Genomic DNA, 57,671 nt, shown 5'->3' on the forward strand with positions numbered 1-57,671 from the left:
TAGGACGTTGCCAGGCACAAGAACAGGACAATCCGCGAGGGTTGTCTTTTTCTATTGGGACCAAAGAATCCTGTTTGAAGAGCTCTATTGACTGTTCTATGGAACAAAACTTACCTCAAACAGCCGGAAATATCCCATATACTGTTTCTATAGGACAAGAATTCAGCTTAAACAACACGAAATGTCCCATAGACCCCCTCTATGGGACAAAAATCCAGCTCAAATCAACGGAAATATCCCATTGACCTCTTCTATGAGACAAAAAGCCAGCCCAAATCACACGAAATGTCCCATTGACCTCTTCTATGAGACAAAAAGCCAGCCCAAATCACACGAAATGTCCCATAGACCAAAACCCACTGACAAATCCGCAAGTTTTGTTAACTTCGTAATATCCTAACCCCAGCAACCTTTATCTCTTCCCAATAGCAATTCCCTCATATAAATCCAAAACCTCATCCCAATGCCACTTCTCGTAATACCAGGTTCCTAAAGTAATATCCTTAATCCATAAGTCCTCTCCCGCGTTCCGAGAAACAAATACATTAGCACTCTTTCTATCCGTCCTAACCCAAATATGAGAACGGTCCAAAAACTCCGGTGCAAAGTCGCCTTCCTTTTTAGAAGGAAAGGTCACTTGCATCTGTTTTTTAGAAACTTCAAATATACTCGGCAGTGGCCGTTCATTAACGTCCACTAACTCGCTTTCCATTGAACGTGAAGCATACAAAATATCATTATTCTTCCAAGCAAGGTCCCGATCAGCATATCCCTCTGGAGTATGAACTACCCTATGAAAATCTGGCACACTAACCGTCTTTAATTGCTTATTCTTCAATGCCTCTCTGCCTACGCCGCTTATATATCCAAGAGTATTTTTAGCAGGTCCCCATTGAAACCATTTCTCATAATTTAACATCTCATCAACTCTTTTAAAGACCTTTCCATCAGAGGATAAAATGCAAAGCATATTACCATCAGCAGATAAGGACGCTGTTGGCACCATTAAAAAACTAATCCACTTATGATCATAAGACCATTTAAACTGACTTGTACTAATATAGAGCTCACTTTCCCCAACAGGCACTGTATAAAAGTGCTTTGTCAACGGCTTAGGCCGTCCAATTAAAACCTTCGATAATATAATATCAGAATTAAGCTTTTCGCTTTCCTTTGAAGAGATAAGTAACCCCTTTCCATCCGGCAGCCAAGAAAAATTTTCAATATTCACAGCTACTTGATTACCCAGAAAAGCGGAACCCGTATTTAAAACAAATAAATCTTTCCCTTTAAGAAAACCAATTTTATTTTCCCGAGGAGACCATTGAAAGCCTCTGGTAGTATTCGATTCTACTTTAAAGTGTTTATTTATTTTAATATTGTAAAGCCACAGCTCGCCGTTAAAGGGAGAATCTCCGCCCTTTAAGTAAGCTACCCAGTGACCATCAAACGACCACTTTGGATACCTTACATAAGCTCCGGCAGTAATCCTCCGTTCTGTATCACCGACTTTAATCCAAAGGCTATCCCCACGTACGAAAGCTGCCTTTAAAGAGTTTTCAGCATATACAGGTGAATTGAATGAAATGATAGAAAAAACAAGAAGCAAAATTAGAAGAACTTTTTTAAGCATAAAACTTACCCCCCATTTTATTCATTTAGTATGCCCTCAATGGTAAAGACTAAAGATGAACGGAAGGGAAGAAGGTGACATGATGGACAGGCTCTATTTTCTGCATCAATATAAATTTACAAGTATTTTATTAGCGGTTGTTACTGCATGGCTAATTGTTTTTATCATAAATAAAGTGATTCATAATTTTTTTCAAAAAACGAATTTTCTTGAGGAACGGAAAGAGCAAACGATTGAAAGCATGATTCGTTCCTTAACCAAATACACGGCAACTCTAACGGTCATATTTTTTGCGATATCGTAGTATGTGAATAATTTTGGCAGAGTACTGGCTGGGGCCGGGATTGTCGGGGTTATCGTCGGGTTTGGGGCGCAAAGCCTGATAAAGGATATCTTGTCAGGAATTTTTTTAATTTATGAAAAGCAGCTTCACAAAGGTGATTTTATTACCGTTAATAATACCTTCAATGGGACAGTCGAAGAGATTGGCCTGCGCTTTTTAAAGGTAAGGGAATGGAGCGGCAAGCTGCTGACGATCAGCAACGGGGAAGTAAAGCAGATCCAAAACTATAATATTGACCAAATGCGTGTTATTGAAAGAGTAGTTGTGAGTTATCGGGAGGATCCATCCAAGGTATTAGAGATCTTGAAAATCGCTTGTGAAGAAATAAATGAAACAAACGGGCACTGTTTAAAAAAGGATTCCTCCGATTGTGTTGTCGAGCCGTTTCAAGTTTATGGGATGACGTCAATCAACGCTAACTTTAGAGGAATTGAATATACGATTACCGGTCTTGTGGACGATACTTTATATTGGGATGCTGCCAAAGAGGCTAGACGAATTATTGCTCAAACTCTATATGATAATAAGATCCAACTTGCAGAAGATACAATGGCAGTAAAATCCCTAGTTGATAGAGAATCTATACAAAAAGGGACTGACCGTTTATAAATTATGTGCTAAAGTATAGTGTGTAAAAAGCAAGGGGGGACATCTTATGTTGGAAAATAGTTTACTTATGGTTGCCATTATCCTCGTGATTAATATTGTTTATGTTTCTTTTTTTACAATAAGAATGATTCTGACCTTAAAGGGCCAGCGTTACTTAGCTGCGTTTCTAAGTATGATTGAGGTGGTTATATATGTACTGGGACTCGGCCTTGTTTTAAATAATCTGAATGAAATCCAAAACCTGATTGCCTATGCGGTTGGATATGGGATTGGTGTCATTGTTGGGATGAAAATTGAAGAGAAACTGGCATTGGGGTATATTACTGTTAATGTCATTACAAAGGAATATGATAAAGATTTGCCTAAAATTTTAAGAGAAAAAGGGTACGGTGTGACAAACTGGGAGGCAAATGGTCTTGAGGGCGATCGCATGGCCATGCAAATTCTCACCCCTAGAAAATTTGAATTAAAGCTATATGATACGATTAAAAGCTTGGATCCGAAAGCATTCATTATCTCGTATGAACCGAAAGCGATTCATGGCGGGTTCTGGGTGAAATCTGTGAAAAGAGGGAAATTGTTTTCATGAGTAAAAAGAAGATGCAATTTGAAGTGCAGGAAAATGAAAGTATTGAGGAATGCCTGAATAGAATAAAGCAGCAAGGATACTTTCCTGTCCGGAGAACAGAAAAACCCATTTTTCAAGAAGTAAAAAAAGGAAATGAGACGATTTATGAGCCAATAGGCCGTCAAATAGTCTTTGAAGCGAAAATAATAGAGTAAAACACGAACGTTATAGAGTGATTTAAAAATAACGTTCGATTTATTGGTTGACAGCCTGAAGGTTGCTTGGTAAGATAAAGGCAGATAATCTAACAAAACAACTTATCTTTACCCTCGTATATCCATGGGAATATGGCCCATAAGTTTCTACCCAATAACCGTAAATTATTGGACTATGAGGGAAAGTCAATATGTTCGGCAGACAAAATGGGGCGAGTAACTCCGTTTTGTTGACCTTAAATGCTCATGCCCGGACAAATGGCTTTCTCTTCTAGAGATGCCATTTGTGCCGGGTTTTTATTTTGAATCAATGGGGGAATCGGAATGGAAAAGCGCGTCGGTGTCATCATGGGAAGCAAGTCAGATTGGGAAACGATGAAGAACGCTTGTGAGATATTAGATCAATTAGAGATTCCGTATGAAAAAAAGGTTGTTTCAGCCCATCGAACACCTGATTTGATGTTTACATATGCCGAAAAGGCTAGAGAAAGAGGATTAAAGGTTATCATAGCCGGTGCGGGAGGGGCAGCTCATCTTCCTGGTATGGTGGCAGCAAAAACCACGCTGCCGGTTATCGGTGTGCCGGTTCAATCAAAAGCCTTAAATGGCTTAGATTCCTTGCTATCAATCGTGCAAATGCCGGGCGGTGTTCCGGTGGCAACCGTGGCCATTGGAAAAGCCGGTGCTGTAAATGCCGGGTTACTGGCTGCACAAATACTAGCAACAGAAGACATAGAACTCGCTAATAGATTAGAAGCTAGACGTGAAACTATGAAACTAGAAGCACTAGAAAGTAGTGATCAACTTGTCTAATAAAACCATTTTACCTGGAGCTACCATAGGAATTATCGGCGGAGGACAGCTTGGCAGAATGATGGCATTGTCCGCCAGAGCACAAGGCTTCCGGATTGCCGTTTTAGAGCCTGCCGAAGACTCTCCTTGCGGCCAAGTGGCGGATTTTGAAATCATCGGGGCTTACAATGACCGCGAGGCAATCAGCAGACTAGCCGAGGTCAGCGATGTGATTACTTACGAATTTGAAAATATTGATGCAGAAACATTAGAGTGGATTTGTGAGAAGGCTTATGTCCCGCAAGGTCCAAAGCTCTTAACGATAACGCAGGATCGAATTAAAGAAAAAGCAGCCATACGGGAGGCTGGAGTTGAGGTTGCCCCTTATGAGGCCATCTACAGCCTTGAAGATCTGTTTTCAAACATAAAACGAATGGGTTACCCAGCTGTATTGAAAACGGCACGAGGCGGCTATGACGGCAAGGGACAACTTGTTTTGAAAAGCGATAAGGATTTACAAAAAGCAGATGCACTTATTAATCATGGAGCGTGTGTACTAGAAAAATGGATTCCTTTTGAAAAAGAAATCTCCGTAATTGTGACGAGGAAACTAGATGGTGAAACGGCATTTTTTCCGGTAGCAGAAAACATTCATCATGAAAATATTTTGCATACAACGATTGCTCCGGCAAGGATATCAGGAAATTTACGAGGCCGTGCTATGGAAAAGGCTAAGCTCATCGCTGATTCGATCGGATTGGTCGGTACACTGGCCGTTGAGATGTTTGTGACGGATGAAGGAACGATTTACATTAATGAGCTGGCTCCAAGGCCGCATAATTCTGGACATTACACGATTGAAGCCTGTGAGACGTCACAGTTTGAACAGCATATACGTGCCATCTGTAATTGGCCGTTAGGCAGCACAGAGCTATTAAAACCGGCCGTTATGGTCAATCTATTAGGAGAGCATCTTGAAAATTTATATCAAGAGATTCCGGCAATGACAGACTGGAAGGTTCATTTGTACGGCAAAAAGGAACCAAAATTGAAAAGGAAAATGGGGCATGTTACCATTTTACGAGATGATGTTTCAGCGGCACTTTCAGAAATAAGCGAAAGCAGCATCTGGCTCACAACAAAAGAACTGATCGGAGGATAAAACATGATTGATCGTTATACTAGACCTGAAATGGGAGCTATCTGGACGGAGGAAAACCGCTTTAATGCCTGGCTGGAGGTTGAGATCCTCGCATGTGAAGCATGGTCCGAGCTTGGAGAAATACCAAAGGAAGATGTAAAGAAGTTACGCGAGAATGCTTCTTTCAATATTGACCGTATTAAAGAAATCGAAGAAGAAACAAGACATGATGTCGTGGCCTTTACTCGCGCCGTTTCCGAAACATTAGGCGAAGAGCGTAAGTGGGTGCATTACGGCTTAACTTCTACGGATGTAGTTGATACTGCATTATCATATGTCTTAAAGCAGGCAAATGCGATTTTACAAAAAGATCTTGAAAACTTTGTTGAGATTCTAAAAAACAAGGCACAGGAACATAAATACACGGTCATGATGGGGCGGACGCACGGCGTACATGCGGAACCAACGACGTTTGGCTTAAAGCTTGCACTTTGGTATGAAGAGATGAAGCGCAACTTAGAACGGTTTAAGCAGGCTGCACAAGGAATTGAGTTTGGCAAAATTTCCGGCGCTGTAGGTACGTATGCCAATATCGACCCGTTCGTGGAACAGTACGTGTGTGAAAAGTTAGGGCTGCAAAGAGCGCCAATCTCAACGCAAACCCTGCAGCGCGATCGTCATGCTCACTACATGTCAACCATCGCATTAATTGCAACATCCATTGAAAAATTTGCTGTTGAAGTTCGCGGATTGCAAAAGAGTGAAACGCGTGAGGTTGAAGAGTTTTTTGCAAAAGGACAAAAGGGCTCATCGGCCATGCCGCATAAACGAAATCCGATTGGTTCAGAAAATATGACAGGAATTGCCCGAGTGATTCGCGGCTACATGCTGACCGCATATGAAAATGTACCGCTTTGGCATGAACGTGATATTTCCCATTCATCAGCAGAAAGAATTATTTTGCCGGATGCCACTATCGGCTTGAATTACATGCTGAACCGTTTCGGAAATATTGTGAAAAACTTGACGGTCTATCCAGAAAATATGAAACGCAACATGGATCGTACGCTAGGGTTGATTTACTCACAGCGCGTGCTGCTGGCCTTGATTGATAAAGGATTATCCCGTGAGGAAGCATATGACACGGTGCAGCCAAAAGCGATGGAAGCATGGGAGAAGCAAGTTCCTTTCCGCGGCTTGATTGAAGCAGAAGACAAAATTACTTCCTTGCTTTCACCAGCCGAAATTGCGGATTGCTTTGATTACAACTACCATCTCCAACATGTTGATACGATTTTTGATCGATTAGGATTGAACTAAAAAAATAGAGGGGCATGGATCGTGCCTCTCTTTATAATGAAGTTTCCCAATATTGCGAACACAAGGAGTGATCCATAATGAGTGAACTACTATACGAGGGCAAAGCAAAACGAATTTACGCAACCAACGATGAACAAGTTGTTTTAGTCGAATACAAGGACTCCGCTACAGCTTTTAACGGACAGAAGAAGGCAGACATCAATGGCAAGGGTCGTTTAAATAACGAGATTACGAGCTTGCTATTTTTAAAGCTTAAAGAGCAGGGAATTGACTCCCACTTTATCAAAAAGACTTCTGAAACTGAACAGCTGGTGAAGAAAGTCGATATCATCCCACTGGAAGTTGTCGTTCGCAATGTGGCTGCAGGAAGCCTATCCAAAAGATTAGGAATCGAAGAAGGTCAACAGCTAAATGCACCACTTGTAGAGTTCTATCTCAAAAATGACGAGCTTGGCGATCCGCTCGTAACAGTTGATCACATTCTTGAGCTTAAGACAGCAACAACAGATGAACTCACAGTATTAAAAGAAAAAGCACTTCAAATTAATACAGTTTTATCAAGCTTTTTTAAAGAACTAGGGATTCGCCTTATTGATTTCAAACTAGAGTTTGGTAAAGACAGTGAGGGTCAAATCCTCCTAGCTGATGAAATTTCTCCTGACACCTGCAGATTATGGGATCAAGAGACAAATGAAAAGCTCGATAAGGATGTATTCCGCCGCGATTTAGGAAGTTTAACAGAAGCCTATGAAAATATCTTAACAAGACTTGGAGGACGTCAGCATGTATAAAGTAAAGGTGTTTGTCACATTAAGAGAAAGTGTCTTAGATCCGCAAGGGAAAGCAGTTACACATTCCTTAAATTCCTTAAACTATAACGAAGTAAAAGACGTCCGCATCGGAAAATATATGGAATTGACTTTAGAAAAATCAGAACGTGATATTCATGAGGTAATCAATGAAGTTTGCACAAGTTTACTAGCCAATCCGGTTATCGAAGATTACCGATATGAAGTAGAGGAGTGTGTCGCACAGTGAAGTTTGCGGTCATCGTCTTTCCGGGATCCAATTGTGATGTCGACATGTACCATGCCATCAAAGATGAGCTTGGTGAAGAGGTCGAATATGTGTGGCATGATACTGAGAGCTTAGAAGGATTTGACGGAATTCTTCTTCCTGGCGGCTTTTCCTATGGAGACTACCTCCGCACGGGCGCAATTGCCCGCTTCAGCAAGGTCATGAAGGAAGTCGTCAAAGCGGCTGAAGCAGGCAAGCCTGTTCTCGGCGTGTGTAATGGTTTTCAAATTCTTCTGGAAGCTGGCTTGCTTCCAGGGGCTATGCGCCGCAACGAAAGCCTTTCATTTATTTGTAAACCAGTGGAATTAAAGGTAGAAACCAATCAATCGATTTTTACTGCCGCATACGAAGAAGGGCAGACGATTACGATCCCTGTTGCCCATGGCGAAGGAAATTATTACTGTGATGAAGAAACGCTGGCAAACTTAAAGGCGAATAATCAAATCGTCTTTACCTATAAGCAAAATCCAAACGGTAGTTTAGAAGATATAGCGGGAATCACCAACGAAAAAGGAAACGTTCTTGGCATGATGCCGCACCCTGAAAGGGCTGTAGATGAACTTTTGGGCGGAGCAGACGGATTAAAGTTATTTCAATCAATTGTAAAGTCATGGAGGGAAGCAAATGTTGTTAAAGCTTGAGCCAAATCCAGAACAAGTAAAAGCAGAGAAATTATATCAGCAAATGGGTTTGTCCGATGAGGAATTTACAATGATTGAAAACATCCTTGGCCGGACGCCGAATTATACGGAAACAGGCTTGTTTTCGGTCATGTGGTCCGAGCACTGCAGCTACAAAAACTCCAAGCCGGTTCTTAGAAAGTTTCCGGTAACAGGGGAGAAAGTCCTTCAAGGCCCAGGAGAGGGTGCGGGAATTGTCGACATTGGCGACAGCCAGGCGGTCGTATTCAAAATTGAAAGCCACAACCATCCATCCGCTATTGAGCCGTATCAAGGCGCAGCTACTGGTGTTGGCGGCATCATCCGCGATGTATTTTCGATGGGTGCACGTCCGATCGCTCTATTAAACTCACTTCGTTTTGGTGAACTTGATACAGCACGGGTCCGCTACCTATTTAAAGAAGTTGTAGCAGGAATTGCCGGTTACGGAAACTGTATCGGAATTCCAACTGTTGGCGGCGAAATCCAATTTGAACCATGCTATGAAGGGAACCCGCTTGTCAATGCGATGTGTGTGGGTCTCATCGATCATAAGGATATTAAAAAAGGCCAGGCGCACGGTGAAGGTAATACGGTCATGTATGTTGGCGCCAAAACAGGCCGTGATGGTATTCACGGTGCAACCTTTGCTTCTGAAGAATTAACAGAAAACTCAAATGAAGATCGTCCGGCGGTTCAGGTCGGCGACCCGTTTATGGAAAAGCTGCTTTTAGAAGCCTGCCTTGAGTTAATTCACTTCGATGCCCTTGTCGGCATTCAGGATATGGGAGCAGCCGGTCTTACCAGCTCTTCAGCGGAAATGGCAAGCAAGGCCGGAATGGGTATCGAAATGAATCTTGACCTGGTCCCGCAGCGTGAAACGGGAATGACAGCCTATGAAATGATGCTTTCAGAATCACAGGAACGGATGCTGATTGTTGTTAAAAAAGGAAGAGAACAAGAGATCAAGGATCTTTTCGATAAATATGATTTAGAAGCAGTTGCCATCGGTAAGGTTACAGATGATAAAAAGCTGCGCTTAATCCATCAAGGTGAAATCGTTGCCGATGTACCGGTAGATGCCTTGGCGGAAGATGCTCCGGTTTATCAAAAGCCATCACAGGAGCCCGCTTATTTCCGAGAGTTCCAAGCAATGGAGAATGAAGTTCCGCCAGTTGCGGATTTGAAAGAAACTTTATTAAAGATCCTAAGCCAGCCTACCGTTGCCAGCAAAGAATGGGTATATGAGCAATATGACCACATGGTTCGTACCAATACAGTTGTAGCGCCAGGGTCAGATGCTTCTGTAGTCAGAATTCGCGGCACTCGCAAGGCCTTAGCGATGACAACCGATTGCAATTCCCGCTATGTGTATTTAGACCCGGAAACCGGCGGAAAAATTGCCGTAGCCGAAGCAGCAAGGAATATTGTCTGCTCTGGTGCAGAACCATTAGCGATTACTGACAACCTTAACTTTGGCAGTCCGGAAAAACCGGAAGTATTTTGGCAGATCGAAAAAGCAGCCGATGGAATCAGTGAAGCCTGCCGCATCCTTGAAACACCTGTCATTGGCGGTAACGTATCCCTCTATAATGAAACAAGCGGGACTGCGATTTACCCAACACCGGTAATTGGGATGGTAGGACTTGTGACGGATTTAGACCATATTACGACTCAACACTTTAAAAATACTGGCGACCTTATTTACCTTCTAGGGGAAACAAAAGAAGAGTTCGGTGGCAGCGAATTACAAAAGCTAGTTCACGGCAAAGTTTTTGGCAAAGCGCCAGCATTAAATACGACCTTAGAAAAAGATAGACAAAATCAAGTTCTGGCCGCGATTCGCGCTGGAGTGGTTCAGTCTGCCCATGACCTTTCAGAAGGCGGTCTAGCTGTAGCATTAGCAGAATCCTTATTTAACGGCAACGGACTTGGTGCGGAAGTGAAAATTGCCGGAAATTCAGTTTCTGCCCTTTTCAGTGAAACACAATCACGCTTTTTATTATCAGTGAAAAAAGAACATCAAGTGGAGTTTGAAAGTTTAGTTGAAGCTCAATTAATCGGCGAAGTAAATCTTTCAGGAACAGTCAAAGTCAATTCGGATAGCGAAACAGTACTTGAGAGTACAGTAGAAGAATTAAAAGCTGCCTGGAAAGGAGCGATCCCATGCTTGCTGAAATCAAGGGACTAAACGAAGAGTGCGGAGTATTTGGCGTTTGGGGTCATCCAGATGCTGCCCAACTTACTTATTACGGGCTTCACAGCCTTCAGCACCGCGGCCAGGAAGGGACGGGTATTGTTGTCTCTGATGGCAAAACCTTAAAAGGGGTTAAGGGCGAAGGGCTTGTAACGGAGATTTTTACAGCAGATGCGATGAAAGAATTAACTGGCTCAGCAGCCATTGGCCATGTTCGTTATGCGACAGCAGGAGGCGGCGGTTACGAAAACGTCCAGCCGCTCCTGTTCCATTCACAAAGCGGCAGTCTGGCGCTTGCACACAATGGCAACCTTGTTAATGCGAATTCCTTAAAACATCAGCTTGAGACTCAAGGAAGTATTTTTCAAACAAGCTCGGATACAGAAGTTTTGGCACATTTAATCAGAAGAAGCGGCTTTGCCCAAATGAATGACCGTGTAAAAAATGCCCTTTCAATGTTGAAAGGTGCGTATGCCTATTTAATTATGACGGAAACCGAGTTAATGGTGGCACTTGACCCTCATGGACTAAGGCCGCTTTCACTAGGGTGCCTCGGCGATGCTTATGTTGTTGCTTCAGAAACCTGTGCCTTCGATGTGGTCGGAGCTGAATACATCCGTGATATCATGCCTGGAGAGTTACTGATCATTAATGAGAAGGGGCTGACTTCCGAACGATTTGCAGTGAGCTCAACTAAAGCCATTTGCATGATGGAATATGTTTATTTTTCAAGACCGGATAGTAATATCCAGGGGATCAATGTCCATACGGCCCGTAAAAACATGGGGAAAAGACTGGCAGTAGAAGCGCCAATTGATGCTGACGTTGTTACAGGCGTTCCTGATTCCAGTATTTCAGCAGCCATTGGCTATGCCGAAGCAGCCGGGATTCCTTATGAAATGGGATTAATAAAAAATAAATATGTTGGCAGGACTTTTATCCAGCCTTCACAAGCCTTGCGTGAGCAGGGTGTTAAAATGAAGCTTTCCGCTGTCCGTGGTGTCGTGGAAGGAAAACGTGTTGTCATGGTGGATGACTCGATTGTACGCGGTACGACGAGCCGGAGAATTGTCACACTACTTAAAGAAGCAGGAGCGACTGAGGTACATGTGGTGATCAGCTCTCCTCCAATTAAAAACCCTTGTTTTTATGGAATAGATACGGCAACAAGGGAAGAATTAATTGCTTCTGATAAATCGGTTGAAGATATCAGGGAACTGATTGGGGCCGATTCATTAACCTTTTTAAGCTTAGATGGTATGGTAAAAGCGCTTGGGCAGGACGGTAACGGTGGTTTTTGTCTTGGCTGTTTTACTGGAAATTATCCGACAGAAATATATCCTGATACACTTCAGTACTATTATCAAAGGGGCTGACGACTTTTGGCAAATGCATATACACAAGCAGGAGTAAATATCGAAGCAGGCTATGAAGCTGTCGATCGGATGAAAAAGCATGTTCAAAGAACAGCAAGAAACGGTGTACTGGGCAGTCTCGGCGGTTTTGGCGGCATGTTTGATCTTTCTGCGTTAAATTTGAAAGAACCAGTACTGGTGTCAGGCACCGATGGAGTCGGCACGAAACTGAAGATTGCTTTTATGATGGATCGGCACGATACGATTGGTATCGATGCGGTGGCAATGTGTGTGAATGATATCGTCGTGCAAGGTGCAGAACCGTTATACTTCCTCGATTATATCGCTTGCGGGAAAGCTGTTCCTGAAAAAATCGAGGCCATTGTGAAGGGAATTGCGGACGGCTGTGAGCAGGCTGGCTGCGCTCTGATCGGCGGGGAAACGGCGGAAATGCCGGGACTTTATCGCGAGGATGAATATGACCTGGCTGGATTTACAGTCGGTGCATGTGAAAAGTCGAAGTTAATCAACGGCGAAGCGATCAAGCCTGGCGATGTGCTGATTGGGCTCGCTTCCAGTGGAATCCACAGTAATGGCTATTCACTTGTTAGAAAAGTGTTTAACAATTGGTCCTTAATTGAATTCGTTGACGAACTCGGGTGTACATTAGGGGAAGAATTATTAAAACCAACGAAAATTTATGTAAAGCCGATTTTGTCTGCGCTTGAAAAGTTTAACCTAAAAGGGATGGCCCATATTACGGGGGGCGGATTTATCGAGAACATTCCAAGGATGCTGCCTGCCGGCCTAGGTGCGGAGTTGGATGAAAAACGCTGGCAGATTCCGAATATCTTCAAATTGATTTCTGAGGTTGGACAAATCGATTATAAAGAGATGTATAATATTTTTAACATGGGAATAGGCATGGTCGTTGCGGTGGATCAAGACAATGCGGCGGAACTTGTGGAATATTTCCGTCAATGTGGTGAAACAGCTTATGAAATCGGCGTCGTGACCGATCAAGAAGGAATAAACATTAAAGGTTTAGGTGGTCGTCGATGAAGAAAATCGCCGTGTTTGCATCAGGAAGCGGAAGCAATTTTCAAACGATCGTTGAGGCTGTTCAATCCGGTGTGCTTGCAGCAAACCTGGCCCTCTTGATTTGTGATAAGCCAGGTGCTTACGTCATCGAAAGAGCAAAAGCATCCGGGATACCTTGTTTTGTTTTTAATCCTAAAGACTATCCTGGCAAGGCAGACTATGAAAAAGTCATATCTGTACTACTGAAGGAAAATAAAGTGGATTTGATTGTTCTTGCCGGGTATATGCGTCTGATTGGACCGACCTTATTAAAAGAGTATGAGGGGCGAATCGTGAACATTCACCCTTCCCTTCTGCCAGACTTTCCAGGTAAAGATGCGATAGGACAGGCGTTAGCAGCGAAAGCAAAATGGAGCGGCGTAACCATTCATTTTGTTGATGCTGGAATGGATACAGGCCCGATCATTGTCAGGGAACGAGTGCGAATTGAGGAAAACGAGACAAGAGAAAGTTTAACCACGAAGATTCAGGCGATTGAGCATAAGCTATATCCATCGATTCTACAAATGCTTATTACACAAGGAGAGGTTTTATATGCAGAAAAAGCGCGCGCTAATTAGTGTATCTGACAAAAGTGGAGTTAGCGAATTTGCTAGAGAATTAGATCGTTTAGGCTTTGAAATCATCTCAACTGGCGGGACAAAGAAAATGCTTCAGGAGCAGGGGATTCCAGTATTCGGTGTCAGTGATGTTACCGGGTTTCCAGAAATCTTAGAAGGCCGTGTTAAAACATTAAATCCGTATATTCATGGCGGTTTACTTGCAAAGCATGACGAGAAGGACCATCAAAAACAGCTTGATGAGCATGGCATTACGCCAATCCAGCTTGTTTGCGTGAATCTCTATCCATTCCAGCAAACGATTGAAAAGCCGGATGTAACGGTGGCGGATGCAATTGAGAATATTGATATCGGTGGACCGACGATGCTCCGCGCTTCTGCAAAAAATCATCAATATGTCACTGTAGTTGTAGATCCCGCTGATTATGAAAAGGTTCTGACTGAATTAAAAGCAGATGGTTCAACGAAGCTTGAAACCAGGAGAAAGCTTGCGGCGAAAGTATTCCGCCATACAGCTGCCTATGATGCTTTAATCGCAGAATATATGACCGATCTTGCTCAGGAAGAAACTCCTGAAAAATTGACGGTTACATATGAATTGAAGCAGACATTAAGGTACGGAGAAAATCCGCATCAACAAGCAGCTTTTTATAAAAAGCCATTAGGCTCCACGTTCTCGATTGCAAATGCCGAACAGCTTCATGGCAAAGAGCTTTCTTATAATAATATCAATGATGCCGATGCCGCCCTGCAAATTGTTAAAGAATTTTCAGAGCCTGCAGCTGTTGCAGTTAAGCACATGAATCCGTGCGGTGTTGGAACAGGAAAGACGGGTTTTGAGGCGTTTGAAAAAGCTTTCGCAGCGGACCCGGTATCGATTTTCGGAGGAATCATTGCATTTAATCGGGAAGTCGACGGACAAACGGCTGGGAAACTTCATGAGATTTTCTTAGAAATTATCATTGCTCCTTCTTTTACTAAAGAAGCCTTAGAAATTTTAACAGCGAAAAAGAATTTACGATTATTAACGATTCCGTTCGAGCAAGCACCCAAGGCAGAAATGAAGATGACAACGATTGAAGGCGGATTACTTGTCCAAGAGCAGGATCGCTTCACATTAGAGCATGCCGAAATTTCGATTCCAACTAAAAGACAGCCGACAGAGGCGGAATGGGCAGCAATGAAGCTTGGCTGGAAGGTAGTAAAACATGTGAAATCAAATGCCATCGTTGTTTCAAGTGAAGACATGACACTTGGAATTGGTGCCGGCCAAATGAACCGTGTCGGCTCAGCAGAGATTGCGCTGAAACAGGCAGGCACTAAAGCCGAAGGTGCTGCACTTGCCTCCGATGCGTTTTTTCCAATGGATGATACTGTGGAAGCAGCTGCGAAAGCAGGAATTACCGCAATTATTCAGCCTGGCGGATCCATTCGCGACGCCGATTCCATCAAAAAAGCAGACGAATACGGAATTGCAATGGTATTTACAGGAGTAAGACATTTTAAACATTAAGGGGGAGACATGGTGAAAGTTCTAATCATTGGCCGCGGCGGAAGAGAGCATGCCATTTGTCGTAAAGTAAGTGAAAGCCCGCTTGTAGAAAAAGTGTATGCAGCTCCTGGTAATGACGGCATGGTTGATGTGGCGGAGCTTGTTGCAATAGAAGAATCGAACTGCGAGCAGCTTCTTCAATTTGCGAAAAAAGAGGACGTGGGCCTAACGATTATCGGCCCAGAAGTACCGCTGTTGGAAGGTTTGGCTGATAAGTTTGAAGCAGCAGGTTTAAAAGTGTTTGGACCTCGCCAAGCTGCAGCCGAAATTGAAGGAAGCAAATCGTTTGCGAAGGAATTAATGAAGAAATACCAGATTCCTACAGCTGATTACGCAGTTTTTACCTCTATTGAGGATGCGCGTCAGTATGTCGAGGAAAAGGGAGCACCGATTGTCATAAAAGCAGACGGCTTAGCGGCCGGTAAAGGTGTAACGGTGGCAATGACCAAAGAGGAAGCCTTAGCAAGCTTGGAGGACATGCTGGTTGGGGCGAAATTTGGGGCCGCATCCTCACGAGTGGTAATTGAAGAGTTTTTAAGCGGAGAAGAGTTTTCGTTAATGGCCCTTGTGAATGGAGAAGTAGTCATTCCGCTTGAGATTGCCCAGGACCATAAGCGGGCCTTTGATGGCGACCAAGGGCCGAATACCGGCGGAATGGGTGCCTATTCCCCTGTTCCGCAGATTGATGCGGATATGGTTCAAACGGCTGTTAAAACCGTTCTTCGCCCTGCAGCCAAAGCGATGGTTAAGGAAGGCAGAAGCTTTTGCGGGATTTTGTATGCAGGATTAATCGCAACTGCTGAAGGCCCAAAGGTAATAGAATTTAACGCGCGCTTCGGTGATCCGGAGACACAGGTGATTTTACCGAGATTGTCGTCTGATTTAGTGGCTGTAATCCTAGAACTTCTAGATGGCGGTGTTCCGGTCCTTGAATGGGACTCCCAGTCGATGGTTGGTGTGGTGGTCGCTTCCAAGGGGTATCCTGAAGAATATCAAAAGGGTGCCGTGTTACATGGATTAGGTGAATTTGATAAAAATGTATTCACCTTCCATGCGGGAACGCGGAAAAACGATGCAGGGGACTTCACTACAGCCGGAGGCAGGGTTCTTTTAGTAGGAGCAAAGGCTGAAAATTTAGTTGAAGCGCAGAAAAAGGTTTATGCTGAACTCGAAAAATTAAATTGTGCCGGTGTATTTTATCGAAAAGATATCGGTTCAAAGGCAATTGAGCACGTTTTTTGAGTATCACTACAATTAAAGGCTGACCATTCGCGGTCAGCCCCTTTTCATTTCAGGTTGGATTATAAGGAACCTCTATACCTTCCATCCCGTCCATAGAATCCGTCGAACGATTGTGTTCCTCAATCATTCCCTGGCATTTCTCACATAGCGCTGTTATCGGACAATAACGGACAATTCCTTCAGCAACCTTCATCGCTCCGCATAATGCCACAAACAAATAGGAATCCCGCCATGGGTGCTTCACCAATTTAGAGGTACTCCAAGCAAGAATGGTTAGGCCCATCGTAATCCGGATTAATGCGTTTAATATGCCAATATTTGGTCTGATATTCATTTTGTTCACTCCTTCACAACATTTTTACAATATTTATCATTTCTTTACTGCTTTAAATTGTAAAGTATGATAGTATAGTATCTAAAGAAATTTTGTAAGGGCTTTCTTTGTTGATAAATCAAGATTTTATTATATAGATAGTTTTTTAAAAAGGGAGGGATTTTGTATGCTGGAACAACGCTACCGCTGGAAAAATAAACACTTACGCATGCATGTGTCCGTGTTGGATGGGAAAACGGCTCCCACCATATTATTAAAAAATGCTTTGTATTTAAATCAGACCTTTCGCAAATGGATGCGTGCTAATATTTGGATTTACGAAGATCGGATTGTATATGTTGGCGATAAAATGCCGGAAAATGTAAAGAGCTGTGAAATCATTGATTGTACGGACAAAATCCTTGTACCAGGATACATTGAACCACACGCTCATCCATTTAATTTATATAATCCCCATACATTTGCTGCCTATGCATCACAGTTTGGGACCACGACGTTAATTAGTGACAATATGGCCTTGATTTTAAATATGAAAAAAAGGGAAGCGTTCTCATTATTGAAGGACCTTCGTTCGATTCCAACAACGATGTTTTGGTGGTGTCGTTTTGATTCGCAAACCGAAGTTTTGCATGAAGAAGAAATTTTTTCGCACAGTAATATTAAATCCTGGCTTGAGCATGATGCTGTCCTTCAGGGCGGTGAGCTGACCGGCTGGCCGAAGCTGCTTGATGGCGATGATATGATGCTGCATTGGATTCAAGAAGCAAAACGAATGCGTAAGAAAATCGAAGGGCATTTTCCTGGTGCTTCTGAAAAAACTTTAGCAAAAATGATGCTTTTAGGCGCTGATTGTGACCATGAAGCGATGACAGGTGAGGAGGTTTACAACCGACTGATGCAGGGATATATGGTATCGCTCAGGTATTCCTCTCTTCGCCCAGATCTGCCGCAAATATTGGATGACATGAAACGGTTAGGCATCGAGGCGTATGATAGATTGATATTTAATACGGATGGTTCTTCATCGATTTTTTACGAACAAGGACTCAACGATCAAATGATTCGCATTGCGATTGAAAAGGGAGTTCCTGTAATTGATGCCTATAATATGGCAACTGTAAATATCGCCAGATACTATAATATTGACCATTTACATGGTAATATTGCTACTGGCCGTGTTGCCAATATTAACTTTTTATCAAGTATCGAAAATCCAACACCTGTTTCCGTTCTTGCTAAAGGGAAATGGGTGAAGCGAGATGGTGTGAAGGTAGAAGACGCTTATCCTTCCATCAATTGGGCTCCATATGGATTAAAGCCAATGGAACTGGATTGGGAATTAACGATGGATGATTTGCAATTCTCGATGCCTTTTGGAGTGAAAATGGAGAATTCCGTTATCACAAAACCTTATTCGATCGCGATTGATGTTTCCAGTGATGAACTGCCAACCAATCATGATGAATGTTTCTTTACATTAATTGACCGGCAAGGAAAATGGCGGATTAATACTATCTTAAAAGGCTTTGCAACCAAGCTTTCTGCTTTAGCAAGCTCGTTTTCGAATACAGGAGATATTATATTAATAGGAAAAAATAAACAAGATATGATTTATGCTTTTAATAGAATGAAAGAGCTGGGCGGCGGGATAGTAGTGATGGAGAACGCAGAGATTGTCTGCGAGCTGCCGCTGCAGTTAAGCGGAATTATGTCTGAAGCGCCGGTAGAAGAATTAATGATTCAGGAAAAAAGATTATTCAAAGAGCTGGCGGCCAGAGGTTATTCTTTTTCCGATCCGATGTACAGTTTATTGTTCTTTTCGTCTACTCATTTACCATACATTCGTGTTACACAGCAAGGAATGTATGATGTGATGAATAAAACAGTTCTATTTCCTTCGATAATGCGTTAAACTGTAATTAGGTAAAGGGTTAAAGCGTGAAAGTATCTAACATCAAGAATGGAATTCGGGGTGTTGCATAGATGAAAAAATGGGCTGTTGCCATGGCAGCTGTCCTTTTACTGTTCTCAGGCTGCAGTAACAAGGAAAAGGTTAAGGAGCCGGAAAAAAAGCACGAAGTAGTTGACAAAGTGGTGGAAAAAGAGGACCAGAAGCAAGAGGACCCTTATTTTTTCCCGCTGACTGGTATCAGGTCTAAAACCGCTGTCGATGGTCGAGCTGTAGCGGTAATGGTTAATAATCATCCAAAAGCAAGACCGCAGTCAGGGTTAAACAAAGCCGATGTGGTCTATGAAGTGCTGGCAGAGGGCGATATCACCCGCTTCCTGGCCGTTTTTCAAAGTGAAAAGCCGACGAATATCGGTCCTGTCCGAAGTGCAAGGGATTATTATATCGAACTGGCTAAAGGACTAAACGCACTCTATATTGCCCACGGCTGGAGTGAGGAAGCAAAGAAAATGCTTGAGGGAAATTATATCGATAATTTGAATGGAATGGTCTATGATGGGACCCTATTTAAACGATCAAGCACGCGGAAAGCACCTCATAACTCTTATATTACCTTTGACAATATTTTAAAGGGCGCCGAACAAAAACACTACTCTATGGAAAAAAGTCCACCTGCTTTTAAGTTCTATACAGAGGAAGAAAGCAAAAATATTACAGGAAATGATGCCAAGTCCGTAATGATCTCTTACTCCAAAAGTGCAATTTCTGATTCAACCTACGAGTATGACAGTACACTAGGCAAATATAAGCGTTTCTCAGGCGGAGAGCAAACCGTTGATTTAGACACGAAAGAACCAGTTCTGCTCGATAATATTTTCATCATTGAAGCCGTTCATCAAGTTATTGATTCGTATGGGCGCCGGGATATTGATCTGAAATCCGGCGGAAAAGGTTATTTGCTTCAAAAGGGGAAAGTAACTGAGGTAGAATGGAAGAATAAGAACGGCTTACTTGTTCCGATCAAGGATGGGGAAGAGATTCGTTTAGTACCGGGAAAAACGTGGGTCAATGTTGTGCCAACCAACCCTGGACTACAAAAAAGCGTTTCATTTAATGTAAATTAATTAAAAGGGGTAAAGTATATGCAAATAAATAAATTAAGGGGAAAAGAGCTCGATCAATTATTTAAAGCAGTGCTTTCATTAAAGGATTTAGAAGAATGCTACCGTTTCTTTGATGATTTGTGCACGATCAATGAAATTCAGTCTCTTGCCCAGCGGTTAGATGTTGCCAGAATGCTCCGTGAAGGAAATACGTACCACAAAATTGAAACCGAAACGGGCGCAAGTACCGCTACGATTTCACGGGTAAAACGCTGCTTGAATTTTGGCAATGATACGTATGAAATGGTTTTGGAACGGATTAAAGAAGAAAACAGCAAAACGGAAGAAGTATAAACAAACCGAAGGGACTCCTTCGGTTTTTCTTTTTGATTGGTTATCATTTCTAAAACTAGTTTCATTGTTTTATTTTTTTATCGAATGGGCTAATGCTATAATGGTGAAATGGACTTATGTAATGGAGGAATCCTTTAATGTATGATTTTCGCGAGTGGCGCCACGTGTTTAAACTCGATCCAAATAAAGAAATTTCAGATGACCAGTTAGAAAAAATATGTGAATCAGGCACCGATGCCGTGATGGTCGGCGGAACAGACGGAGTGACTCTTGAAAATGTCCTTGATTTGATGGCAAGAATCCGAAGGTATACCGTTCCATGCGTCTTGGAAGTTTCCAGCATTGAAACTGTAACACCGGGTTTTGATCTGTATTTTATCCCAACAATCTTAAATAGCAGCGATACGAAGTGGATTACAGGGCTTCATCATCAAGCTGTAAAGGAATTCGGCGAGATCATGGACTGGGATGAAATCGTCATGGAGGGCTATTGCATTTTGAATGAAGATTGCAAAGCGGCCCAACTAACCGCATCTAATTCCCGCGTAACAAACGAAGATGTAAAGGCCTATGCGATGATGGCAGAAAAAATGTTTCAGCTGCCGATTTTTTATCTTGAATACAGCGGCAAATATGGAAATGTGGATCTCGTAGCAGACGTGAAGAAGGTTCTTGAAAAAACAACTCTTTTTTATGGAGGCGGCATTTCAACAAAGGAGCAAGCGGCAGAAATGGCCAAGCATGCCGATGTGATTGTCGTTGGCAACGCTCTTTATGACAACTTTGAAAAAGCCTTAGAAACGGTTAAAAGTATTCGATAGAAATTTGCGCTTGAATGCAAGAAACGATAAAATAAAAATAAGAACAAATGTTTGTAATGGTGGTGGAATCATGCAATATTTAACGGATAAGCTTTTGAATGGCCTGAATCCAGAGCAGCAAAGTGCCGTAAAAGCAACGGATGGCCCGCTTTTATTAATGGCAGGGGCAGGCAGTGGAAAAACAAGAGTATTAACGCATCGCATTGCGTACCTAATAGTAGAAAAACGAGTAAACCCATATAACATTTTAGCAATTACCTTTACCAACAAAGCTGCGCGCGAAATGAAAGAAAGAATCGGGAAAATGATGGGCGGAGCAGCGGAAGAAATCTGGATTTCGACCTTCCACTCGATGTGCGTACGTATTTTACGCAGGGATATCGACCGGATGGGCTTTAACCGCAATTTTACAATTCTTGACACAACTGATCAGCAATCAGTCATTAAAGGGATTCTTAAAGAAAAAAATCTTGACCCTAAGAAGTTTGACCCGCGGGCGCTATTAGGCGCGATTAGTTCTGCAAAAAATGAACTGATTGACCCTGAGGAATATGCGAAAACGGCAGGCGGGTTCTTTGAACAAACCGTAAGTGAAGTGTACACAGAATACCAAAAGCGGCTGCGCAAAAATCAGGCGCTCGATTTTGATGATCTGATTATGACGACGATTCAGTTATTTCAAAGGGTTCCAGAGGTGCTTGAATATTATCAGCGAAAGTTCCAATACATCCATGTCGATGAGTATCAGGATACCAATAGAGCCCAATATATGCTCGTAAAAATGCTCGCGATGCGCTTCAAAAACCTATGTGTTGTCGGGGACTCCGATCAGTCCATTTATCGCTGGCGCGGGGCGGATATTGCCAATATCCTTTCCTTTGAAAAAGATTACCCCAACGCTTCTGTTATCCTGCTTGAGCAAAACTACCGCTCGACCAAAAGGATTCTCTTGGCGGCTAATAAAGTTATTGAAAATAACCTGAACCGAAAAGCGAAGAATCTTTGGACTGAAAACCCGGAAGGTAACAAAATTGTTTATTACCGTGCTGATAGTGAACAGTCTGAGGCTCAATTCGTTGCAGGAAAAATTAAGGAACTAACCCGTGATGACAAAATTAAACTAACAGATATTGCTATTCTTTATCGTACAAACGCCCAGTCCCGTGTTATGGAGGAAGTGCTGCTTAAATCGAACATTGGATATTCGATTGTGGGCGGTACAAAATTCTATGACAGAAAAGAAATTAAAGACATGCTGGCATATTTGCGTTTGATTTCCAATCCGGATGATGACATAAGCCTGCAGCGGATTATCAATGTACCGAAAAGGGGAATTGGCTCAACCTCGTTTGATAAGATTGCTAATTTTGCAGCAATGCATGATATCTCCATCTATCAGGCACTCGATTCCATTGAATTGATTGGTGTAAGTCCTAAGATTACGAAAGCCGCGATTGAATTCCGCGACTTAATTCGCAATTATACAAATATGCAAGAGTTCTTATCCGTTACCGAGCTTGTTGAAGAAGTACTTGATAAGACTGGTTATAAGGAAATGCTCAAAGCGGAAAAATCATTGGAAGCACAAAGCCGCTTAGAAAACCTTGAGGAATTATTATCTGTAACCAAAAACTTTGAAGATACAAATGAAGATAAGAGTCTGATTGCCTTTTTAACAGATTTAGCCTTGGTAGCCGACATTGATTCATTGGATGAAGAGGGTGAAAAGGCGGATTCGATTACGCTAATGACACTGCACTCAGCTAAGGGCTTGGAATTCCCGGTTGTCTTCTTGATTGGCATGGAAGAAGGGGTATTTCCTCACAGTCGCTCGCTTATGGAAGAAGCAGAAATGGAAGAGGAACGCCGCCTTGCCTATGTGGGTATTACGCGTGCTGAGCAAAGCTTGTTCTTAACCAATGCCCAAATGAGAACCTTGTTCGGACGAACCAATATGAACCCAGCATCTAGATTTATCAGCGAAATTCCGGAAGACCTTTTAGAGGGTGTCGAACCAGAAAGACGCCAGGCTTCTCCTTTTGGCAGCTCAAGGTCATTCGGATCATCAGGCTCTTCATTTGGTGGCCGGGGAAGCACATTTGGCACCCCATCCGCACCTCGGAAACCCGTCATGCGCCCAGTTTCAGCCTCTTCCGGCGGTGATGAACTTGGCTGGAAGGTCGGCGATAAAGCCGAGCATGGTAAATGGGGTATTGGGACGGTCGTAAGTGTAAAAGGCCAAGGCGAAGGGACGGAGCTTGATATCGCCTTCCCAAGTCCAGTAGGCATCAAGCGCTTGCTCGCCAAATTCGCACCAATTAAAAAGGCGTAAGATTGAAATGTTAATGAAAGGGCTGGGTATATGGACCTTCAAATCGCTGAACAAAAAATAAATGAACTTAGAAACCTATTAAATCAATATGGTTATGAATATTATGTTTTGGATGCGCCGACCGTTCCGGATGCGGAATATGATCGGCTGATGCAGGAATTACTAGAGCTTGAAGAAAAGTTTCCGCAGCTTAAAACACAAGATTCACCTACGGTGCGAGTGGGCGGAGCTGTGCTGGATGTATTTGAAAAAGTCGAGCACCGGACGCCGATGCTAAGCCTTGGAAATGCTTTTAATGAGCAGGACTTAAGAGATTTTGACCGCCGAATCCGCCAGGCAGTCGGCGATGATTTTTCCTATGTTTGTGAACTAAAGATTGATGGACTTGCCGTTTCGTTAAGATATGAAAATGGGCTGTTTGTTCAAGGGGCGACCCGCGGGGATGGAACAATTGGCGAAGATATTACCTCGAATCTGAAAACCATCAAATCGATTCCGCTCCGTTTGCGGGAAAATGTCTCACTAGAGGTACGCGGTGAAGCCTACATGCCAAAGCGTTCCTTTGAAGCCCTAAACCAGGTACGCGAAGAGCGTGGCGAGGAGCTGTTTGCTAATCCTCGTAATGCTGCTGCCGGATCACTAAGACAGCTAGATCCGAAGATTGCTGCTTCGAGAAAACTGGACGTCTTTTTATACGGCATCGGCAATACCGGAGAAAGCGGCGTTATTTCGCATAGTGAAGGTCTTGATTTCTTAGACCATCTTGGATTTAAAACGAATAAAGAAAGAAGAAAGTGCTTGCTGATTGATGATGTCATTGATTTCGTCAATAGCTGGGTGGAAAAGCGGCCGGGTCTACCATATGAAATCGACGGTATCGTCATAAAAGTCGATTCATTGGAGCAGCAAGCTGCCCTCGGAACAACGGCAAAAAGCCCGCGTTGGGCAATTGCCTATAAGTTTCCGGCTGAGGAAGTGATTACAACGCTTTTGGATATCGAGTTAAGTGTTGGAAGAACAGGTGTCGTTACCCCAACAGCCATTCTAGAGCCGGTTAAAGTAGCAGGAACAACCGTTCAGCGTGCTTCCTTGCATAATGAAGATTTAATTCGTGAAAAAGATATTAAAATTGGTGATAAAGTTGTCGTGAAAAAAGCAGGCGATATCATTCCAGAGGTGGTCAATGTATTGGCTGACCAAAGGACTGGCGATGAAAGGGATTTCCACATGCCGACCCATTGTCCAGAATGTGAAAGCGACCTCGTCCGGCTTGAAGGGGAAGTGGCTCTTAGATGCATTAACCCGAAATGTCCGGCCCAAATTCGCGAGGGTTTGATCCATTTTGTCTCAAGAGATGCGATGAATATTGATGGGCTCGGAGAAAAGGTGATCAGCCAGCTTTTTGCTGAAAAATTAATCAGTGATGTGGCTGATATTTATAAGCTTACCCGCGACCAGCTATTAGCACTTGAGCGAATGGGTGAAAAGTCTGTTTCTAATTTATTGAAGGCCATTGAGGCATCGAAAAGCAATTCCCTCGAAAAGCTGCTTTTTGGCTTGGGGATTCGTCATGTGGGAGCGAAAGCAGCCAAGACGTTAGCAATAAGCTTTGGTACTATGGATAAGCTGGCATCTGCTGCGAAGGATGAATTAATTGCCATTAACGAAATTGGTGATAAAATGGCCGATTCGATTGTAGCCTTTTTTGAACAAGACGAGGCTGGTGAGCTTATCCAAGAATTAGTCGCTGCAGGCGTCAATATGGAATACAAAGGAGCAAAACCTGTTTCCGCTGAAGAATCGGATTCTATTTTTGCCGGAAAAACGGTTGTTTTAACAGGAAAGCTTGAGCAATTATCGCGAAATGAAGCGAAGGAAAAAATTGAAGCGCTCGGCGGCAATGTGGCGGGCAGCGTCAGTAAGAAAACCCATCTCGTCATCGCGGGTGAGGATGCCGGCTCAAAGTTAGCCAAGGCGCAAGAACTGGGAATTGAAGTATGGGATGAGGAGAAGCTTTTAGTAGAATTAAATAAGTAGTAAGAGGTGTTATCGACGTGAGAAAGCTCTCATTGCTCGCTCTCTCCTTTGTATTTTTGCTGAGTGCCTGTGCACCGAATTTTCAGAAGCAAAATGAAGTAGTTCAATCAAAGGAGAAAGTGAAAGGGAAGGCAATTATTCCTAAATATAATATTTCAGACAATTATTACCGGACCATCCTGCCATTTGAACCTGGGGAAGCGCGCGGGTTGGTCGTGAATAATATTAATACTCGCTATGACCTGAACGAATTTGAGACGGGACTAATGCGAATCGCCCAAAATAGTTTCAGTACAGATAAGTATTATTTTCGTGAAGGTCAGGAAATTAAAGGAAAGACGATACGACTTTGGCTAAACCGTAAATTTACGGATCCACAATTAAAGGCTGAAGGCCTTAAAGCCTCTGAAAATATCGGGTTAAACCCTGTAGATACAGCTGCCGCTGGTGCTGAACCAACATCACCGGTTTATTTGGCTCATATCTTAGAACATGATTATTTAACGAAAGATGATAAGGGAAATGTGTCTCTTGGCGGTGTTTCGATTGGACTTGCCCTCAATTCCATTTACTACTATCAAACCGTAAAAGACGGTCCTGTTTATGAGAAAAAAATTGATTATGCTGACATGGAAAGGGAAGGAAAGAAGATGGCTGAGGAAGTCGTTAAGCGGATGCGGGCGATGAAAGATTTAGCCGATGTACCGATTACGATTGGTTTATTTATGCAGCAGAGCAAATCTTCCGTTATCCCTGGGAGATATATTGCTTACTCAACCGTTGATAAAGGCAGCCAGACATTAAATGATTGGGAAAAAGGAAATGAAAAATATTATTTATTCCCTTCAACAGATGCCCAGGAAGATCATCGTGATGATGTGATTGCCTTCTTAAACTTTAAGCAGGATGTTGAAGAATATTTTCCTAATTTTAATGGTGTGATTGGCAAAGCATTTTACGTTGGAGATCAACTCCAGGAATTAAATATTACTATTCCGATTCAATTTTATGGGAAAACAGAAGGAATTGGATTTACCCAATATTTGACTGGGTTGGTTATGGAGCATTTCCCTAAATATATCTCTGTTTCTGTTAGTATTACGTCAGTCGACGGGCCTGAAGCCTTAATTGTCCGCAAAGCAAACGAAAATGAGCCATTTGTTTATATTTACCAGTAAAGTCCGGCCTTTGGGGCCGGTCTTTTTTTAAAAATTTTATCATTTGATACTCACAAATGAATCATGTAGAATGAACATTGGGTGTAAACGTTTTATACATAGGAGGGTTTTAGAACAATGGTACAACCTTACAAACACGAACCATTCACAGATTTTACAACAGAAGAAAACCGTCAGGCCTATCTTAATGCGTTAAAAACAGTAGAAGGTTATTTAGGACAGGATTATCCTCTTGTGATCGGTGGAGAGAAGATTACGACAGAAGATAAAATTGTTTCATACAATCCTGCAAATAAAGAAGAAGTGATTGGCCGCGTTTCAAAAGCGAACCAAGAGCTTGCTGAAAAAGCAATGCAGGCAGCTGTAGAAGCATTTAAAACTTGGAAAAAGACAAAGGCAGAAGTTCGCGCAGATGTGCTTTTTAAAGCAGCAACAATTATTCGCCGCCGCAAAAACGAATTCTCTGCACTTTTAACCAAAGAAGCAGGAAAGCCGTGGAGAGAAGCGGATGCTGATACTGCAGAAGCAATCGACTTTTTAGAATATTATGGCCGCCAAATGCTTGCATTGAAAAATGGCGTACCGGTAAATAGCCGACCAAATGAATTTAACCGCTATGATTATATTCCATTAGGAGTTGGGATCATCATTTCTCCTTGGAACTTCCCATTAGCGATTATGGCTGGAACAACTGTAGCGGCAATCGTTTCTGGTAATACCGTACTTTTAAAACCAGCTTCTACAACGCCAATTGTGGCTGCTAAATTCGTGGAAGTTATGGAAGAGGCAGGTCTTCCTAAAGGCGTGCTAAACTTTGTGCCAGGAAGCGGCGCTGAAGTAGGCGACTACTTAGTTGACCATAAGGATACTCGTTTTATCAGCTTCACAGGTTCACGTGATGTAGGACTTCGCATTTTCGAACGTTCTTCAAAAGTGAATCCTGGTCAAGTATGGATGAAGCGTCTAATTGCTGAAATGGGCGGTAAGGATACGATCGTTGTTGATTCTGAAGCTGATTTAGAGCTTGCAGCACAATCAATCGTTGCTGGCGCATTTGGTTTCTCTGGTCAAAAGTGTTCTGCATGTTCACGTGCAGTTATCGTTGAAGATGTTTACGATACAGTTTTAAACCGCGTTGTTGAGTTAACGAACCAATTAACTATTGGCGATCCAACTGAGCAGAGCTCTTTCATGGGTCCAGTTATCGACAATAGTGCGTTCAAAAAGATTATGGAATATGTTGAAATTGGAAAGCAGGAAGGTAAGTTAATGGCTGGCGGCGAAGGGGATGACTCTAAAGGTTACTTCATTAAGCCAACTGTTATTGCGGACCTTGCTCCAGATGCCCGCATTATGCAGGAAGAAATCTTTGGCCCAGTTGTTGGGTTTACTAAAGCGAAGGATTTTACTGAAGCGATTGAAATTGCCAACAACACCGAGTATGGCTTAACAGGTGCCGTTATCACCCAAAACCGTGCTCACTTAGAGCAAGCTCGTGAAGATTTCCACGTTGGTAACCTGTACTTCAACCGTTCATGTACAGGCGCAATCGTTGGCTACCAGCCATTCGGCGGCTTCAACATGTCAGGAACTGACTCAAAAGCAGGCGGCCCTGACTACCTATTGCTTCACATGCAAGCTAAAACTACTTCTGAAATGTACTAAGAAATATGAAACCTCTTCTCATTTTTTGAGAAGAGGTTTTTTACATAGGTGTCGATGAAGGACAAAACCCACCAAGGAAACTGGAAACCGGTCACTAAGAAGGGTTTATAAAGCCCGACCCCGCTCAAGAATACGTGGAGAATGTCCTTCATAAAGTGGATGAAGGACAAAACCCATCAAGAATGTTGGAAACCAGTCACTAAGAAGGGTTCATAAAGCCCAACCTGCTCAAGAATAAGAAGGAATTGTCCTTCATAAGGCGGATGAAAGACAAAACCCATCAAGAAAGCCAAAGAAATGTCCTTCAACCACCTTAAGGAACCTTCACCACAAACGGAACCGTGAATACCTTCCCGTTTTGTTGAAATTGTCCCCAGATTTTATAGATTCCCTTTTCAGGAAAAATCGTCATAAACGTAACCTTCGGTCCATTCCCCTCCATTGTCATCGGATGAATGTGCAAGTATTTCTCGACATCTCCGCTTATCGCAACAGCATGTCCCATTGCCCCTAAATAAGGCTCCAGATTTTTAATCGGTTTATTGCTTTGGGCATCACGAATGGTAAAAGTTATATGCGAAGTTTTTCCAGCCGTCAGATTTTCAAATGAAAGGGATACTTTTTTATCTTCGACCACTTTCGTTAGCTTTTTATCAGCGACAAGAGGCACTTCCTTTGCTGGTGCACCCTCTACCTGCAGCCAATGGCTTTCCACACTTGGGTCACCACCGCCTTTAGGGGTAAACTCGGAGATGAGTTTGTAATCTCCCCCAGCCGGAAAAGCCGTTTTAAAAAAGAATTCCCCATTTCCTTTATATTCTGGATGAATATGTGAAAAATAAGATAAATCCTTGCTAACAAGAAATAAATGCATTTTTTTCTCATGAACAGTATCAAAAGATTGAATCGGTTTATTGGCCTTGTCCATGATCAATATTGAAACGGGATAATCTTCGTTAGCTTTCGGATGGCCCGAGACTTTCCATTCAGAATTTGTTGGGACTATGTCTGTTGGTGTGGCACTCATTTGATGGTCCATTGTGGACTTGGGTACTTTTAAGGAATTACAGGCCGATAAAAGAATCATAGATAAAAGACAGAAGGCAATCATATAATATCGCAAGGTCATTCTCCTTTTCACAATAGTCCATTCTACTAAATATACATTTCCTATTTCCACCAATGCAAGAATTTCTTGACAGTAAATAAGTCACCTTAAGAAAAAATAATGTTAATATAAAGAAGTCACAATAATATTGAAACAATTTATAGAAATAATTCGTCATAAAATAAGAAGTGATTTTAAATGGAGGAAAAGGCCAGTTGATACCGTTCTATTTATTACATGTTACAGCGGTTGCTCATAGTGAAAATTTACTTTGGACCTTTTTATTATGCAATATTTTTGTTGTCAGCTCTGGTATTGTCTTTATGTATAGATTATTTACACAAAAAAAGGTGCGGATCGCAGGAATTACGTTTGGAATTGCCATAGCGATTAATTATGTCCTTATCGCTATTTACGGTGATATTTTTGATTTACTTGGATAGAGAAGGGGGAAGGTATAATTGAAATATTATCGTTTGTGGGTAATTGCCTTTTTATTAAAATTCATTGGTTCCGCTTGGGATGCCTCCTATCATTTTAAATATTTGTTTGAAGAATACTCCATACCCCATATTGTTAATACATTAGGCTTTGCACTGGGTGCCATTTTGCTTTTCCAAGAGTGGCGGCAGACGCAGCACATGGATCGTTTTTCTAGAAACCTGATTACCATTGGCTATGCATTATTTTTAATCGGGATTCCCTTAGATTTTACTTATCATATTGCCTACGGCATTGATTTGACAACATGGAGTCCGACCCATTTTATTTATTACATTGCCACCGATATAATGATTTTCGGCGTTTGGCGGGGATATTTTATCTATAGCCGGGACGTGAAACCGACTTGGAAGTCGATGCACACATGGTTTGCGATGTTTCTCCTTGAATGTTTTATGTTTCCGAACATGCAGCAGGAAAATGGGGCGATTTCCTATGATCAGTACATCCATGGAAAATCGATTGCCTCTAAAGAAATATTAGAACTAATCTCAGACCCTGCATCCCAAATTTTTGGCGGCATTCCGGAATGGGTGTATCCAATTTATTCCGTGATAATGGTAGCTGCCTTAACGATTATCATTATTAGGATTTACCGCAATTATTCCATTCCTGTGGCGGCAGCGGTACTGTACATCCTGCTAAGATTTGTGGGAAAAACGATCTTTTTCGCCGTCGGCTACCCAACTTCGTATGTCCCAATTACGATTATATTAATTCCGCTTTGCTTTTTCATATTTAAAAGGACCAACTGGATTGCAGGCCTCACGGGGAGTTTAGCATACTTTCTTGTCTTGTTTGCGATAAATAGATCCGGCATTTTGATCACACCGCCATTGGTAATATGGGAACTTGTCCCAGTTGCTTTAATTGGCATACTTGTCCCCGTCCTTAATTCTCAGATTAAGCGAATTTCACTTTGTCATAAAAATAAACAACCGGCTTAATAAAGGGTGCCCTATTGGGCACCCTCTTCTAGTTTAACGGGACGCTGTTGTTGTGACCGTCGCTGACTTCTTAACAATTGCTGAACCTTTTATCCCGAATAACAATCTTAATACAGGAATCCGCTTTATCACAAACTGGTAACAAAGCATAATCACCACAAACGAAGCAGTAACAAGGAAAATAAGTTTTACGGGCATTGGCCAAGACAAATCATAAATAAGATAGCCAAACAGAACGATGACAGGCTGGTGCAAGACGTAAAAAGGCATCGAGGCCTCACTGCCATACTTTAAGAAACGGTTTGAAAATGATAAATACTTGTCTGCCAAGAAAAAAATACATAACAGCCAGCTCCAGCAATTTAACGAATGAGCGGCATAAAAGATAACATCACTGATCGTGCCCGGCTGCGGAATCGCTTTCATAAACCAAACAATGAAAACAATGGAAGTAATCATCGCAATGCTGAAATGAATTTTGATCGTTTTTTGAAGGGCAGGTTTAAATGCTGCATTTGATAAAAAATAATAGCCGTAAATAAAAATGACAAGATAAAAGACAAGATCCCAGCCGCCTAAATTGACAGTTTTAATCACCCCAACCAAAAACAACAAAATGGGTAAGAGGATAAAATGAATCAAGCCAAATTTGTCTTTTCTGCCTATTTTTTTAAAAAGAGGCAAAGTAAGAAATGAAAATACCAAAAGGACGAGTAAATACCAAAGGTGTAAACCAAAGAAGGCAAAATTTCCAATTCCTCCAATACTTAAGTACAATCCGTCAAAATAATGAGGGAGGAAATCAACAAAAGATCCATTAAACTGATTGTGGGTTATCCGTTCAATATAAACCTGGGGAGGAGTCAAGAAGACTACCCCAAACAAAAGCGGTATTCCAAGACGTACCAATCTCTCACGGATGTAAACCTTCGAGGTCCGTTTTTGGAGGGTATACACCACACTTATTCCTGATACCGCAATAAAAATCGGCATAAGCCAGGAACCAGCAAAAAGCGAAAAAGCTAATATCCCGCCTGAATCTAGCTGATTGTTCTTCACATGCCATGGAAAGGGATTGAAGAACATGGAACAATGATAAAGAAAAACGGCCAGTGTGGCCAACACGCGAATCCAATCCAAATCATATTGTCTATTATCCTTTTTCATAAATCACCTCTAGTAATGGGTTCTAAGAAATTCCATTATTCTATGATTCATTTTTCCTAAATGCTCTTCAGAGGGGAAATGCCCACTATTGAATGCTTCATAGTTTGCTAGGTTTGAAAAAATATCCTGGGCAGCTCTCCGAATTTTATCCTCCGGAAAAAATACATCCTTTCGTCCCGCAATGACCAAGGTTGGAGCTTTGTAGTCTTCTAATTCACTTTTCTCTGTCAGCTTTGGCATATCCTGTTCAAGCTTCACGTATTTAAAGATACTTTCGATGATCTCTTTATCAATATCTTTCATGCTGTTATCTGATAGGGTATTCGCTATTTTATCCAAATGCTCTTTAGATCCGTTGAACTTAAACAGCATTAATGGCACAAGAATTTTTCGGATCATCTCAAACTTAGAACCTAGCTGGATGCCTGCAGGAGAAACTAATACGGAGCAAGCAATTTTCTCAGGCATGAATGCAGCGAGCCTTAAGATAATTCCGGCACCATAGGAAGGGCCGATAAAAGCTGATTTTTCAATTTGGAAGTGCCGCAGTAATTCAGAAATCCAGCGGGCGAAGCTATCATCCCGGGGAGAAATTCGAGTCTCAGCGCTCAAGCCTGGATGACCGATTGTATCAGGAGCATAAATTCGATAGTTTTCCAATAACGGCTTGAACCATGATAATGTCATTGGATTAATACAATTTCCGCCTTGAAAAATAAAAATCGGTTTCCCTTCTGCAGGTCCTGTTACTAAAACGTGAGTCTCACCAAATGAAGTTTCCACATAAATTCTCTCAAAATCGCTCTGTAGTGTCTTTAGATATTTTTCATAGAAGCCAAGAATACTACGTTTTCCAGCCTCACTTTTATAGATTGTAAGAGTACCCATAGAACACCCCGATATGTTAGATAATTCCATTTTATCACGATGGTCTAGGTTTATGACAATAATGTGAAAATCTTCACAAATCTTTTTGAAAAGTGACGAACGTCACAAATTTTAAACAGAAAGGTAATTACAATATAGCTATAGAGAAAAACGTATTTAATAAATAGGGAGAGACCCAATATGAAAAAATTAGTGATGATCGGTAACGGAATGGCAGGAGTCAGAACTATTGAAGAAATTCTCAAACTAGCTCCAGAACAATTTGAAATTACCATTTTTGGACAGGAACCACATCCAAACTATAACCGCATTAAATTATCAAACATTCTTCAAGGTGACACTAGCTTTGAAGAAATCATTATCAATCCGTTAGATTGGTATAAGGAAAATAATATTCAATTATTTACGGGTGAAGCGATAGTCAAAATCGATGTGGAAGGAAAACGAGTCATCAGTGACCAAGGCCGTGAAGTGGTCTTTGATGAATTAATAATTGCCACTGGTTCAAATTCTTTTATTCTGCCAATCCCAGGTGCTGACAAAATCGGTGTGACCGGTTTCCGTGATATCCATGATTGTGAAATGATGATCAAATCAGCTGAGCAATACAAAAAGGCTGTGGTAATTGGCGGTGGATTGCTTGGCCTCGAAGCGGCAAGGGGATTGTTGAACCTAGGCATGAAGGTAGATGTGGTACACCTTATGCCAAATTTAATGGAACGCCAATTAGATTCAATTGCTTCATCACTACTGAAAGCAGAACTAGAATCTCAAGGCATGAACTTTTTAATGGAAAAGGAAACCATCGAAATCCTTGGTGACGAACGCGTAACAGGTCTGCGCTTTAAGGATGGATCAGAAGTGGAAGCGGACCTCGTTGTCATGGCCATTGGGATTAAATCCAATAATGAAGTAGCAAAAAGCAGTGGGATTTATGTTAACCGCGGCATCGTCGTAAATGATTTTATGGAAACAAGTGTACCAAGTGTTTACGCTGTTGGTGAATGTGCAGAACATCGAGAAATTGTTTATGGCTTGGTTGCGCCATTATACGAACAAGGCAAAGTGCTTGCAAATCGGATATGTGGGTTAACAGCAGAACCTTATACAGGATCGGTTACCGGAACACAGCTGAAGGTTGCAGGAGTAGACCTGTTCTCAGCAGGAGAAATCTTTGATGATGGCCAAACCAAATCCATCATGGTTTACAATGAATTTGAAGGGATCTATAAACGGGTCTTAACAAGAAATAATCAAATTGTTGGAATTGTGATGTACGGTGATACAAAAGAAAGTACAAAACTATTCCGAATGCTGACGAAAAAAGAAGATGTTACAGGAATTTCTATTTTTCAGACTGAATGCAGTGCCGAGGCAGGCGGCGATATAGCCTCCATTCCAAATGATGAACTTGTGTGCGGCTGTAACGGGGTGACAAAGGGTGCAATAGTAGAGGCGATTAAAACACAAGGCTTGACCACACTTGATCAAGTAAGACATTGCACGAATGCCGGACGTTCTTGCGGCCGCTGTAAGCCGATGGTCAGCCAAATTCTTGCCCATACGCTAGGGGACCAATTTGATGCTGCAGCTGCTCAGAAAACAAGTATTTGCGAATGTACCACCATTAGCCGAGAGGAATTAGTAGAGGAAATCAAAGCTAAGGGTTTAACAAGTGTTAAAGAAGTCATGAACGTTCTCGAATGGAACAATGAAGAAGGCTGTACAAAATGCCGTCCAGCGATTAACTACTATCTCGGTATGATTTACATGGATGAGTATAAAGATGACCGCGATTCCCGTCTTGTTAATGAAAAAATGCATGCGAATATCCAAAAGGATGGAACCTATTCTGTTGTTCCAAGAATGTATGGCGGGGTGACTACCACAGCCGATTTGAAAAAAATTGCGGAAGTTGCTGAAAAATATAACGTTCCTCTAGTAAAATTAACAGGAGGACAGCGGATTGGATTATTCGGTGTTACAAAAGAAGATCTGCCAGGTATGTGGGAGGAGCTTGATATGCCTTCTGGGTATGCATACGGAAAAACGCTTCGTACGGTCAAAACCTGTGTGGGCGCCCAGTTCTGCCGCTATGGTACACAGGATTCTATGGCTTTAGGCATTGAGCTTGAAAAGAAATTTGAACGTCTTGATACACCGCATAAAGTAAAAATGGGGGTATCAGCCTGCCCAAGAAACTGTTCTGAAGCAGGCATCAAGGACATCGGCTTTGTCGGCATTGATGGCGGCTGGGAGATTTATGTAGCCGGTAATGGCGGTGTTGACCTTCGCCCTGGCGATTTGCTATCCACAGTCAAAACGACAGAAGAAGTAATGGAAGTGACCGGTGCCTATTTGCAATACTATAGGGAAACGGCTAATTACTTGGAGCGGACTTCTAAGTGGGTGGAGCGCGTCGGCCTTGATCATGTAAAAGAAGTTCTAGCAAACGAAGAAACTCGTAAGGCCTTGAATGAGCGAATGGATAAAACATTGAAAAAATACAGTGAACCATGGAATGAAGCGATTCAAAGTGAAGAAATTAAAGATAAGTATTTTACTAAACACACTGTCAAGGTGGGGGAGTGAGTCGACATGCTGCAAACAATTACTCGTATACCTGTTGCCCATTATTCAAATGTAAAGATGAGATCCGGATATTCCATCAAAATTGATAACAAGGAAATTGCTATATTTAAATTAACAAATGGCAAGGTGTATGCCATTGAAGACCGCAGCCCCCATCCAAAGGGGGGGGTCCTTTCCGAAGGGTTAGTTAGTGGTGAATACGTATATTGTCCCGTTTATGATTGGAAAATTTCATTAGCAGATGGAAAAGTGCAGGCACCGGATGAAGGACAAGTTAGGACGTTTAAGGTAGAATTAGAAAATGATATTATTTTTATTATACTAGAGTAAGCATTATTCGCGGGGAGGCTGCACGATGGAAAAAGGTAAGGTATTTTTAGTAGGCGCAGGGCCAGGGGACATCGGATTAATTACCGTAAAAGGATTGGATGCAATAAAGCAAGCCGATGTCATTCTTTATGACCGTCTAGCCAACCCGAAGCTGTTGGAATTTGCCCCAAACAAGTGCGAACTGGTTTATGGAGGCAAGCTGCCGGAGCGCCACTTTATGCGCCAGGAAAATATAAATGATTTTCTGGTAGAAAAAGCCTTACAAGGCAAAATAGTTGTTCGTTTGAAAGGCGGCGACCCAGGTGTTTTCGGCCGGGTGGGCGAAGAAGCGGAAGCCCTGGCGCAGCATCAAATTCCTTATGAAATCGTCCCAGGCATAACTTCAGGAATTGCAGCACCCCTATATGCCGGGATTCCGGTAACCCACCGGGAGCACGCAGAATCCTTTGCAGTCGTTACTGCCCATGATAAATCCAAGGATGGAAAACCAAATTTGGACTGGGAAAGCCTAGCCCGCGGTGTGGATACCATCGCCTTTTACATGGGTGTCGGAAATTTACCGTTTATTTGTGAAAACCTTATTCGTAATGGAAAGCCTTCAACCACTCCTGTGATCTTAATTCAATGGGGCACTTTTGGCCGTCAAAAAACCTTGCAAGGTACATTGGCTGACATTTCAGCTAAAGTGTTGGAAGCAAAGTTCAGAAACCCATCTATTATCCTTGTCGGCGAGGTCATTTCCATCCGTGAAAAAATTAGCTGGTTTGAGAAAAAATCATTACATGGCAGGCAGATTTTGCTCGCTCGCACAGGTACTAGCCCTAGCGTACTGGCAAAGGAATTAATGGCACTTGGAGCCGATGTAATTGAATTTCCAAAATGGAAGAAGACTCCTTTACCAATAGATGTTTTAAAAGCGGCTGCCTTTGAAAAAATTCTGTTTGCCTCACCTGAAAGTGTTGAAGAATTTTTCACAGCCGTGATAGAGCAGCAATTAGATATCAGGACGATTGAAGCGGACTTTTATGGAGCATCCATTAAAACCATTAAAGCACTAAACAGCCGTGGATTTAAGGCACATCTAGCTGATGAGCCTGGAGATTATCTTGTTGTCGGCGATGATAGCATTTTGATAAAAGGCTATGAAAACGTGATGGTTACAAGCAAGAAAGAAATCGACCAGCAGTTCTTGCCTATTTTTAAAAGAATGTTAGGAGAAGCGACATTGAATACCATGGTATTCCCAAGCAGCGCCGCAGTTGAACCATTTATCGAAGCATTAAGCGAATGCGGCATTTCTGCTGTAGAGCTTTTGAAAGAATTACAAGTAATCAGTATGGGGAAACAAACATTGGATGCAGTTGAGGCAGCGGATCTACGGTCGGATGGTATGCCGGAACAAGCAACGAAGGAAGCCTTGATAAATTATTTAGAGGGTCGTCAATGAACTCATTCTATCCCATTATATTACGGCTTGAGGGTAAAAAAGTAGTAGTCGTGGGCGGCGGTAAAGTAGCCGAGAGAAAGGTGAACGGTTTACTTGGGACAGGAGCGGATGTATCCGTAATAAGTCCGGAGGTAACGGAAACGATTCAAAAACTTGCGGATGAGGGAAAGATTGTTTGGCAGCAAAGGCCTTTTTCAGAAGAAGATGTTTATGGTGCTTTTATGATTTTTGCAGCGACAAATGATCAAGCATTAAATCAAAAGGTGAAAGATTCAGCAGTTCCTCACCAGCTTGTAACCATTGCCGATAATCCAGATGAATCGAATTTTCATGTTCCCGCACACTTGCATCGCGGCCGGTTAAGCATTTCTGTTTCAACTGGCGGTGCAAGTCCAACTCTTGCAAGGAAAATTCGTGAACAGCTTGAACAGCAGTTCAATGAGTCATATGAAGCTTATTTGGAATTTCTGTATTTAAAGCGGCAATGGATTTTGAAAGAGGTGGAGGATGCCTCTTTAAAAAGAAAACTATTAGCTGCAATGGTTAGCCCAGATTTTTTATATAGTGAAAATCGCGAGCAGGATTTTCAAAAATTATATCATGAGCAAGCAGGTACCTTAGATTAGGGTACCTGTTTTTTTATATGGTGCTAGTACAAAAGTATTAACCAGTACAACTTAAGGATTATTTTACCTATTTTTATAAAATTTTCAGAAAAGTAGTTCCATTTTTGAAAAGTGTGTTATATAATACAAAACGAGGATAGTTACTGTATTATAACAAAGAGGTGATCTAGTTCGTGTCGACGCAAAAGTCTCGTATTGAGGTGACCGGGGCTTCGAAAGCCCAGTATGATGAGATTTTAACACCAGAAGTATTAAATTTTATTGAAGAGTTTGAGTGTAAATTCAGAGGCAGGTTTATTGAACTGTTACAATGCAGGGATAAATTCCAGCGGGAAATAGGTGCACAAGCCTATGCCTGCAATAGTTAAGCTGTTTTAAGGCTTATGATTAAATAATTGTTTTACTGACTGTTTAGGTATGAAAGTTTTAAAAAATATTTTAATAGATTAATAGGAGGAATTTAACATGACAAATTCAAGAGTAGCAGAGTTACAAGAAAGCTGGGAATTGGATAAACGCTGGAAGGGGATTACAAGACCATATACCGCTGAGGATGTTATCAAGCTTCGCGGCTCGATTGATATCGAACATACATTAGCAAAAAAAGGCGCAGAAAAGCTTTGGAAGCTTTTGAATGAAGAGGATTACATCAATGCCCTTGGCGCCTTAACAGGAAATCAGGCTGTTCAGCAAGTAAAAGCAGGACTGAAAGCCATTTACTTAAGCGGCTGGCAGGTTGCAGCAGACGCCAACCTTTCCGGACATATGTATCCGGATCAAAGTTTATACCCAGCAAACAGTGTACCAAGCGTTGTAAAACGGATTAATCAAGCCTTACAGCGTGCCGACCAAATCACTCATTCTGAGGGCGACAACTCTATTGACTGGTTCGCTCCAATCGTCGCCGATGCTGAAGCTGGCTTTGGCGGACAATTAAACTGCTTCGAATTGATGAAAGGGATGATTGAAGCAGGTGCTTCAGGCGTTCACTTTGAAGACCAGCTATCTTCCGAGAAAAAATGCGGCCACTTAGGCGGTAAGGTGTTGCTGCCAACTCAAACGGCGGTTCGCAACTTAATTGCTGCTCGATTAGCAGCAGACGTTATGGGCGTTCCTACAGTATTAGTAGCTCGTACAGATGCCAACGCTGCTGATTTAATTACTAGTGATATCGATATGAATGACGCCCCATTCATTACAGGAGAGCGGACACCTGAAGGCTTTTTCCGTACAAAAGCAGGCATTGATCAAGCGATTGCCCGCGGCTTAGCTTATGCGCCATATGCTGACCTAATCTGGTGTGAAACTTCCGAGCCAAACATTGAAGAAGCAAGACAATTTGCGGAAGCTATCCATGAGCAATTCCCTGGCAAACTATTAGCCTACAACTGCTCACCTTCCTTCAACTGGAAAAAGAAACTGGACGAAGAAACGATTGCAAAATTCCAGCAAGAGCTCGGCAAAATGGGCTACAAGTTCCAGTTCGTAACACTAGCAGGTTTCCATGCGCTAAACCACAGCATGTTCGAGCTTGCCCGCGGCTACAAAGAGCGCGGTATGGCAGCCTACTCCGAATTACAGCAGGCTGAGTTCGGCAGCGAGCAATACGGCTACACTGCAACACGTCACCAGCGTGAAGTTGGTACTGGTTACTTCGACCAAGTATCCATGGTCATCTCAGGCGGAACCTCATCCACAACAGCATTGAAAGGTTCTACCGAAGAAGAACAATTCTCAGCGAAAAAATAAATGCAGATTTGAATCCTTCTCTCCATTTGGAGAGGGGGATTTTTTTATTGGGGTAGTTTACTCTTGGATAGTGGTGAATACTCTCAGAAGAGCTGCGAATACTCTCGGAAGAGCAATGATTACTCTCAACAAGTTAAATCGCTCTCGCATAAGACGGTTTTACTCTCGAATAACCTTGTTTTACTCTTAAATTGCACATAATCTCAATTTTTTGAAAATCACACTTTTTGAGTTATTATCATACAAAATAATAGCCTTGTAGATGGAGTTGATTTTTTTGAAAAAGCAAACCGTGGAAGAGGTTTTGCAGCAAGGAATCCATGGGCCCATGGAAACCAAGCCTGATGAGCGGCGTAAATACTTAGGAACCTTGCGTGAACGGATTATTGTGGCCCTGTTGAAAAACCAAGTTGCCGAAACAAAAGTTTATCCCCAAATTGAACGGTACATGAAGGAAAATCCTAGAGCGCATCTTTTTTTAAACGGCAGTATGAGCTATGAGAACCTATCCAAATATGTAAAAATCGCTACCAAGAATAAAATCGAACACACCATTGTAACCAATAAAGGCCATGATACAGAGTTTGGCTTAATCTTGGCAATGAACTATGCCATTGATAAAGAAGAAATTCTAATTACGAAGAACGTCCCGATTAATCAGCCAGCCAAAAAGAAAAAGGGGCTTCTCGCAAGGTTTTTGAAAAAATTAAAATAAGAAAAAAGGCGTAATCCAAACGGATCTACGCCTTTTATTCAGCGGCAGCAAAAACTTCAACAGTCGACTTCAATTCCATTTCAACATTACCTTGAACAGCACGGCTAATCATGCAGGAGGCTTCCGCTTTCTTGGCAAGCCGATGTGCCAATTCAATCTCTTTTTCGGCAGCATTTCTTTTTAAGACAATATGGGGCCGATGAATAATCTTCTTATAAGTAATAACCCCTTTGGTGACATCTACAATTCCCTCAGATTCCATCGTTAAGCTTTCCTTCTCAAGCCCGCTTCGCTCCATAATGGCAGCAAGAGTAATGATATAGCAGGTTGCGGCAGCCCCAAGCAGCATTTCATCAGGATTGGTGCCAACTCCCGGACCATTCATTTCAGGTGGTATCGACACTTTCGTCTTCAAGTTGGCGGTTTCAATTTCTCCAACATCATTCCTTAATCCCGGCCAATTAGCTTTTAAATGAAAGTGATGTTCAGCCATTTTAAATTCCTCCTTTTTATCTAGTGCAAGATTGAAAATATATGGTATTTTTATAGGAGCATTGTAAATTATTTTGGAGTAGTGTAAGGATGAAAATATTAAAAAAATTTGCTTTAACCATAGTTCTGTTACTTTATTTAGCCATTCTGACAAAACTTATTTTATTCAAATATATTCCGTTAACAGAGATTATTCATCATTTTAATTTTACATACAATGAATACCACTGGCGTTCCAACAATTTTGTACCATTTAAAACGATTTACTTTTACCTTTACTTAGCTGATATCAATTTTACTATTATAATTGAGAATTTAGTCGGGAACGTTATCGGTTTTGCTCCATTAGGGTTTATTTTACCATTATTATCAAAAAAGTTCTTAAAATTGAAACCTGTCATTCTTGCCGCCTTCAGTCTTAGTTTAACCTACGAAGTTCTGCAGCTTTTATTTGCATTTGGCAGCTTCGATGTCGATGATTTAATTTTAAACACCCTTGGAGGGTTTCTGGGTTTCTTACCTATTAAAATCATTCACTTTTTCTCCAAAATTAAGAAAAAGCAATCTATAAAAAGAAAGAAAGTTAGCTAATTGGAGGGAGATTTATGTCTGTAAAAGGTATAAACCATCTGCTTTTTTCTGTTTCCAATTTAGAGAAATCAATTGGATTTTATCAGCAGGTTTTTGATGCTAAGCTACTGGTAAAAGGAAGAAGTACCGCTTATTTTGACCTTAATGGAAACTGGCTTGCTCTTAATGAAGAAAGGGATATCCCTCGAAATGAAATTTATCAATCTTATACTCATATTGCTTTTTCAATCGATGAAGCAGATTTTAATAAAATGACCGAAAAACTTAAGGAATTCAACGTCAATATTCTCCCCGGTCGTCAAAGGGATGAAAAGGATAAAAGGTCAATTTATTTCACGGATCCTGATGGCCATAAGTTTGAATTTCATACAGGGACATTACAGGACAGATTGGACTACTATAAGCAGGAAAAAACACATATGGAGTTCTACGAAAAATAAGGGGGTAATGCTCCTTTTTTCATGCTAGAAATCTAAAACACCTCATAATTGTTAATACTGATGTAGGAATCATTGCAGTAAAGCGCAAAAGTTTGATATTATCAATATTAAAATAATACTGAAAAAAGGGATTGGGGGGTTATCGAACATGTCACGAATTTCCACTGATCAGGTTAAGCACGTGGCCAATCTGGCTCGTTTAGCAGTTTCTGAAGAAGAAGTTGAAAAATTCACTAAGCAGCTGGATGCAATTATCTCTTTTGCAGAACAGTTAAATGAATTGGATACAGAAAATGTAGAACCTACATACCATGTACTTGATTTGAAAAACGTATTGCGGGAGGACATTCCAAAACAAGGATTGCCGCGTGAAGAGGTACTAAAAAATGCGCCTGAGCATCAGGATGGCCAAATAAAAGTACCATCGATTTTGGGAGAGTAAGGAGTGAAAAGATTGAGTTTATTTGATTATAAAGTTTCAGATTTGCATGAGCTTTTACATAAAAGGGAACTAAAGGTTTCAGACCTCGTTGATGAGTCGTATAAACGAATTGCCCAGGTCGAGGACAAAGTCCAGGCTTTTTTAACGTTGGACGAAGAGCGGGCGCGCCTTACAGCGAAATCGCTTGATGAGAAGCTTAACACGGATGTGACAAAGGGCTTGCTATTCGGCATGCCGATTGGATTAAAGGATAACATGGTGACAAAGGGCTTAAGGACAACTTGTGCGAGTAAGATTCTTGAAAACTTTGATCCAATCTATGATGCAACTGTTGTTCAGAAGCTTCAGCAGGCAGAAACAGTTACCATAGGTAAGCTTAACATGGACGAGTTTGCCATGGGTTCTTCAAACGAAAATTCACGATTCCAAAAAACACGCAATCCATGGAATCTTGAAACGGTTCCTGGTGGTTCTTCAGGTGGTTCAGCAGCATCCGTTGCAGCAGGGGAAGTCCTGTTTTCATTAGGTTCCGACACAGGCGGTTCCATCCGTCAGCCAGCAGCGTTTTGTGGTGTGGTTGGATTAAAGCCAACCTATGGCCGTGTTTCCCGCTTTGGTCTTGTCGCATTTGCCTCATCACTTGATCAAATCGGACCGATTACGAGAACAGTAGAGGATAATGCCTATCTGCTTCAGGCGATTTCTGGTTTAGATCCAATGGATTCCACCTCTGCGCCTGTAGAGGTTCCAAACTTCGCAAGTGCTCTGACAGGAGATGTGAAGGGTTTAAAAATTGCTGTTCCGAAAGAGTATTTAGGCGAGGGTGTCAGTGAATCAGTCCGTCAATCTGTGTTAGATGCTTTAAAAGTGCTTGAGGGACTGGGAGCAGTTTGGGAAGAAGTATCACTGCCGCATTCAAAGTATGCTCTTGCGACCTACTATTTGCTGTCATCCTCTGAGGCATCAGCGAACCTGGCCCGCTTTGACGGTGTACGTTACGGTTATCGTGCCCCTGATGCCGAAAGTTTAATGGAATTATATAAAAAGACAAGAGCTGAAGGCTTTGGAGAAGAAGTAAAACGCAGGATTATGCTTGGCACCTTTGCTCTTAGCTCTGGTTATTATGATGCTTATTATAAAAAGGCACAGCAGGCACGTACGTTGATCAAAAAAGACTTTGAAGATGTTTTTGAAAAATATGATGTTATCGTCGGCCCAACAACGCCAACACCAGCCTTTAAAATTGGCGAGAAAATCGATGATCCATTGACGATGTATGTAAATGATATCTTAACGATTCCATTAAACCTGGCCGGTTTACCAGGAATCTCAGTTCCATGCGGCTTTGATGGCGGCCTGCCGCTGGGCTTGCAAATCATTGGCAAACATTTTGATGAAGCAACGGTTTATCGCACAGCACATGCGTTTGAACAGGCAACAGATTTTCATAAACAGAAGCCAAGATTGTAGGGGGTGAAGAGAGTGGAATTTGAAACAGTGATTGGACTTGAGGTCCATGTTGAGTTAAAAACAGAATCAAAAATCTTTTCTGCCAGTCCAAACCATTTTGGTGCTGAGCCAAATACGAATACAAGTGTCATCGACCTTGGTTATCCGGGAGTATTGCCGGTTCTGAATAAAAAAGCAGTAGAATTCGGGATGAAAGCGGCAATGGCCTTGAACTGCGAGGTGGCGACACACACGAAGTTTGACCGGAAGAACTACTTTTATCCAGACAATCCAAAGGCCTATCAGATCTCGCAATTTGACAAGCCGATTGGCGAGCATGGCTGGATTGAAATCGAAGTAAATGGCTATACGAAGAAAATTGGGATTACCAGGATTCATTTAGAAGAGGATGCTGGAAAGCTGAACCATGAAAAAGGCTACTCCTTATGCGATTACAACCGTCAGGGAACTCCGCTTGTTGAAATCGTTTCGGAGCCGGATATCCGCACCCCTGATGAAGCCTATGCTTATTTGGAAAAATTAAAATCAATCATTCAATATACCGGTGTTTCCGATTGTAAAATGGAAGAAGGCTCACTTCGCTGTGATGCCAACATCTCCATTCGTCCAGTAGGGCAAGAAGAATTTGGAACAAAAACTGAGTTGAAGAACTTGAACTCGTTTAACTTTGTCCGCAAGGGTCTTGAATTTGAAGAAAAGCGCCAAAGAGAAGTGGTTTCTTCAGGTGGAAAAATCGATCAGGAGACACGCCGCTTTGATGAAGCTACCGGTGCAACATTGTTGATGCGTGTAAAGGAAGGTTCGGATGATTACCGCTACTTTCCAGAACCAGACTTGATGGATATATATATTGATGAAGATTGGAAGGCACGAATTCGCGCTGAAATTCCCGAACTGCCGGACCAGCGTCAAAAGCGCTATGTGGAAGAGCTTGGGTTGCCAGTTTACGATGCAAAGGTTTTGACAGTTACAATAGAAACAGCTAATTTCTTTGAAGCAACGGTTAACGCAGGTGCAGACGCAAAGATGGCTTCCAACTGGGTAATGGGTGAAGTGTCTGGGTATTTGAATGCTGAAGGGAAAGAGCTGCATGAAGTTGCATTGACCCCTGAAGGCTTAGCAAGCATGATCAAGTTGATTGAAAATGGAACAATTTCCTCAAAAATTGCGAAAACCGTTTTTAAAGAGTTAATTGAAAACGGCGGGGATGCCGAGCAAATTGTGAAAGACAAAGGTCTTGTTCAAATTTCTGATGAGGGAACGCTACTTAAAATTATTGCAGAAGTTCTTGATGCTAACCCTAAATCTGTGGAAGATTTCAAGGATGGAAAAGCAAAAGCAGTGGGCTTCCTTGTTGGCCAGCTGATGAAAGCGACCAAAGGACAGGCCAACCCGCAATTGGTAAATCAATTGCTGCAGCAAGAATTACAAAAGCGTTAAATGGTTAAGCTGGCAGAACGACTCTGCCAGCTTTTTTAATGAGAAAAAAGTCGAGCATGGTTCGACATTATTTTTTTCAATTTCCCGGGAAAAAACCAAATAAAATAAGGAATTGCGTCCCTATCAATTAAACGTTTGATTAACAAGGAAAAATACGAGAACTTGTCGAAGTCTGTATTATAACTGGGAATTTGAAGTCTTTCGACAAGAATGGAGGATGAAAAAGGGCGATGAACCATCCTCTCGTCATTTTTCTCTTCATATTAATTGAAAAACCCCACTATTTATATGGTCTAATACAGTTTTTAATCAAACGTTTGATTAGATTTCTTAGAACTAATCAAACGCTTGATTAAAAATACAAAATACATTGTTTTGACGAGCTTTTCTTCTAAAATCAACTAGGAAATTTGTCGAAAATAAAAGATATTGTTTTTGGCTGCTAGCTTAATATAATAGCTTAAAAGGGAGGGGTCACCAGTGATCCAAACAGTCTTTTCAACACTTTTTGAAGTGATAGTGCCGCTTTCGATACCGGTTATAGTGGGTGCTTTGCTAGGGTATTTTAAAAAGCTGGATACGAAGCCGCTTTTGACGGTGACTTTATACTATTTAAGTCCGGCCATTATTTTAGATACCTTAATGAAAGCTCACGTTTCACATAATGATATCTATAAAACGCTGGCTTTTTCATTGCTTAATCTCCTATTGTTATGGGCCATTGCAAACATCTTGGGCAGAATTCTTAAGTTTCCTGCGAGTGAAACGGCAGGACTGACATTGATTTCTGCTTTCACTAACAGCGTCAATTATGGGCTTCCGCTCGTTTTACTTGCCTTTGGTCAACTGGGGCTTGAGAAGGCTTCTGTATATGTCATTTGTCAAATGGTCATCGTGAATACTATAGGAGTCTACTTTGCGGCCCGCTCTCATTTTTCTATAAAAAATGCAATCAAATCTGTATTCTCCCTGCCAGCCATATATGCAGCCTTACTGGCATTTTTACTGCAAAGTTTAAATCTCTCTCTTCCTGGCGGAATCGCAAAAGGGGTGTCTATGATTGCCGGAGCATATTCACCTGTTGTAATGGTTATTTTAGGAGTGCAGATGGTGAATGTGAAAATCGCCAAGCTAGAATGGAAGTCTGAAGTGTCGTTTTGGACAGGCATGGCCGTTCGAGTGCTCGTATCCCCCTTTGTTGCATTATTTTGCATCTATGTCTTACAGATCAATGGGATTTTGCAGTCTGTTCTTTTTATATTGGCCTGCATGCCCGTAGCAGTAAATGCCTTAATTCTTGCAGAAAGATTTAATGCTTCTCCTAAAATCGTTTCAAAATGCATTCTTTGGACAACCTGCATCTCTTTTATCGTATTACCTTTTCTTATAGTAATCATAAAGTAATAGTCGACATATATTTTATATTTACATAGAGGAAAAACCAAAAAGCTGCCGAAGCAGCTTGGTTACTTGAATATTAAAAAGAAATCATTGCCCCGCGGTCATCAAATACTGAGGTTGGATTCCAAGCTACTTCCCAAAGATTGTTTTCAGGATCGGCAAAATAGGCCGTCCGGCCGCCCCAAAAAGCATCACTTGGTTCCCTTACTATTTTTCCGCCTGCCTGTCGGATTTCCTCAATGGTCGAGTCGACTTGCTCTGGCTTGTCAACATTAATAGCAAAGGTTACTCCGCGATAAGCTTCCGTTGAGTGGGAGAATTCAATGCCAGCATCTTTCGCCAATTCTTCAATTGGAAACAAAGATAGCAGAACCCCAGCTGTTTTAAAAACGGCATATTGGTCAGAACTAATTTCCGTTTCCTCCCAGCCTAATGATTGATAAAACGAACGCAATATTGGTAAATTAATTGCTCCTATTGTAATTAAAGTTACTCTTTGCAGAACCATATTTCCTTCCTCCCAATGCGTTAATGTTCACTATTTCTCCAAGCCCAAACAAATATCCTTCAACTGATGTAGTTTAAATTGCTCCACAGATGTTAAGATTTAGGGAAGAGAACCAATTAAATAAGCGAGGTACATACATGACTATTTATATTGCATTACTCCGGGGAATCAACGTAGGCGGGCATAATAAGATTAAAATGGCAGACCTCAAGAGTTTACTAGAGGACATGGGTTTACATAAGGTAAAAACATATATTCAAAGCGGGAATGTTTTGTTTGAATCGGATGAGGAAACAGAAAGACTTAGCGGGCAACTGGAGGAAGAAATAGAGAAAACTTTTGGGTTTCCAGTCCCCGTTATTTTAAGAACGGCGGAGGAATACGAACGGATTATTCACGACTGCCCGTACTCGACCGAAGACTTAAAAGAAGGGGAAAGTGTCCAAATAGCCTTTTTAGGGGGCGAACCTACTCAGGGTGGAATTGACCATTTGCAAAACTTTGAAAGTGAGAAGGATGAATGCAAAGTAATCGGCAAAGAAGTATACCTCTTTTTCCGCCAAAGCATCCGGGATTCAAAATTAGCAACACAGCTTCCAAAACTCGGCGTTCCTGCAACATTGAGGAACTGGAATACAGTAATGAAGCTGGACACCTTGGCAAGAACAATAGCGGAATAAAAAAACGCTCGGAACCCGAGCGTTTTTCGTTTATTAAGAAGCATCATTAAGTAAGCGGACGCTTTCATCAAATTCTTTTTCGATTTCTTCATTCTTTTTATACGTAACTAAGCTGACAACAACAGATACAACCAAGTTAAGGACGAAGCCTGGTACGATTTCATAAAGAGTATCGCCAAGTCCAACGTTTTTCCAAACGATTACGGTAACTGCACCGACAATCATTCCGTAAAGGGCGCCCCATTTGGTCATCTTTTTCCAGAATAAGCTTAATAAAATGATTGGACCGAATGAAGCTCCAAATCCTGCCCAAGCATAGGCAACAAGGCTTAAAATCGTGCTGTTTTGCTTAAAAGCAAGCGCTCCAGCAACAACAGACACAAGGAGTACAGCCATTCTTCCTAAGAAAACAAGGCGTTTATCACTAGCGTTTTTGTTCATGACTACTTTGTATAAATCCTCAACCAATGCACTTGAAGTTACGATTAACTGAGAAGAAATCGTGCTCATAATGGCGGCAAGAATGGCTGCCAAGGCAAAACCAGCGAAAAGCGGGTGGAAGAAAATCTGACTTAAAGAAATGAATACTGCTTCCGGATTATCTAGTTTATGAGCAGTATTATTATGGAAATAAGCAATACCAATTAGTCCAGTAAAGATCGTCCCAATTAAAGAAATAATCATCCAGCCCATACCAATGCGGCGAGCACTCTTTGTTTCTTTAATGGTTTTAATCGCCATAAAGCGGACAACGATATGCGGCTGCCCGAAATATCCAAGGCCCCAAGCCATTGCTGATACAATTCCGATGAATGTTGTGCCTTTAAACCAATCAAGCCTTGTTGGGTCGATGGCGCGAATCGTATCAAACGTTTCAGTAGGCCCGCCAGTAATAAAGATACCCAATGCTGGAACTAAGAATAAGGCAACCAGCATCATTAATCCTTGTATGAAATCTGTATAACTTACTGCCAGGAATCCGCCGAATAAAGTGTAGGCAATTGTAACGCCGCCAACGATATAAAGACCTGTCAGATAGTCTGTACCAAATGAACTCTGGAAGAATACCGCTCCAGAAACCAGCCCCGAAGAAACATAGAAAGTAAAGAAAACAAGAATAACGATACCAGATACAATACGGAGCATGTTTGATTTATCTTTAAAACGGTTTTCAAGATAACTTGGAATGGTAATAGAATCATTCGCAACTTGAGTATAAGATCGTAATCTCGGTGCAACCAAAAACCAGTTTAGATAAGCTCCTATTGTTAAACCAATCGCAATCCAAGCGCTCGCTAAACCGGTTACATAAACGCCGCCAGGCAATCCCATTAAAAGCCAGCCGCTCATATCAGCAGCACCTGCACTTAAGGCAGTTACAGCAGGTCCTAAAGACCTTCCCCCAAGCATGTAGTCCGTCAGATTGCTAGTTTTTCGATAAGAATACCAACCTATTAAAAGCATACCGGCTAAGTAGATTCCAATCGAAATCAGCTGTAGTGTTTGATGAGACATACTTTTTCCCCCTTTGTTATATTGGAAATAAATTTAAATAATATTTCCTATTTATAAAATATTCTACCAACTTATGATGACTATTTCTACTGTATATTTATTACTTTTTTGAAATAAGGAAAAATTGTCTTAGAATAGCTTTTGGATGAATTATAAGCAGTTCTGTTGTAAGGAATTCGTGGGATGGCTATCATAAAAGTAAATGTATGGGGGTGCTAGCTAAGTGAAATTAAATGAATGGTTTCAAAAAGGAATGACACTGGATGAGTATACCAATTCTATGACTCGAAATAAAGAGGAAATGCTTTCGATTTATGAGCGATTTACGTTAACGGCTGAAGATCAGCAGAGGCTTGAGGCATTAAAATCTCAGGGGCTGAGGGCCATTGTTTTAACAGAGGATTGGTGCGGGGATGCATTGCTTAATAACCCAATTTTAATGAGGGTTTCTGAGGCTGTGGATATGGAAGTGCGGTTTGTCCTACGCGACCAGAATCTTGAACTAATGGATCAATATTTAACCAACGGCACCTCTAGAGCGATCCCGATTTTTATTTTTATCAATCAAGAAGGTAAGGAAGTCGGAGTTTGGGGACCGAGGGCGCCTGAAATGCAGGCTTTAGTAGAGGAGGGACGCGCCTCCCTTCCAGAAAAAGATGCCCCGGATTTTCAAGTGAAGCAAATGGAATTGTACAAGCGCCTGGGCAAAGCTTATCAAACAGATTCCTCAATTTGGCAGACAGTGGCAAATAGCATAATTAGTACTCTTTTATAAAAAAATCCCCGGTAGAAATTTTTCTGCCGGGGATTTTATTACAATTTAATGTTCTTAGGGGGAATGCGGTCATTCGCTAAATTTTTATCATTAATTTTTGGTTCGATTCCTAAGATGAAGTTTCGGATGTTTGAACGGTGGAGGAAAATTAAAAAGAAAGTGAATAATAGAAAGATCAGTTCAAATTCAAGATGGGGTGAAAGAAAAGCATATAAGAGTATAGTGAGGCCAACAGAAATAGAGCCAAGAAACACATACTTCGTTAAAAAGATGACCAAAAAGAAAGTAATATAAGCGATTACTAACAAAGGGATATTAGCAATCAAAAGTGCCCCAGCAGTTGTAGCGATGGCCTTTCCGCCTCTAAAACCGGCGAAGATCGGAAAGCAATGGCCGATGACGGCAGCCAGTCCGAAGTAAAGAGGTTCAGTATCAAGGTTGAAAAAAATAGGAAGTGATGCGGCCAGTGCGCCTTTGCCAAGGTCAATAAGCAGAACAAATATGGCCGATTTTTTACCAAGTACCCTCAGCGTGTTGGTTGCACCGGGATTTTTGCTGCCATGATCCCGGATGTCGACCCCAAAAACCAGTTTGCCGATAATGAGGGCAGTCGGAACGCTTCCAATTAAATAGGACATAAGAAGCAGCAGCCAAAACATAAGAATCTCCCCCGTCTAAGAATTTCTGTTTCTAATAGCATTCTATCATAATTAAATGGTATTATTTTGTAGAAATAACACAATTCTGAATTAAAAAGAGGATGAACGATTTGAGTCGGAAGCAAAAAACCTTACAGCCTATTATTCCTAAAGAGTTAATGCCGATGAATTTTGAGGATCGGGATGATACATATGTTTCAATGGCATTGATTAGTGATTGTTCCATTATAGGAGAAGAAATTGAAAGATTAAAGTTTGAACAGGTGGTATTTCAGAATGTTACGTTCATTGATGTCTCATTTCGCTACGTTGAACTAATTGATGTTATTTTTGAACGATGCGATTTATCCAATTCTAATTTTGGTGATGCCAGTATTCATCGAGTCGAGTTTAAAGAATCCAAACTCGTCGGCCTGAATCTTTCAGATGCTACACTCCGCAATGTGTTATTTAGCAATTGCAATGCCAACCTTTGCTCATTTGGTTACGGCGATTTAAAACAAGTGAAATTTGATACATGCTCCCTCCGTCATGCTGACTTTTATGAAGCGAAATTTCACCTTGTTGATTTTAAAGAAAGTGATTTATATGAAGTGAATTTTACTGGAACTGCGCTTAAAGGGATAGATTTTAGCAGCAGCACCTTAAATCAGCTCATTTTATCGCCTGAAAGTTTAGACGGATGCATTGTTACTTCTGAACAGGCTATTGGCTTTGCCAAGTTGATGGGATTAATAATTAAAGATTGATTCTATAGAACCGTGCGGAAACCATCGTGCGGTTTTTAATTTTTTTTAAAAAAGTGTAGGGGTTCACCAAGTTCCCTTCGTCTATTAATATGACAGATTGAATGAAAGGGGGAGAGTTCGATTAGCGACACGGTTTTAATAGAAAAAGTGCTGCAAGGCCATGATCATGCCTTTCGCCTTTTGGTTGAGAAATACCGCAATGATGTGTTCCGGACCGTCTTTGCTGTACTTCGTGATCAAAAGGAAGCGGAAGATGCGGCACAGGAAGTGTTTATGAAGATTTATACGTCTCTCCCTCAATATGAAAACCAAGGTTTTAAAACGTGGATGACGCGCATTGCCGTCAATCATGCGATAGATGTAAAAAGAAAACAGGCAAGGTTAAGAGAGGAAGTTGTCGAGGCCCTCGAGCAAGGCACAATAGGAACGCCGAGGGATAGTGTGGAAAATGAGATTATTGAACAGGATCAGCGCAGGCTCGTCAGGAAAAGGCTGAATGAATTACCAGAGAATTACCGGGATGTCATCTACGGATTTTACATTGCGGAAAAAAGCTACCAGCAAATGGCCGATGAACAGCAGGTGCAGGTGAAAACAATTGAAACCAAGCTTTACCGGGCTCGAAATTGGATGAAAAAGAATTGGAAGGAGGACGATTTTTCATGAAGCATTACAGTTATGATGAGTGGCTCCAATACGTCAAAGAGGAAATTAGTGAACAAGAGCGTGAAAATTATGAAAGACATCTGTATACATGTGACCAATGTCTAGACGCTTATTTACAGGCTGTTACAGCAAATGAATCATCACTCCCGATTCTATCAAATGAAGGCAATTTTACCGATTTGGTAATGGTGGAAGTTTCGAAGCAAAAGCAAGAATCTGCTGCACCAAACCCAAATAAAAAGCCAATTTACCAGCAGGCTATATTCCATTATCTGCTCGCTGCGGCAGCGACAATCTTATTAATGTTAACTGGGGCCTTTCAATCGTTGGCAACCTACGCAAATTCGATAGAAAGTCCGCAAAAAGTCCAAGAGAAAAAGCCTTCGGTTACGGAAGGTGTGATTGATAAAACATTTGCATGGATGGATTCACTAGAAAACAAGGAGGCAAATAAGAAATGAAAAGTTCGACAAAGGCATTAACATTATCGCTTTTTCCGGGCCTTGGGCATATTTATTTTGGGAAAATGTTTCGCGGCGCCGTCTATTTACTTGCCGTTTTTGGCTGTGCGATGGTTACTGTGATTGCAATTGCCAATCAAGGTGGGGATGTAGTGGTTGTCCCATTTATGGTGGGTATTTTCATCTATCTAGTTAGCTTTATTGATATGGGTGTGCAGATTTCCAAACAGAAAAAAGCTCTTACTGCTGGAAACTTAGACGGGCCACAGCAACAGGTTAGTCAGGATTCGGAACGTTTTTATACGATTGTCTTGTCGTTTGTTCCAGGTCTTGGTCACTTCCAGCTCGGCTTGATGAACAGAGGCTTAACTCTATTAGCGACCTTTCTAGGTCTTGGCATCATGGTTATCTTTGTGACGGCTATCTCTAGTCGCGAGGAATTTCTCGTTTTCTTGCTTGGACTGCCTGTGATCTGGGTATATGGATTTTTTGATGCCGTTCAGCAGGTCAACAAAAAGCAGCGCGGAGAGGAGTTAGTGGACAGAACGATATTTGAAGACTTTGAAGCGCGTCGGGAAGACGGCAAGAAGAGTAAATCAATTGCTACCTTTCTTTCGATTTTTCCTGGTGCGGGTCATTTATATTTGGGGCTGCAGCGGCGCGGTATTCAGTTGATGGCAGCCTTCTTATTCTCGGTCTATATTTTAGATGTTTTGCGTCTCGGTATTTTCCTATTTTTAATCCCGATCATTTGGTTTTACAGCTTTTTTGACGGTCTGCAAAAGGCTTCAAGGTATGGGGAAGAAACGGTTGAAGATGTGCCAATCATCGCTTATTTCCTTAATCATCAAAAATGGGTCGGTATCGGGCTTATCTTATTGGGGGCTTACTATTTAGTAGTGAACATCCTGCTGCCGGCTTTATCGCCAATTTTGACAAGAATCATCAATTTCGATCTTCAGTATTGGATACAAGGCTATTTCCAAACCGGACTTGTCTGCCTGTTGTTGATCGGCGGGGGCATTAAGCTTTTATCTGGCAGCAAGCAGAAGCGGGAGGTTAAGAATCATGAATAAGTGGAAAAAAACGATTGCGGGCGCTGTCCTAATTGGAGCAGGATTTGGGTTGCTTTTTAGAAAGAGAAAAGGGGGGAAAGCAGCATGAGGACATGGCGTGTCGGGACGTTTTCGATGGGGGCATCGCTCGTTTTCCTTGGAATTTTCCTTTTCCTATCGAAGTTTTTGGGGCTAAATCTCATTCAGGTGATGACAGGCTGGTGGCCTATTTTATTAATTGTTTTGGGAATTGAAATCTTACTCTATTTGTTTTTATCCCGGCAGGAAAAGCCAGTGCTGCGATATGACTTTTTAAGTATTTTCTTTGTTGGATTGATTGGAACAGTGGGCATTGTGTTTGCGATCATGAGCTCAACTGGCCTCATGGGAAGAGTCGAGGAAGTGATGGCGAGAGAGGAAAGGTCGTTTGAACTGCCTGCTTTTTCCTATAAAATAGATGATAGTATTAAACGAGTGGTAGTCAGAACGGTTGGCACTGATATGACAGTTGAAGCGACCGAAGCAAAAGAAGTCAGTATGTTTGGCACCTACCGGGTGCAAACAGCTGGGAAAGAAAAGCTTCTTAAGAGTGCTGATGATATCATCGCAGCCAATCAAAAAGGTGATACGCTTTATTTAAACTTAAAAGGCCTGCCAAACCAAGTTGGTCCGTTTGATTCACAGGGAATGGTCGCTGGGACAATATTGGTGCCGAATGATGTGAAGTTAGAAGTGTTAGGGAATGGTGATTCGCTTACCTTGAAGCCACGGAATCTGGCAAATGATTGGAGTATCGAGAGTACCTCATCTGTTGCGGTCGATGTACCAGAAAACAGCAATTTGAAGGTGGAGGTAGTGGGTGCCCAGGAATTAAGAGGAAAAGAGAGCGAATGGAAGATAGAGGGAAAAATAGAATCCAATGTTCCGGAAGATAGCATGGAGAAGAATGCTTTTTATCAAACTGGGGAAGGCAAATACCGTATTAATATTGCAGGTGCCTATAGTGTTAATTTAAATACCAATCAGTAGATTTTTGCAAATTAAAAAAAAAACGTTATGATAGGAGATGGACGTTTGGCATTACAATTTAATTGTAAGCCTTGATAATAATTGGTAGAATATAGAAAACCAATTGTGATTTCAAAAAATAGGATGATGAAATGATGAAAAGAGCAAGACTGATTTATAATCCTACTTCAGGACGCGAAATGATAAAGCGCCATCTCCCGGAAATTCTTGAAAAGTTAGAAGTTGCAGGATACGAGGCATCTTGCCATGCGACGACTGGTGCGGGGGATGCGACAAATGCGGCAAAAATTGCCGTTGAGCGAAAGTATGATGTCGTGATTGCAGCAGGCGGCGATGGCACAATCCATGAGGTGGTAAACGGCTTAGCCGATCAGGAGTATCGTCCGAAATTGGGAATTATTCCAGCTGGAACAACCAATGATTTCGCCAGGGCTTTGCATATTCCGAGGGATGTTTCCAGTGCTGTGAATATTATCACAAAAGGGGAATTGATTCCTGTCGATATTGGACGTATTAATGATAAATATTTTATTAATATTGCAGGCGGCGGCAAAATGACCGAACTTACATATGAGGTGCCAAGCAAATTAAAAACGATGCTGGGCCAGCTTGCCTACTATTTAAAAGGGATGGAGATGCTTCCTTCGATTAAAGCTTCCGATCTTAAGATTGAGTATGATGGTAAGCTTTTTGAAGGAGAGGCGATGATGTTTCTTGTTGGTTTGACTAACTCCATTGGCGGATTTGAAAAACTAGCACCTGACGCCTCCATAAATGATGGGTTGTTTTCTCTATTAATTTTGAAAAAAGTTAATCTGGCTGAGTTTATCAGGATTGCGACGCTAGCAATTCGCGGTGAACACGTGAATGATCCGAACGTTATTTACACGCAGGCCAACCGAATCAAAGTCTATTCTTCTGAAAAAGTACAGTTAAATTTAGACGGAGAATTTGGCGGCTTACTGCCGGCAGAGTTTGAGAACCTTTACCGTCATTTAGAAGTATTCGTACCACTCGAGAATATCCGCCCGCTTGACCGGCCGAAGGATTGGGTCTCTGGACAAAGATATAGTTAACAAAAGTTCGTTCCTGCGGGAGCGGACTTTTTTGTTTGTAATAAGATTCTTGCCTGTAACAGATTAGCGAAGGGGATTGTGGTAAAGGGGTCTACATGACCACAGAGGGTAAGGAAAGGGAATTTGGGTAACGTAGAGGAGGTCTACGTGACCGAAAAGAGTAAGGAAGAGTGAAAATGGTAACGTAAAGGAGGTCTATGTGACCGAAAAGAGTAAGGAAGAGTGAAAACGTAAAGGAGGTCTACGTGACCAAAAGGAGTCAAGAAAAGGAACCGGAACGTAAAAGACGTTTACACATTGAGAAATAATAAAAATGAAAGGAAATTCGATTAACGTCACGAATAAACTTAATAAGGAAGAAAGAAAATGGAAGGGGTGATGGATATGAAAGCATTAATCAATATCGATTACACATATGACTTTGTAGCGGATGCCGGGGCACTAACATGCGGTGAGCCTGGTCAGGCAATAGAGGGCAGAATCACCCGGCTGACAAAAGAGTTTATTGAGAGTGGAGATTACGTGGTGTTTGCCATCGATGTCCATGATCAAGGCGATGAATTCCATCCTGAAACGAGGTTGTTTCCGCCGCATAATCTTAGAGGAACGGCCGGCCGTAACCTATTTGGCGGACTTCAAGAGGTTTATGACCATAATAAACACCGTGAAAATGTTACCTATATGGATAAGACCAGATACTCTGCTTTTGCCGGAACAGACCTGGAAATCAAATTGCGTGAGCGAGGAATTACAGAGGTTCACTTAGTTGGCGTTTGTACCGATATTTGCGTTCTACATACCGCGGTAGATGCCTATAATAAGGGCTTCAAGATAGTGGTGTACAAGGATGCTGTAGCGTCATTTAATCCAGCCGGCCATGAATGGGCGCTTGGCCACTTTGAACAAGCTCTTGGTGCTATGGTGAAATAGACTTTTTAGTGTTATTATTGGATATAATGTTGAAAAGCTGTAATAGTATCCGGAGGTCTAGTTATGAAACACTTTTATCATGATGATAGTTTAACTCTGCATACCGATCTATATCAGATTAATATGGCAGAAACATATTGGAGAGATGGAATCCATAATAAACGTGCGGTTTTCGAACTATTTTTCCGCAAGCTTCCTTTTGGGAACGGCTACGCTGTTTTTGCTGGTTTAGAAAAAGTCATTCAATTTATCCAGAACTTTCGATTTAGCGAAGACGACCTGGAATATTTAAAAAATGAAGTAGGCTACCATGAAGATTTCTTAGACTATCTGAAAAATATGCGTTTTACCGGAACCATTCGCTCGTTAATAGAAGGCGAGCTTGTCTTTGGCAACGAGCCGATTATTCGCGTAGATGCCCCGCTCGCAGAAGCGCAGCTGGTTGAAACAGCGCTGCTTAACATTGTGAATTACCAAACATTGATTGCTACAAAAGCTTCAAGAATTAAGCAGGTTGTCGGCGATGAAGTAGCGATGGAATTTGGGACTAGACGGGCACAGGAAATGGATGCGGCCGTTTGGGGAACAAGAGCAGCGTATCTTGCAGGATTTGAAGCCACAAGTAATGTGCGTGCTGGGAAAATGTTTGGAATTCCTGTATCTGGTACACATGCCCATTCGATGGTTCAAGCCTATAAGGATGAATATATTGCCTTTAAGAAATATGCCGAAACACATAAGGACTGCGTTTTTTTAGTTGATACATATGATACCTTGCGCCTAGGAGTGCCAAATGCTATTAAGGTAGCTAAAGAAATGGGTGACAAAATCAATTTTCTTGGCATTCGACTTGATAGCGGTGACCTTGCTTATCTTTCAAAGGAAACACGTAAATTGCTCGATGAAGCAGGCTTTAAGGATGTAAAAATCTATGCCTCCAGCGATTTGGATGAGCTTACCATAATGAGCTTAAAAGGACAGGGGGCCAAAATAGACAGCTGGGGAATCGGGACAAAGCTTATTACGGCCTACGATCAGGCTGCATTAGGTGCGGTTTATAAAATTGTTGCTATAGAGGATGAAAACGGCAAAATGGAAGATACCATTAAAATCTCTTCCAACCCT

At 41.7% G+C, this 57,671-nt stretch carries 57 protein-coding genes, 1 pseudogene and 1 riboswitch (1 of these 59 running past the window's edge); of the genes and pseudogenes, 49 read left to right on the forward strand and 9 right to left on the reverse strand.

Features of this window, described 5'->3' with window-relative positions:
- Positions 1-412 precede the first annotated feature (412 nt).
- Entirely contained in the window at positions 413-1,633 is a 1,221-nt protein-coding gene (locus tag V7161_RS15420; RefSeq protein WP_335713875.1) for a translocation protein TolB, read from the reverse strand.
- Between the two features lie 79 nt (positions 1,634-1,712).
- On the opposite strand from V7161_RS15420, the pseudogene V7161_RS15425 reads away from it, so the two are divergent.
- The 15 genes and pseudogenes from V7161_RS15425 (at position 1,713) to purD (ending at position 16,364) form a co-directional block, all read left to right on the forward strand.
- Positions 1,713-2,585 (forward strand): annotated as a pseudogene (locus V7161_RS15425) (mechanosensitive ion channel family protein).
- Between the two features lie 46 nt (positions 2,586-2,631).
- Positions 2,632-3,174, forward strand: a complete 543-nt coding sequence (locus V7161_RS15430; RefSeq protein ID WP_223596038.1) for a DUF2179 domain-containing protein — start codon at positions 2,632-2,634, stop codon at positions 3,172-3,174.
- Entirely contained in the window at positions 3,171-3,368 is a 198-nt protein-coding gene (locus V7161_RS15435) for an NETI motif-containing protein (protein WP_223596039.1), read from the forward strand. The genes V7161_RS15430 and V7161_RS15435 overlap by 4 nt, the downstream gene beginning before the upstream one ends.
- Positions 3,369-3,462: 94 nt before the next feature.
- Positions 3,463-3,564: riboswitch (purine riboswitch) on the forward strand.
- Positions 3,565-3,692: 128 nt separating this feature from the next.
- The gene (purE, locus tag V7161_RS15440) at positions 3,693-4,181 is read left to right on the forward strand and encodes a 5-(carboxyamino)imidazole ribonucleotide mutase (protein ID WP_335713876.1); all 489 of its coding nucleotides are present in this window, start codon (positions 3,693-3,695) and stop codon (positions 4,179-4,181) included.
- On the forward strand, positions 4,174-5,322 hold the full coding sequence (purK, locus tag V7161_RS15445; RefSeq protein ID WP_335713877.1) for a 5-(carboxyamino)imidazole ribonucleotide synthase: 1,149 nt from the start codon (positions 4,174-4,176) through the stop codon (positions 5,320-5,322). The genes purE and purK overlap by 8 nt, the downstream gene beginning before the upstream one ends.
- 3 nt (positions 5,323-5,325) lie before the next feature.
- Positions 5,326-6,621, forward strand: a complete 1,296-nt coding sequence (gene purB / locus V7161_RS15450; RefSeq protein ID WP_335713878.1) for an adenylosuccinate lyase — start codon at positions 5,326-5,328, stop codon at positions 6,619-6,621.
- 77 nt (positions 6,622-6,698) lie between these two features.
- Positions 6,699-7,412 carry a phosphoribosylaminoimidazolesuccinocarboxamide synthase gene (purC, locus tag V7161_RS15455; RefSeq protein WP_335713879.1) on the forward strand — a complete coding sequence of 238 codons (714 nt, stop codon included), beginning with the start codon at positions 6,699-6,701 and terminating at the stop codon, positions 7,410-7,412.
- On the forward strand, positions 7,405-7,659 hold the full coding sequence (gene purS, locus V7161_RS15460; RefSeq protein WP_223596048.1) for a phosphoribosylformylglycinamidine synthase subunit PurS: 255 nt from the start codon (positions 7,405-7,407) through the stop codon (positions 7,657-7,659). Before purC ends, purS begins: the two co-directional genes overlap by 8 nt.
- On the forward strand, positions 7,656-8,339 hold the full coding sequence (gene purQ, locus V7161_RS15465) for a phosphoribosylformylglycinamidine synthase subunit PurQ (protein WP_335713880.1): 684 nt from the start codon (positions 7,656-7,658) through the stop codon (positions 8,337-8,339). The genes purS and purQ overlap by 4 nt, the downstream gene beginning before the upstream one ends.
- Positions 8,323-10,548, forward strand: a complete 2,226-nt coding sequence (gene purL / locus V7161_RS15470; RefSeq protein ID WP_335713881.1) for a phosphoribosylformylglycinamidine synthase subunit PurL — start codon at positions 8,323-8,325, stop codon at positions 10,546-10,548. Before purQ ends, purL begins: the two co-directional genes overlap by 17 nt.
- Positions 10,524-11,930, forward strand: coding sequence for an amidophosphoribosyltransferase (gene purF, locus V7161_RS15475; RefSeq protein ID WP_335713882.1), 1,407 nt, complete (start codon positions 10,524-10,526; stop codon positions 11,928-11,930). The genes purL and purF overlap by 25 nt, the downstream gene beginning before the upstream one ends.
- Positions 11,931-11,936: 6 nt before the next feature.
- Entirely contained in the window at positions 11,937-12,971 is a 1,035-nt protein-coding gene (gene purM, locus V7161_RS15480) for a phosphoribosylformylglycinamidine cyclo-ligase (protein ID WP_223596056.1), read from the forward strand.
- Positions 12,968-13,570, forward strand: coding sequence for a phosphoribosylglycinamide formyltransferase (purN, locus tag V7161_RS15485; RefSeq protein WP_223596058.1), 603 nt, complete (start codon positions 12,968-12,970; stop codon positions 13,568-13,570). The genes purM and purN overlap by 4 nt, the downstream gene beginning before the upstream one ends.
- Complete coding sequence (gene purH / locus V7161_RS15490; RefSeq protein ID WP_335713883.1) at positions 13,545-15,083, forward strand: bifunctional phosphoribosylaminoimidazolecarboxamide formyltransferase/IMP cyclohydrolase; 1,539 nt, start codon at positions 13,545-13,547, stop codon at positions 15,081-15,083. Before purN ends, purH begins: the two co-directional genes overlap by 26 nt.
- Positions 15,084-15,095: 12 nt before the next feature.
- Positions 15,096-16,364 carry a phosphoribosylamine--glycine ligase gene (gene purD / locus V7161_RS15495; protein ID WP_335713884.1) on the forward strand — a complete coding sequence of 423 codons (1,269 nt, stop codon included), beginning with the start codon at positions 15,096-15,098 and terminating at the stop codon, positions 16,362-16,364.
- A 49-nt stretch (positions 16,365-16,413) separates the two neighbouring features.
- Here the strand turns inward: purD and V7161_RS15500 are convergent, their stop codons facing one another.
- A complete protein-coding gene (locus V7161_RS15500; RefSeq protein WP_289986415.1) occupies positions 16,414-16,698 on the reverse strand; it encodes a YgaP family membrane protein in 285 nt (94 codons plus the stop codon).
- A gap of 166 nt (positions 16,699-16,864) precedes the next feature.
- Here V7161_RS15500 and V7161_RS15505 point away from each other — a divergent pair, with 166 nt between their 5' ends.
- The 8 genes from V7161_RS15505 (at position 16,865) to pruA (ending at position 28,097) form a co-directional block, all read left to right on the forward strand.
- Positions 16,865-18,610 carry an adenine deaminase C-terminal domain-containing protein gene (locus tag V7161_RS15505; RefSeq protein ID WP_335713885.1) on the forward strand — a complete coding sequence of 582 codons (1,746 nt, stop codon included), beginning with the start codon at positions 16,865-16,867 and terminating at the stop codon, positions 18,608-18,610.
- Positions 18,611-18,681: 71 nt separating this feature from the next.
- A complete protein-coding gene (locus V7161_RS15510; protein ID WP_335713886.1) occupies positions 18,682-19,731 on the forward strand; it encodes a DUF3048 domain-containing protein in 1,050 nt (349 codons plus the stop codon).
- Between the two features lie 18 nt (positions 19,732-19,749).
- On the forward strand, positions 19,750-20,064 hold the full coding sequence (locus tag V7161_RS15515; protein WP_223596068.1) for a YerC/YecD family TrpR-related protein: 315 nt from the start codon (positions 19,750-19,752) through the stop codon (positions 20,062-20,064).
- A gap of 137 nt (positions 20,065-20,201) precedes the next feature.
- Positions 20,202-20,885: a heptaprenylglyceryl phosphate synthase gene (locus V7161_RS15520; RefSeq protein WP_335713887.1), complete on the forward strand. Its 684-nt coding sequence runs from the start codon at positions 20,202-20,204 to the stop codon at positions 20,883-20,885.
- A 70-nt stretch (positions 20,886-20,955) separates the two neighbouring features.
- Positions 20,956-23,217 (forward strand): DNA helicase PcrA, encoded by a 2,262-nt coding sequence (pcrA, locus tag V7161_RS15525; protein WP_335713888.1) that lies wholly within the window; start codon positions 20,956-20,958, stop codon positions 23,215-23,217.
- Between the two features lie 30 nt (positions 23,218-23,247).
- The gene (gene ligA, locus V7161_RS15530; RefSeq protein WP_335713889.1) at positions 23,248-25,254 is read left to right on the forward strand and encodes an NAD-dependent DNA ligase LigA; all 2,007 of its coding nucleotides are present in this window, start codon (positions 23,248-23,250) and stop codon (positions 25,252-25,254) included.
- Between the two features lie 17 nt (positions 25,255-25,271).
- Positions 25,272-26,432 carry a CamS family sex pheromone protein gene (locus V7161_RS15535; RefSeq protein WP_335713890.1) on the forward strand — a complete coding sequence of 387 codons (1,161 nt, stop codon included), beginning with the start codon at positions 25,272-25,274 and terminating at the stop codon, positions 26,430-26,432.
- Between the two features lie 117 nt (positions 26,433-26,549).
- On the forward strand, positions 26,550-28,097 hold the full coding sequence (gene pruA / locus V7161_RS15540) for an L-glutamate gamma-semialdehyde dehydrogenase (protein ID WP_335713891.1): 1,548 nt from the start codon (positions 26,550-26,552) through the stop codon (positions 28,095-28,097).
- Positions 28,098-28,410: 313 nt separating this feature from the next.
- Here the strand turns inward: pruA and V7161_RS15545 are convergent, their stop codons facing one another.
- Entirely contained in the window at positions 28,411-29,220 is an 810-nt protein-coding gene (locus V7161_RS15545; protein ID WP_420491626.1) for a hypothetical protein, read from the reverse strand.
- A 200-nt stretch (positions 29,221-29,420) separates the two neighbouring features.
- Between V7161_RS15545 and V7161_RS15550 the strand changes: the two genes are divergently transcribed.
- Together V7161_RS15550 and V7161_RS15555 are read left to right on the forward strand one after the other, a co-directional pair.
- On the forward strand, positions 29,421-29,648 hold the full coding sequence (locus V7161_RS15550) for a hypothetical protein (protein WP_289986399.1): 228 nt from the start codon (positions 29,421-29,423) through the stop codon (positions 29,646-29,648).
- Positions 29,649-29,666: 18 nt separating this feature from the next.
- Positions 29,667-30,653: a hypothetical protein gene (locus V7161_RS15555; protein ID WP_335713892.1), complete on the forward strand. Its 987-nt coding sequence runs from the start codon at positions 29,667-29,669 to the stop codon at positions 30,651-30,653.
- A gap of 33 nt (positions 30,654-30,686) precedes the next feature.
- Here the strand turns inward: V7161_RS15555 and V7161_RS15560 are convergent, their stop codons facing one another.
- Positions 30,687-31,820, reverse strand: coding sequence for an acyltransferase family protein (locus V7161_RS15560; RefSeq protein WP_335713893.1), 1,134 nt, complete (start codon positions 31,818-31,820; stop codon positions 30,687-30,689).
- 9 nt (positions 31,821-31,829) lie between these two features.
- Complete coding sequence (locus tag V7161_RS15565; protein ID WP_335713894.1) at positions 31,830-32,708, reverse strand: alpha/beta fold hydrolase; 879 nt, start codon at positions 32,706-32,708, stop codon at positions 31,830-31,832.
- A 180-nt stretch (positions 32,709-32,888) separates the two neighbouring features.
- Here V7161_RS15565 and nirB point away from each other — a divergent pair, with 180 nt between their 5' ends.
- The 7 genes from nirB to V7161_RS15600 all read left to right on the forward strand — a co-directional run bounded on the left by nirB (position 32,889) and on the right by V7161_RS15600 (position 40,167).
- Positions 32,889-35,300 (forward strand): nitrite reductase large subunit NirB, encoded by a 2,412-nt coding sequence (nirB, locus tag V7161_RS15570; RefSeq protein ID WP_335713895.1) that lies wholly within the window; start codon positions 32,889-32,891, stop codon positions 35,298-35,300.
- Positions 35,301-35,306: 6 nt separating this feature from the next.
- On the forward strand, positions 35,307-35,630 hold the full coding sequence (gene nirD / locus V7161_RS15575) for a nitrite reductase small subunit NirD (protein WP_335713896.1): 324 nt from the start codon (positions 35,307-35,309) through the stop codon (positions 35,628-35,630).
- A gap of 25 nt (positions 35,631-35,655) precedes the next feature.
- Entirely contained in the window at positions 35,656-37,077 is a 1,422-nt protein-coding gene (gene cobA, locus V7161_RS15580) for a uroporphyrinogen-III C-methyltransferase (RefSeq protein WP_335713897.1), read from the forward strand.
- Positions 37,074-37,703, forward strand: a complete 630-nt coding sequence (locus V7161_RS15585) for an NAD(P)-binding protein (RefSeq protein WP_335713898.1) — start codon at positions 37,074-37,076, stop codon at positions 37,701-37,703. The genes cobA and V7161_RS15585 overlap by 4 nt, the downstream gene beginning before the upstream one ends.
- A 173-nt stretch (positions 37,704-37,876) precedes the next feature.
- Positions 37,877-38,071, forward strand: a complete 195-nt coding sequence (locus V7161_RS15590; protein ID WP_335713899.1) for a hypothetical protein — start codon at positions 37,877-37,879, stop codon at positions 38,069-38,071.
- Positions 38,072-38,168: 97 nt separating this feature from the next.
- Complete coding sequence (gene aceA, locus V7161_RS15595) at positions 38,169-39,452, forward strand: isocitrate lyase (protein ID WP_335713900.1); 1,284 nt, start codon at positions 38,169-38,171, stop codon at positions 39,450-39,452.
- Positions 39,453-39,729: 277 nt separating this feature from the next.
- Positions 39,730-40,167 carry a YueI family protein gene (locus V7161_RS15600; protein WP_223596103.1) on the forward strand — a complete coding sequence of 146 codons (438 nt, stop codon included), beginning with the start codon at positions 39,730-39,732 and terminating at the stop codon, positions 40,165-40,167.
- Positions 40,168-40,201: 34 nt separating this feature from the next.
- Here the strand turns inward: V7161_RS15600 and V7161_RS15605 are convergent, their stop codons facing one another.
- The gene (locus tag V7161_RS15605) at positions 40,202-40,660 is read right to left on the reverse strand and encodes an OsmC family protein (RefSeq protein WP_335713901.1); all 459 of its coding nucleotides are present in this window, start codon (positions 40,658-40,660) and stop codon (positions 40,202-40,204) included.
- Between the two features lie 89 nt (positions 40,661-40,749).
- On the opposite strand from V7161_RS15605, the gene V7161_RS15610 reads away from it, so the two are divergent.
- The 6 genes from V7161_RS15610 to V7161_RS15635 all read left to right on the forward strand — a co-directional run bounded on the left by V7161_RS15610 (position 40,750) and on the right by V7161_RS15635 (position 46,446).
- Positions 40,750-41,250 (forward strand): VanZ family protein, encoded by a 501-nt coding sequence (locus tag V7161_RS15610; RefSeq protein WP_335713902.1) that lies wholly within the window; start codon positions 40,750-40,752, stop codon positions 41,248-41,250.
- A 14-nt stretch (positions 41,251-41,264) separates the two neighbouring features.
- On the forward strand, positions 41,265-41,690 hold the full coding sequence (gene fosM, locus V7161_RS15615; RefSeq protein WP_335713903.1) for a FosM family fosfomycin resistance protein: 426 nt from the start codon (positions 41,265-41,267) through the stop codon (positions 41,688-41,690).
- Positions 41,691-41,838: 148 nt separating this feature from the next.
- Positions 41,839-42,132 carry an Asp-tRNA(Asn)/Glu-tRNA(Gln) amidotransferase subunit GatC gene (gatC, locus tag V7161_RS15620; RefSeq protein ID WP_223596117.1) on the forward strand — a complete coding sequence of 98 codons (294 nt, stop codon included), beginning with the start codon at positions 41,839-41,841 and terminating at the stop codon, positions 42,130-42,132.
- Between the two features lie 12 nt (positions 42,133-42,144).
- A complete protein-coding gene (gene gatA, locus V7161_RS15625; RefSeq protein ID WP_335713922.1) occupies positions 42,145-43,602 on the forward strand; it encodes an Asp-tRNA(Asn)/Glu-tRNA(Gln) amidotransferase subunit GatA in 1,458 nt (485 codons plus the stop codon).
- A gap of 12 nt (positions 43,603-43,614) precedes the next feature.
- On the forward strand, positions 43,615-45,042 hold the full coding sequence (gene gatB / locus V7161_RS15630; RefSeq protein ID WP_335713904.1) for an Asp-tRNA(Asn)/Glu-tRNA(Gln) amidotransferase subunit GatB: 1,428 nt from the start codon (positions 43,615-43,617) through the stop codon (positions 45,040-45,042).
- A gap of 480 nt (positions 45,043-45,522) precedes the next feature.
- A complete protein-coding gene (locus V7161_RS15635) occupies positions 45,523-46,446 on the forward strand; it encodes an AEC family transporter (RefSeq protein WP_335713905.1) in 924 nt (307 codons plus the stop codon).
- A 73-nt stretch (positions 46,447-46,519) separates the two neighbouring features.
- Here V7161_RS15635 and V7161_RS15640 read toward each other — a convergent pair whose 3' ends face one another.
- Positions 46,520-46,951, reverse strand: a complete 432-nt coding sequence (locus V7161_RS15640) for a VOC family protein (RefSeq protein WP_335713906.1) — start codon at positions 46,949-46,951, stop codon at positions 46,520-46,522.
- A gap of 137 nt (positions 46,952-47,088) precedes the next feature.
- Between V7161_RS15640 and V7161_RS15645 the strand changes: the two genes are divergently transcribed.
- Complete coding sequence (locus tag V7161_RS15645) at positions 47,089-47,631, forward strand: DUF1697 domain-containing protein (protein WP_335713907.1); 543 nt, start codon at positions 47,089-47,091, stop codon at positions 47,629-47,631.
- Between the two features lie 33 nt (positions 47,632-47,664).
- Here the strand turns inward: V7161_RS15645 and putP are convergent, their stop codons facing one another.
- The gene (gene putP, locus V7161_RS15650; RefSeq protein ID WP_335713908.1) at positions 47,665-49,146 is read right to left on the reverse strand and encodes a sodium/proline symporter PutP; all 1,482 of its coding nucleotides are present in this window, start codon (positions 49,144-49,146) and stop codon (positions 47,665-47,667) included.
- 223 nt (positions 49,147-49,369) lie between these two features.
- Between putP and V7161_RS15655 the strand changes: the two genes are divergently transcribed.
- The gene (locus V7161_RS15655) at positions 49,370-49,921 is read left to right on the forward strand and encodes a thioredoxin family protein (RefSeq protein WP_335713909.1); all 552 of its coding nucleotides are present in this window, start codon (positions 49,370-49,372) and stop codon (positions 49,919-49,921) included.
- A gap of 38 nt (positions 49,922-49,959) precedes the next feature.
- On the opposite strand, the gene plsY is transcribed toward V7161_RS15655, so the two are convergent.
- Complete coding sequence (plsY, locus tag V7161_RS15660; protein ID WP_335713910.1) at positions 49,960-50,580, reverse strand: glycerol-3-phosphate 1-O-acyltransferase PlsY; 621 nt, start codon at positions 50,578-50,580, stop codon at positions 49,960-49,962.
- A gap of 101 nt (positions 50,581-50,681) precedes the next feature.
- On the opposite strand from plsY, the gene V7161_RS15665 reads away from it, so the two are divergent.
- From V7161_RS15665 to V7161_RS15705, 9 genes are all read left to right on the forward strand, one after another.
- Positions 50,682-51,329, forward strand: a complete 648-nt coding sequence (locus tag V7161_RS15665; RefSeq protein ID WP_335713911.1) for a pentapeptide repeat-containing protein — start codon at positions 50,682-50,684, stop codon at positions 51,327-51,329.
- 147 nt (positions 51,330-51,476) lie between these two features.
- Complete coding sequence (locus V7161_RS15670) at positions 51,477-51,995, forward strand: sigma-70 family RNA polymerase sigma factor (RefSeq protein ID WP_335713912.1); 519 nt, start codon at positions 51,477-51,479, stop codon at positions 51,993-51,995.
- Positions 51,992-52,456 (forward strand): anti-sigma factor family protein, encoded by a 465-nt coding sequence (locus V7161_RS15675; RefSeq protein WP_335713913.1) that lies wholly within the window; start codon positions 51,992-51,994, stop codon positions 52,454-52,456. The genes V7161_RS15670 and V7161_RS15675 overlap by 4 nt, the downstream gene beginning before the upstream one ends.
- Positions 52,453-53,532, forward strand: a complete 1,080-nt coding sequence (locus tag V7161_RS15680) for a hypothetical protein (protein ID WP_335713914.1) — start codon at positions 52,453-52,455, stop codon at positions 53,530-53,532. The genes V7161_RS15675 and V7161_RS15680 overlap by 4 nt, the downstream gene beginning before the upstream one ends.
- Entirely contained in the window at positions 53,525-53,620 is a 96-nt protein-coding gene (locus V7161_RS15685) for an LPXTG cell wall anchor domain-containing protein (protein ID WP_335713915.1), read from the forward strand. Before V7161_RS15680 ends, V7161_RS15685 begins: the two co-directional genes overlap by 8 nt.
- Complete coding sequence (locus V7161_RS15690; protein ID WP_335713916.1) at positions 53,617-54,540, forward strand: LiaF transmembrane domain-containing protein; 924 nt, start codon at positions 53,617-53,619, stop codon at positions 54,538-54,540. The genes V7161_RS15685 and V7161_RS15690 overlap by 4 nt, the downstream gene beginning before the upstream one ends.
- Positions 54,541-54,674: 134 nt before the next feature.
- Positions 54,675-55,616, forward strand: coding sequence for a diacylglycerol kinase (locus tag V7161_RS15695; RefSeq protein WP_335713917.1), 942 nt, complete (start codon positions 54,675-54,677; stop codon positions 55,614-55,616).
- Between the two features lie 384 nt (positions 55,617-56,000).
- A complete protein-coding gene (locus tag V7161_RS15700) occupies positions 56,001-56,546 on the forward strand; it encodes a cysteine hydrolase family protein (RefSeq protein WP_335713918.1) in 546 nt (181 codons plus the stop codon).
- Between the two features lie 63 nt (positions 56,547-56,609).
- On the forward strand, positions 56,610-57,671 hold the 5' portion of the coding sequence (locus V7161_RS15705; RefSeq protein ID WP_335713919.1) for a nicotinate phosphoribosyltransferase. It continues 402 nt past the right edge of the window; the window shows 1,062 of its 1,464 coding nt (coding positions 1-1,062); its start codon is at positions 56,610-56,612; its stop codon lies off the right edge, out of view.

Origin of the sequence: Neobacillus drentensis, assembly GCF_036965425.1 — a bacterium.
Taxonomy (GTDB): domain Bacteria; phylum Bacillota; class Bacilli; order Bacillales; family Cytobacillaceae; genus Neobacillus; species Neobacillus drentensis_F.

Excerpts from the sequence above, each read along its gene's own strand:
- V7161_RS15420 (WP_335713875.1), bottom strand. The coding sequence starts at position 1,633 with ATGCTTAAAAAAGTTCTTCTAATTTTGCTTCTTGTTTTTTCTATCATT.
- V7161_RS15430 (WP_223596038.1), top strand. The coding sequence starts at position 2,632 with ATGTTGGAAAATAGTTTACTTATGGTTGCCATTATCCTCGTGATTAAT.
- V7161_RS15435 (WP_223596039.1), top strand. The coding sequence starts at position 3,171 with ATGAGTAAAAAGAAGATGCAATTTGAAGTGCAGGAAAATGAAAGTATT.
- purE (WP_335713876.1), top strand. The coding sequence starts at position 3,693 with ATGGAAAAGCGCGTCGGTGTCATCATGGGAAGCAAGTCAGATTGGGAA.
- purB (WP_335713878.1), top strand. The coding sequence starts at position 5,326 with ATGATTGATCGTTATACTAGACCTGAAATGGGAGCTATCTGGACGGAG.
- purC (WP_335713879.1), top strand. The coding sequence starts at position 6,699 with ATGAGTGAACTACTATACGAGGGCAAAGCAAAACGAATTTACGCAACC.
- purS (WP_223596048.1), top strand. The coding sequence starts at position 7,405 with ATGTATAAAGTAAAGGTGTTTGTCACATTAAGAGAAAGTGTCTTAGAT.
- purL (WP_335713881.1), top strand. The coding sequence starts at position 8,323 with ATGTTGTTAAAGCTTGAGCCAAATCCAGAACAAGTAAAAGCAGAGAAA.
- purF (WP_335713882.1), top strand. The coding sequence starts at position 10,524 with ATGCTTGCTGAAATCAAGGGACTAAACGAAGAGTGCGGAGTATTTGGC.
- purN (WP_223596058.1), top strand. The coding sequence starts at position 12,968 with ATGAAGAAAATCGCCGTGTTTGCATCAGGAAGCGGAAGCAATTTTCAA.
- purH (WP_335713883.1), top strand. The coding sequence starts at position 13,545 with ATGCAGAAAAAGCGCGCGCTAATTAGTGTATCTGACAAAAGTGGAGTT.
- V7161_RS15500 (WP_289986415.1), bottom strand. The coding sequence starts at position 16,698 with ATGAATATCAGACCAAATATTGGCATATTAAACGCATTAATCCGGATT.
- V7161_RS15505 (WP_335713885.1), top strand. The coding sequence starts at position 16,865 with ATGCTGGAACAACGCTACCGCTGGAAAAATAAACACTTACGCATGCAT.
- V7161_RS15510 (WP_335713886.1), top strand. The coding sequence starts at position 18,682 with ATGAAAAAATGGGCTGTTGCCATGGCAGCTGTCCTTTTACTGTTCTCA.
- V7161_RS15515 (WP_223596068.1), top strand. The coding sequence starts at position 19,750 with ATGCAAATAAATAAATTAAGGGGAAAAGAGCTCGATCAATTATTTAAA.
- V7161_RS15520 (WP_335713887.1), top strand. The coding sequence starts at position 20,202 with ATGTATGATTTTCGCGAGTGGCGCCACGTGTTTAAACTCGATCCAAAT.
- pcrA (WP_335713888.1), top strand. The coding sequence starts at position 20,956 with ATGCAATATTTAACGGATAAGCTTTTGAATGGCCTGAATCCAGAGCAG.
- ligA (WP_335713889.1), top strand. The coding sequence starts at position 23,248 with ATGGACCTTCAAATCGCTGAACAAAAAATAAATGAACTTAGAAACCTA.
- pruA (WP_335713891.1), top strand. The coding sequence starts at position 26,550 with ATGGTACAACCTTACAAACACGAACCATTCACAGATTTTACAACAGAA.
- V7161_RS15560 (WP_335713893.1), bottom strand. The coding sequence starts at position 31,820 with ATGAAAAAGGATAATAGACAATATGATTTGGATTGGATTCGCGTGTTG.
- V7161_RS15565 (WP_335713894.1), bottom strand. The coding sequence starts at position 32,708 with ATGGGTACTCTTACAATCTATAAAAGTGAGGCTGGAAAACGTAGTATT.
- nirB (WP_335713895.1), top strand. The coding sequence starts at position 32,889 with ATGAAAAAATTAGTGATGATCGGTAACGGAATGGCAGGAGTCAGAACT.
- nirD (WP_335713896.1), top strand. The coding sequence starts at position 35,307 with ATGCTGCAAACAATTACTCGTATACCTGTTGCCCATTATTCAAATGTA.
- cobA (WP_335713897.1), top strand. The coding sequence starts at position 35,656 with ATGGAAAAAGGTAAGGTATTTTTAGTAGGCGCAGGGCCAGGGGACATC.
- V7161_RS15585 (WP_335713898.1), top strand. The coding sequence starts at position 37,074 with ATGAACTCATTCTATCCCATTATATTACGGCTTGAGGGTAAAAAAGTA.
- aceA (WP_335713900.1), top strand. The coding sequence starts at position 38,169 with ATGACAAATTCAAGAGTAGCAGAGTTACAAGAAAGCTGGGAATTGGAT.
- V7161_RS15605 (WP_335713901.1), bottom strand. The coding sequence starts at position 40,660 with ATGGCTGAACATCACTTTCATTTAAAAGCTAATTGGCCGGGATTAAGG.
- V7161_RS15610 (WP_335713902.1), top strand. The coding sequence starts at position 40,750 with ATGAAAATATTAAAAAAATTTGCTTTAACCATAGTTCTGTTACTTTAT.
- fosM (WP_335713903.1), top strand. The coding sequence starts at position 41,265 with ATGTCTGTAAAAGGTATAAACCATCTGCTTTTTTCTGTTTCCAATTTA.
- gatC (WP_223596117.1), top strand. The coding sequence starts at position 41,839 with ATGTCACGAATTTCCACTGATCAGGTTAAGCACGTGGCCAATCTGGCT.
- V7161_RS15640 (WP_335713906.1), bottom strand. The coding sequence starts at position 46,951 with ATGGTTCTGCAAAGAGTAACTTTAATTACAATAGGAGCAATTAATTTA.
- V7161_RS15645 (WP_335713907.1), top strand. The coding sequence starts at position 47,089 with ATGACTATTTATATTGCATTACTCCGGGGAATCAACGTAGGCGGGCAT.
- putP (WP_335713908.1), bottom strand. The coding sequence starts at position 49,146 with ATGTCTCATCAAACACTACAGCTGATTTCGATTGGAATCTACTTAGCC.
- plsY (WP_335713910.1), bottom strand. The coding sequence starts at position 50,580 with ATGTTTTGGCTGCTGCTTCTTATGTCCTATTTAATTGGAAGCGTTCCG.
- V7161_RS15665 (WP_335713911.1), top strand. The coding sequence starts at position 50,682 with ATGAACGATTTGAGTCGGAAGCAAAAAACCTTACAGCCTATTATTCCT.
- V7161_RS15675 (WP_335713913.1), top strand. The coding sequence starts at position 51,992 with ATGAAGCATTACAGTTATGATGAGTGGCTCCAATACGTCAAAGAGGAA.
- V7161_RS15680 (WP_335713914.1), top strand. The coding sequence starts at position 52,453 with ATGAAAAGTTCGACAAAGGCATTAACATTATCGCTTTTTCCGGGCCTT.
- V7161_RS15685 (WP_335713915.1), top strand. The coding sequence starts at position 53,525 with ATGAATAAGTGGAAAAAAACGATTGCGGGCGCTGTCCTAATTGGAGCA.
- V7161_RS15690 (WP_335713916.1), top strand. The coding sequence starts at position 53,617 with ATGAGGACATGGCGTGTCGGGACGTTTTCGATGGGGGCATCGCTCGTT.
- V7161_RS15695 (WP_335713917.1), top strand. The coding sequence starts at position 54,675 with ATGAAAAGAGCAAGACTGATTTATAATCCTACTTCAGGACGCGAAATG.
- V7161_RS15700 (WP_335713918.1), top strand. The coding sequence starts at position 56,001 with ATGAAAGCATTAATCAATATCGATTACACATATGACTTTGTAGCGGAT.